This window comes from Bradyrhizobium sp. P5_C12 (assembly GCF_054049735.1).
The window spans coordinates 112981-170651 of record NZ_JBFULU010000008.1 but is presented as its reverse complement, the minus strand read 5'-3'; the positions used below and the strand labels follow the sequence as shown (position 1 = coordinate 170651).

General features: G+C 65.6%; 47 protein-coding genes and 1 pseudogene (2 of these 48 only partly in view). 31 read left to right on the top strand and 17 right to left on the bottom strand.

Annotated features, from left to right (window positions below):
* Both ACXJMY_RS10360 and ACXJMY_RS10355 read right to left on the bottom strand, forming a co-directional pair.
* Window positions 1–177: the beginning of a VOC family protein gene (locus tag ACXJMY_RS10360; RefSeq protein ID WP_456619222.1), read on the bottom strand. The gene continues 204 nt to the left of window position 1, outside the view; the window shows 177 of its 381 coding nt (coding positions 1–177); it begins with the start codon at window positions 175–177; the stop codon falls past the left edge of the window.
* Window positions 178–292: 115 nt separating this feature from the next.
* Window positions 293–1072 (bottom strand): SDR family NAD(P)-dependent oxidoreductase, encoded by a 780-nt coding sequence (locus tag ACXJMY_RS10355; RefSeq protein ID WP_456619221.1) that lies wholly within the window; start codon window positions 1070–1072, stop codon window positions 293–295.
* Window positions 1073–1240: 168 nt separating this feature from the next.
* Between ACXJMY_RS10355 and ACXJMY_RS10350 the strand changes: the two genes are divergently transcribed.
* Genes ACXJMY_RS10350 through ACXJMY_RS10340 form a run of 3 tightly spaced genes read left to right on the top strand, consistent with a single transcriptional unit; the run spans window position 1241 to window position 3393 of the window.
* The gene (locus ACXJMY_RS10350; RefSeq protein WP_456619220.1) at window positions 1241–2029 is read left to right on the top strand and encodes an enoyl-CoA hydratase/isomerase; all 789 of its coding nucleotides are present in this window, start codon (window positions 1241–1243) and stop codon (window positions 2027–2029) included.
* Window positions 2026–3012 carry a phosphotransferase family protein gene (locus tag ACXJMY_RS10345; RefSeq protein ID WP_456619219.1) on the top strand — a complete coding sequence of 329 codons (987 nt, stop codon included), beginning with the start codon at window positions 2026–2028 and terminating at the stop codon, window positions 3010–3012. Before ACXJMY_RS10350 ends, ACXJMY_RS10345 begins: the two co-directional genes overlap by 4 nt.
* Window positions 3013–3015: 3 nt before the next feature.
* Window positions 3016–3393: a DUF6285 domain-containing protein gene (locus ACXJMY_RS10340; protein ID WP_456619218.1), complete on the top strand. Its 378-nt coding sequence runs from the start codon at window positions 3016–3018 to the stop codon at window positions 3391–3393.
* 199 nt (window positions 3394–3592) lie between these two features.
* On the opposite strand, the gene ACXJMY_RS10335 is transcribed toward ACXJMY_RS10340, so the two are convergent.
* Window positions 3593–4372 (bottom strand): enoyl-CoA hydratase-related protein, encoded by a 780-nt coding sequence (locus ACXJMY_RS10335; RefSeq protein ID WP_456619217.1) that lies wholly within the window; start codon window positions 4370–4372, stop codon window positions 3593–3595.
* 212 nt (window positions 4373–4584) lie between these two features.
* On the opposite strand from ACXJMY_RS10335, the gene ACXJMY_RS10330 reads away from it, so the two are divergent.
* The gene (locus ACXJMY_RS10330; protein ID WP_456619216.1) at window positions 4585–5859 is read left to right on the top strand and encodes an acyl-CoA dehydrogenase family protein; all 1275 of its coding nucleotides are present in this window, start codon (window positions 4585–4587) and stop codon (window positions 5857–5859) included.
* A 162-nt stretch (window positions 5860–6021) separates the two neighbouring features.
* Here the strand turns inward: ACXJMY_RS10330 and ACXJMY_RS10325 are convergent, their stop codons facing one another.
* Together ACXJMY_RS10325 and ACXJMY_RS10320 are read right to left on the bottom strand one after the other, a co-directional pair.
* On the bottom strand, window positions 6022–7599 hold the full coding sequence (locus ACXJMY_RS10325) for a fatty acid--CoA ligase (RefSeq protein WP_456619215.1): 1578 nt from the start codon (window positions 7597–7599) through the stop codon (window positions 6022–6024).
* A 224-nt stretch (window positions 7600–7823) separates the two neighbouring features.
* The gene (locus ACXJMY_RS10320; RefSeq protein ID WP_456619214.1) at window positions 7824–8696 is read right to left on the bottom strand and encodes an SDR family oxidoreductase; all 873 of its coding nucleotides are present in this window, start codon (window positions 8694–8696) and stop codon (window positions 7824–7826) included.
* A 106-nt stretch (window positions 8697–8802) separates the two neighbouring features.
* On the opposite strand from ACXJMY_RS10320, the gene ACXJMY_RS10315 reads away from it, so the two are divergent.
* From ACXJMY_RS10315 to ppc, 4 genes are all read left to right on the top strand, one after another.
* On the top strand, window positions 8803–9612 hold the full coding sequence (locus tag ACXJMY_RS10315; protein WP_456619213.1) for a crotonase/enoyl-CoA hydratase family protein: 810 nt from the start codon (window positions 8803–8805) through the stop codon (window positions 9610–9612).
* Window positions 9613–9732: 120 nt separating this feature from the next.
* Window positions 9733–11277 (top strand): acyl-CoA synthetase, encoded by a 1545-nt coding sequence (locus ACXJMY_RS10310; protein ID WP_456619212.1) that lies wholly within the window; start codon window positions 9733–9735, stop codon window positions 11275–11277.
* Between the two features lie 156 nt (window positions 11278–11433).
* A complete protein-coding gene (locus tag ACXJMY_RS10305) occupies window positions 11434–11838 on the top strand; it encodes a YccF domain-containing protein (protein WP_456619211.1) in 405 nt (134 codons plus the stop codon).
* 167 nt (window positions 11839–12005) lie between these two features.
* Window positions 12006–14816, top strand: coding sequence for a phosphoenolpyruvate carboxylase (ppc, locus tag ACXJMY_RS10300; RefSeq protein WP_456619210.1), 2811 nt, complete (start codon window positions 12006–12008; stop codon window positions 14814–14816).
* Between the two features lie 118 nt (window positions 14817–14934).
* Here the strand turns inward: ppc and ACXJMY_RS10295 are convergent, their stop codons facing one another.
* The 4 genes from ACXJMY_RS10295 to ACXJMY_RS10280 all read right to left on the bottom strand — a co-directional run bounded on the left by ACXJMY_RS10295 (window position 14935) and on the right by ACXJMY_RS10280 (window position 18833).
* The gene (locus ACXJMY_RS10295; RefSeq protein WP_456619209.1) at window positions 14935–16053 is read right to left on the bottom strand and encodes an SMP-30/gluconolactonase/LRE family protein; all 1119 of its coding nucleotides are present in this window, start codon (window positions 16051–16053) and stop codon (window positions 14935–14937) included.
* A 129-nt stretch (window positions 16054–16182) separates the two neighbouring features.
* Entirely contained in the window at window positions 16183–17097 is a 915-nt protein-coding gene (locus ACXJMY_RS10290; protein WP_456619208.1) for an SDR family oxidoreductase, read from the bottom strand.
* A 179-nt stretch (window positions 17098–17276) separates the two neighbouring features.
* Entirely contained in the window at window positions 17277–18416 is a 1140-nt protein-coding gene (locus tag ACXJMY_RS10285) for a thiolase C-terminal domain-containing protein (protein WP_456619207.1), read from the bottom strand.
* 3 nt (window positions 18417–18419) lie between these two features.
* A complete protein-coding gene (locus tag ACXJMY_RS10280; RefSeq protein ID WP_027533987.1) occupies window positions 18420–18833 on the bottom strand; it encodes a Zn-ribbon domain-containing OB-fold protein in 414 nt (137 codons plus the stop codon).
* A 191-nt stretch (window positions 18834–19024) separates the two neighbouring features.
* Between ACXJMY_RS10280 and ACXJMY_RS10275 the strand changes: the two genes are divergently transcribed.
* Both ACXJMY_RS10275 and ACXJMY_RS10270 read left to right on the top strand, forming a co-directional pair.
* On the top strand, window positions 19025–20374 hold the full coding sequence (locus ACXJMY_RS10275; protein ID WP_456619206.1) for an amidase: 1350 nt from the start codon (window positions 19025–19027) through the stop codon (window positions 20372–20374).
* A complete protein-coding gene (locus ACXJMY_RS10270; RefSeq protein ID WP_456619205.1) occupies window positions 20367–21053 on the top strand; it encodes a DUF2848 domain-containing protein in 687 nt (228 codons plus the stop codon). The genes ACXJMY_RS10275 and ACXJMY_RS10270 overlap by 8 nt, the downstream gene beginning before the upstream one ends.
* A 9-nt stretch (window positions 21054–21062) precedes the next feature.
* Here the strand turns inward: ACXJMY_RS10270 and ACXJMY_RS10265 are convergent, their stop codons facing one another.
* Window positions 21063–21821, bottom strand: a complete 759-nt coding sequence (locus tag ACXJMY_RS10265) for a transglycosylase domain-containing protein (protein WP_456619204.1) — start codon at window positions 21819–21821, stop codon at window positions 21063–21065.
* 247 nt (window positions 21822–22068) lie between these two features.
* Between ACXJMY_RS10265 and ACXJMY_RS10260 the strand changes: the two genes are divergently transcribed.
* Together ACXJMY_RS10260 and alkB are read left to right on the top strand one after the other, a co-directional pair.
* On the top strand, window positions 22069–22815 hold the full coding sequence (locus ACXJMY_RS10260; RefSeq protein ID WP_456619203.1) for a 2OG-Fe(II) oxygenase: 747 nt from the start codon (window positions 22069–22071) through the stop codon (window positions 22813–22815).
* Between the two features lie 9 nt (window positions 22816–22824).
* Window positions 22825–23478, top strand: coding sequence for a DNA oxidative demethylase AlkB (gene alkB / locus ACXJMY_RS10255; protein WP_456619202.1), 654 nt, complete (start codon window positions 22825–22827; stop codon window positions 23476–23478).
* 122 nt (window positions 23479–23600) lie between these two features.
* On the opposite strand, the gene ACXJMY_RS10250 is transcribed toward alkB, so the two are convergent.
* The 6 genes from ACXJMY_RS10250 to hpaH form a co-directional block, all read right to left on the bottom strand.
* A complete protein-coding gene (locus ACXJMY_RS10250) occupies window positions 23601–25226 on the bottom strand; it encodes a thiamine pyrophosphate-dependent enzyme (RefSeq protein WP_456619201.1) in 1626 nt (541 codons plus the stop codon).
* 25 nt (window positions 25227–25251) lie between these two features.
* The gene (locus tag ACXJMY_RS10245; RefSeq protein ID WP_456619200.1) at window positions 25252–26121 is read right to left on the bottom strand and encodes a fumarylacetoacetate hydrolase family protein; all 870 of its coding nucleotides are present in this window, start codon (window positions 26119–26121) and stop codon (window positions 25252–25254) included.
* A gap of 166 nt (window positions 26122–26287) precedes the next feature.
* Window positions 26288–27271 (bottom strand): 3,4-dihydroxyphenylacetate 2,3-dioxygenase, encoded by a 984-nt coding sequence (gene hpaD / locus ACXJMY_RS10240; protein ID WP_456619199.1) that lies wholly within the window; start codon window positions 27269–27271, stop codon window positions 26288–26290.
* Between the two features lie 123 nt (window positions 27272–27394).
* Window positions 27395–28933 (bottom strand): 5-carboxymethyl-2-hydroxymuconate semialdehyde dehydrogenase, encoded by a 1539-nt coding sequence (hpaE, locus tag ACXJMY_RS10235; RefSeq protein ID WP_456619198.1) that lies wholly within the window; start codon window positions 28931–28933, stop codon window positions 27395–27397.
* Entirely contained in the window at window positions 28926–29324 is a 399-nt protein-coding gene (locus ACXJMY_RS10230; protein WP_456619197.1) for a 5-carboxymethyl-2-hydroxymuconate isomerase, read from the bottom strand. The genes hpaE and ACXJMY_RS10230 overlap by 8 nt, the downstream gene beginning before the upstream one ends.
* A gap of 32 nt (window positions 29325–29356) precedes the next feature.
* Entirely contained in the window at window positions 29357–30163 is an 807-nt protein-coding gene (hpaH, locus tag ACXJMY_RS10225) for a 2-oxo-hept-4-ene-1,7-dioate hydratase (RefSeq protein WP_456619196.1), read from the bottom strand.
* A gap of 112 nt (window positions 30164–30275) precedes the next feature.
* Between hpaH and hpaR the strand changes: the two genes are divergently transcribed.
* The 14 genes and pseudogenes from hpaR to ACXJMY_RS10155 all read left to right on the top strand — a co-directional run bounded on the left by hpaR (window position 30276) and on the right by ACXJMY_RS10155 (window position 48326).
* Window positions 30276–30794 carry a homoprotocatechuate degradation operon regulator HpaR gene (hpaR, locus tag ACXJMY_RS10220; protein WP_456619195.1) on the top strand — a complete coding sequence of 173 codons (519 nt, stop codon included), beginning with the start codon at window positions 30276–30278 and terminating at the stop codon, window positions 30792–30794.
* A gap of 69 nt (window positions 30795–30863) precedes the next feature.
* Window positions 30864–30980: pseudogene (locus ACXJMY_RS10215) on the top strand (malate dehydrogenase); the annotation flags it as partial.
* A 116-nt stretch (window positions 30981–31096) separates the two neighbouring features.
* Window positions 31097–31873 (top strand): HpcH/HpaI aldolase family protein, encoded by a 777-nt coding sequence (locus tag ACXJMY_RS10210; protein WP_456619194.1) that lies wholly within the window; start codon window positions 31097–31099, stop codon window positions 31871–31873.
* A 166-nt stretch (window positions 31874–32039) separates the two neighbouring features.
* Window positions 32040–33563, top strand: a complete 1524-nt coding sequence (locus ACXJMY_RS10205; protein ID WP_456619193.1) for a UxaA family hydrolase — start codon at window positions 32040–32042, stop codon at window positions 33561–33563.
* A 239-nt stretch (window positions 33564–33802) separates the two neighbouring features.
* Complete coding sequence (locus ACXJMY_RS10200; RefSeq protein ID WP_456619192.1) at window positions 33803–37072, top strand: transglutaminase family protein; 3270 nt, start codon at window positions 33803–33805, stop codon at window positions 37070–37072.
* A 27-nt stretch (window positions 37073–37099) separates the two neighbouring features.
* On the top strand, window positions 37100–39625 hold the full coding sequence (locus tag ACXJMY_RS10195; RefSeq protein ID WP_456619191.1) for a circularly permuted type 2 ATP-grasp protein: 2526 nt from the start codon (window positions 37100–37102) through the stop codon (window positions 39623–39625).
* Complete coding sequence (locus ACXJMY_RS10190) at window positions 39622–40500, top strand: transglutaminase family protein (protein WP_456619190.1); 879 nt, start codon at window positions 39622–39624, stop codon at window positions 40498–40500. Before ACXJMY_RS10195 ends, ACXJMY_RS10190 begins: the two co-directional genes overlap by 4 nt.
* A 216-nt stretch (window positions 40501–40716) precedes the next feature.
* Window positions 40717–41544, top strand: coding sequence for a metal-dependent phosphohydrolase (locus tag ACXJMY_RS10185; RefSeq protein WP_456619189.1), 828 nt, complete (start codon window positions 40717–40719; stop codon window positions 41542–41544).
* Between the two features lie 127 nt (window positions 41545–41671).
* The gene (locus ACXJMY_RS10180) at window positions 41672–42562 is read left to right on the top strand and encodes an alpha/beta fold hydrolase (protein ID WP_456619188.1); all 891 of its coding nucleotides are present in this window, start codon (window positions 41672–41674) and stop codon (window positions 42560–42562) included.
* Window positions 42563–42645: 83 nt separating this feature from the next.
* Complete coding sequence (locus tag ACXJMY_RS10175) at window positions 42646–44169, top strand: FAD-dependent oxidoreductase (RefSeq protein ID WP_456619187.1); 1524 nt, start codon at window positions 42646–42648, stop codon at window positions 44167–44169.
* Between the two features lie 129 nt (window positions 44170–44298).
* Complete coding sequence (locus tag ACXJMY_RS10170) at window positions 44299–44874, top strand: HdeD family acid-resistance protein (protein WP_456619186.1); 576 nt, start codon at window positions 44299–44301, stop codon at window positions 44872–44874.
* 111 nt (window positions 44875–44985) lie between these two features.
* Entirely contained in the window at window positions 44986–46197 is a 1212-nt protein-coding gene (locus ACXJMY_RS10165; RefSeq protein ID WP_456619185.1) for an ABC transporter substrate-binding protein, read from the top strand.
* Window positions 46198–46413: 216 nt separating this feature from the next.
* The gene (locus ACXJMY_RS10160; protein ID WP_456619184.1) at window positions 46414–47628 is read left to right on the top strand and encodes an acyl-CoA dehydrogenase family protein; all 1215 of its coding nucleotides are present in this window, start codon (window positions 46414–46416) and stop codon (window positions 47626–47628) included.
* A gap of 311 nt (window positions 47629–47939) precedes the next feature.
* Window positions 47940–48326 carry a VOC family protein gene (locus ACXJMY_RS10155; RefSeq protein WP_456619183.1) on the top strand — a complete coding sequence of 129 codons (387 nt, stop codon included), beginning with the start codon at window positions 47940–47942 and terminating at the stop codon, window positions 48324–48326.
* Between the two features lie 282 nt (window positions 48327–48608).
* Here ACXJMY_RS10155 and ACXJMY_RS10150 read toward each other — a convergent pair whose 3' ends face one another.
* On the bottom strand, window positions 48609–50339 hold the full coding sequence (locus ACXJMY_RS10150; protein WP_456619182.1) for a methyl-accepting chemotaxis protein: 1731 nt from the start codon (window positions 50337–50339) through the stop codon (window positions 48609–48611).
* A gap of 319 nt (window positions 50340–50658) precedes the next feature.
* On the opposite strand from ACXJMY_RS10150, the gene ACXJMY_RS10145 reads away from it, so the two are divergent.
* From ACXJMY_RS10145 to ACXJMY_RS10125, 5 genes are all read left to right on the top strand, one after another.
* A complete protein-coding gene (locus ACXJMY_RS10145; RefSeq protein WP_456619181.1) occupies window positions 50659–52041 on the top strand; it encodes an ethanolamine ammonia-lyase subunit EutB in 1383 nt (460 codons plus the stop codon).
* A gap of 180 nt (window positions 52042–52221) precedes the next feature.
* Window positions 52222–53808 (top strand): B12-binding domain-containing radical SAM protein, encoded by a 1587-nt coding sequence (locus ACXJMY_RS10140; protein ID WP_456619180.1) that lies wholly within the window; start codon window positions 52222–52224, stop codon window positions 53806–53808.
* Window positions 53805–54587 (top strand): ethanolamine ammonia-lyase subunit EutC, encoded by a 783-nt coding sequence (eutC, locus tag ACXJMY_RS10135; protein WP_456619179.1) that lies wholly within the window; start codon window positions 53805–53807, stop codon window positions 54585–54587. Before ACXJMY_RS10140 ends, eutC begins: the two co-directional genes overlap by 4 nt.
* A 207-nt stretch (window positions 54588–54794) precedes the next feature.
* Window positions 54795–57161 (top strand): efflux RND transporter permease subunit, encoded by a 2367-nt coding sequence (locus ACXJMY_RS10130; RefSeq protein WP_456619178.1) that lies wholly within the window; start codon window positions 54795–54797, stop codon window positions 57159–57161.
* 66 nt (window positions 57162–57227) lie between these two features.
* A protein-coding gene (locus ACXJMY_RS10125; RefSeq protein WP_456619177.1) for a class I SAM-dependent methyltransferase crosses the window boundary here: on the top strand, window positions 57228–57671 show its 5' portion. 354 nt of this gene lie beyond the right edge of the window; 444 of the gene's 798 nt are visible here — the first part of the coding sequence; the start codon lies at window positions 57228–57230; the stop codon falls past the right edge of the window.

The following is a 57671-nucleotide window of genomic DNA, read 5'->3' as shown; positions in this document are numbered from 1 at the left end:
TGTTGCCGGCTCGCCGTTGATCGGCTTCGTCACCGAGAACACGCCGGTCTTGGTGATGTAGAAGATGCGGTGGCCGTCGACCCTGGCCGGCCGCACCTCGAGCGTGCCGAGCAGCTGGTCGTAGAACGCCTTGGCCTTGTCGAGGTCGTTGGTGCCGATCATGATGTGTGAAAACATTTGCCCTTGCCCTCAGAGTTTGTAGCCCGGATGGAGCGTCGCGAAATCCGGGGTCTTTGCCTCAAGTTACGCCGGTCCCGGATTACGCTTCGCTCCATCCGGGCTACGTAAGAAATCAGAACGCGGTATAGCCGCCGTCGATCACGAACGTATCCGCCGTGTGATAGGACGACGCCTTGCTCATCAGGTACACCGCGATGCCGCCGAAATCACCGGCTTCGCCGAAACGCCGCATCGGTATCCGCGGCATCACATTGGCGACGAATTTGTCGTTGGCCATGAGGCCGGCGGTCATGTCGCTCTTGATCCAGCCGGGCAGGATGGCGTTGGCGGTGACGCCGTGGCGCGCCAGCTCGACGCCGAGCGCGCGCACCAGCGCGTTGATCGCGGCCTTGGTCGCGGCATAATGCTCGTTGCGCGCGGTGCCGAAGATCGAGGCGAGGCTCGAGGTCGCGACCAGCCGGCCGAAGGGATCGCCGGCATTGGCGCGGTCGGTCATGTGCCTGGCCGCGGCCTGGAACGCGTGAAACACGCCGTCGAGATTGGTCGCAAACATCAAACGCCATTCCTCTTCGGTGCGTTCGATGAATGAGCGCCGGCCGCCGCCGCCGATGCCGGCATTGGCAAAGCAGCCGTYGACGCGGCCGAACATGTCGAGCGTTGCCTTCATCGCGGCGTCGACCGAAGCCGGATCGGTGACGTCGCAGATTCGGGTATCGACCTTGCCGGAGAGGCCCGCCATGCTCGCGGCAGCAGCCTTGTTCTTGTCAGGATTGCGGCCCCAGATCGAGACGTTGCAGCCCTGGCCGGCGAGCGCCTGCGCGATGCCGAGCCCGATACCGCCATTGCCGCCGGTGATCACGGCGACGCGGCCCGAGAGGTCGAAGAGGTTCATGGCGCGTTTCCCGTTTATTGGCATGAGGCGCATCAGCCGCTGCGCGCAAGATTGCTTGCTATGCTGCGATCACCATGGACAAGACCGCGCCAAAAATCAAATATGCGCCCCGGCAAAAACCAATTCCGGTCTGCGAAACTGAGGCCGGCCGCAACCGACGAGGAAACCATGCAGTTCAAACACGTCACGCTCGATTTCGATGGTTCGGTCGCGATCCTCAAGCTCGACCATCAGGAGGTGATGAACGCGGTCTCCATGGACATGCTGGGCGGCCTGGCTGACGCGCTCGATGCGATCGAGGAGAAGAAGGACGAGGTGCGCTGCGTCGTGCTGACAGGCGCGGGCCGCGCGTTCTGCACCGGCGCGAATCTGCAGGGCCGCAACAATCAGTCGAAGAAGACCAAGGCCGGCCTGACGCTCGAGACCGGCTTTCATCCTTTCCTGCGCCGCATCCGCAATCTGCACTGCCCGATCGTCACCGCGGTCAACGGCCCCGCCGCGGGCGCGGGCATGAGCTTCGCGCTACTCGGCGACATGATTTTATGCGCGCGATCCTCTTACTTTCTCCAGGCCTTCCGCCGCATCGGCCTCGTGCCGGATTGCGGCTCGACCTGGCTCTTGCCGCGCCTCGTCGGCCGGGCACGCTCGCTCGAATTGTCGTTGATGGGCGAGCGCCTGCCGGCCGAGAAGGCCCTGGAATGGGGCCTCGTCAACCGCGTCTACGATGACGGCTTGCTGATGGAGGAGGCGATGAAGCTTGCGCGTGATCTCGCGAGCGGCCCGACGGTGGCGCTGTCGCTGATCCGCAAGCTCTACTGGGACAGTACCGAAAACTCGTTCGAGGACCAACTCAATCTCGAGTTCCAGAGCCAGCTCCGTGCCGGCGATACGCAGGATTTTCGCGAGGGGGTCGGTGCGTTCCTCGAGAAGCGGCCGGCGCAGTTCAAGGGCAAATGATCGAGGCGGAGCTTTCGCGCAGCGTCGTACGCTGGTGCCCGGGAGCGACCGGCGCGACCGGCGCCGCAAAGCTGTCGGGCGGCGCCAGTCAGGAAACCTGGCGATTCGACATCGTGCACCCCGACGGGCCGATCGGCGCGATCCTGCGCCGTTCGCCCAAGGGCTATGGCGCAGCGCCGACGCGCGCGGCGGGCCTCGACGCCGAAGCGCAATTGATGCAGCTTGCCTATGAGGCCGGCGTACCGTCGCCGCGCGTCATGCATGTGCTGACGGCTGACGAGGATCTTGGCACCGGCTTCATCATGCAGCGGGTGGAAGGCGAGACCATCGCCCGCAAGATTCTTCGCGATGACGCGTTCGCGGCGGCGCGGCCGCTTCTCGCGCGGCAGATCGGCGGCGTGCTGGCCGGCCTGCACAGGCTGCCGCTGGCGAAACTGCCCGAGCTTCGCCGCATGACCGCGACGAAGGAGATCGGCGAATTCGAGCGCGACTATCGCAGCCTGAACTGGCCCAAGCCGGTGTTCGAGCTGGCGCTGCGCTGGCTGCGCGACCATGATCCTGGCCCATCCGCCGAGGAAACGCTGGTGCATGGCGATTTCCGCAACGGCAATCTCATCATCGGTGCCGATGGCGTGCGCGCGGTGCTTGACTGGGAGCTCGCCCATCTCGGCGACCCCATGGAGGATCTCGGCTGGGTCTGCGTCAACTCCTGGCGGTTCGGCGAGATCGACAAGCCCGTCGGCGGTTTTGGCTCGCGCGAGGAGTTGTTCGCCGGTTACGAAGCGGCAGGCCGAAAAGTCGATCCCGCGCGCGTCAAATTCTGGGAAGTAATGGGCACGCTACGCTGGGGCATCATGTGCGGCGGCATGATGCAGCGCTTTCGCGAGGGCCCGGATCATTCCATGGAGCGCGCCATGATCGGCCGCCGCGCTTCCGAAACCGAGATCGATCTGCTGCGGCTGCTCGCGCCGCGGGGGAGGTGACACATGCAGGACGAACCGACACCAACCGAGCTGACCAAATCGGTCGCCGATTTCCTCCGCAATGACATCGCGCCGCTGATCTCTGGCCACCAGGCCTTCAAGCTCCGCGTCGCCATCAATATGCTCGACCTGGTGACGCGGCAGTTGACGCTGGAGGAGGGGAGCGATGCCAAGGAGGTCGAGAGGCTGCGCGCGCTGCTTGGGATCGACGGCTCGGTGACGGAGCTCAACGCAGCACTCGCCGACCGCATCGCCAAGGGCGAGGTCGATCTGACAACGCCGGGCTTGGCCGAGCATCTGTGGGCGACCACGATGGACAAGCTCGCGGTGGATCAGCCGAATTACGCGTCGTACAAGCGGGAGTTGGGGCGAGGCGGGTAGGCGATACCCCATCCCCATAGTCGTCCCGGCGAAGGCCGGGACCCATACCGCGTGATCTATCAATCGTGCGAAGTCGTCGTTCCGAACGACGAGTCTTCGCCAAACGTCTCCCTGTGGCTATGGGTCCCGGCCTTCGCCGGGACGACTCGAGGAAAGAGTCGTTGCGCACAACACGTCGCGGTGCGCTGCGGAGACAGCCCTACTTCCCCAGCCATTTCGGCGGCCGCTTCTCGGAAAACGCCTTCGGGCCCTCGACGTAGTCCTGCGAGGCCACCATCGCCTTCACCGCCGGATATTCCCGCTGCTCCTCGATCGCCTGCTCCAGCGAGACGGCAAGGCCCTTCTGGATGGTCTGCTTCGACGCCCGGATCGACATCGGCGAGTTCTTGGTGATCAGCTCCGCCCAGCGTAGCGCCGCCGTCAGCGCCTCGCCCTGCGGCACCACCTCGTTGACGAAGCCGAGCTCGAGCCCCTCCTTGGCGCTGACATGGCGCGCGGTGAGGATCATGCCCATGGCGCGCTTGAGCCCGATCTGCCGCGGCAGCCGGTGCAGGCCGCCGGCGAGCGCGGCGAGCCCGACGCGCGGCTCGGGCAGGGCGAAGGTGGCGTTTTCCGAGGCGATGATCAGGTCGCAGGCGAGCGCGATCTCGAAACCACCGCCCATCGCGACGCCGTTCACGGCGGCGATGATCGGCTTGTCGCAGTCGAATCGCGAGGTGAGGCCGGCAAAGCCGCCCTTGTCCCAGCCGCGCTTTCCCCCCGCCGCCTGCCACTTCAGATCGTTGCCGGCGCAGAACGCCTTGTCGCCGCTACCTGTGACGATCGCGATCCACTGCTCGGGGTCGGCGGAGAAATCGTCAAACACCTTGTTGAGCTCGAAATGCGCGTCGGTGTGCAGCGCGTTGTAGACCTCGGGCCGTGACAGCGTGACGATGGTGATCGGCCCCTTGCGTTCGACCTTTGAGAATTTCAGCTCCATTGCGCGCTCCCGCATTTTCTCGTGAAGGAATATTGCTGTCATACTAGCGCGCGCAAGCGCTGGAGCACCATCGAATTGCGCGGGCGCGCCTTGCGCAGCCGGCACGCCTCGGCTTGCTTGACTTGCGCGCGCTCTTCTCACCTTAATCGCGCGAAGCAAGAAGCGCGGTTAGCGCCTTAACGCAAAACGAAAAATCAGTCCGGGAGAGAGCCGTGGATTTCTCATTGCCTGCCGATCTCGTCGCCTATCTCGGAGAGCTCGACCGTTTCATCGAACGCGAGATCAAGCCGCTGGAGGCGGTCGACGACAACATCCGCTTCTTCGATCATCGCCGCGAATGGGCGCGCACCGATTTCGAGAACGGCGGCCTGCCGCGTCACGAGTGGGAGGGCCTGCTGCGCAAGGCCAAGGATCTCGCGGACGCCGCCGGTCACCTCCGCTTTCCGGTGCCGAAACAATATGGCGGCAAGGACGGCTCCAATCTCTGGATGGCGGTGATCCGTGAGCATTTTGCCGCCAAGGGCCTTGGCCTGCACAACGACCTCCAGAACGAGCATTCCATTGTCGGCAATTTCCCGGTCGTCACCATGCTCGACCGCTACGGCCGCGACGACCAGAAGGCGATGATCGACGGCTCGATCAAGGGCAAATACCGCATCACCTTTGGTTTGACCGAGCCGAACCACGGCTCGGACGCCACCCACATGGAGACGCGCGCGGTGCCGGCGACCCGCGACAACGTCAAGGGCTGGATCATCAACGGCGAGAAGATGTGGACGACGGGTATGCACGTCGCCACGCATTGCGCACTGTTCGCGCGCACCTCGGGCAACGACGGCGATGCGCGCGGCATCACCTGCTTCCTGGTGCYGGCCAAGAGCCACGGCGTCAAGGTCGAGGAGTACATGTGGACCTTCAACATGCCGACCGATCACCCGCGCGTCAGTTTCACCGACGTATTCGTGCCTGAGGATGCGCTGTTCGGCGAAGTCGGCCGCGGCCTGTCGCTGGCACAGTGTTTTGTCCACCAGAACCGCATCCGCCAGGCGGCGAGCTCGCTCGGTGCCGCCGTCTATTGCATCAACGAGAGCGTCAAATATGCGCGGGAGCGAAAGCCGTTCGGCAAGGCGCTTGCCGAGAACCAGGCGATCCAGTTCCCGCTGGTCGAGCTTGCGACCCAGGCCGAGATGCTGCGCCTGTTGATCCGCAAGACCGCCTGGGAGATGGACAAGCTCACCGAGGAGCAGATCGAGCGCACGCTCTCCGACCGCGTCTCGATGTGCAACTACTGGGCAAACCGCCTCTGCTGCGAATCCGCCGACCGCGCCATGCAGGTCCACGGCGGCATGGGCTACTCACGCCACAAGCCGTTCGAGCATATCTACCGGCATCATCGGAGGTATCGCATCACGGAGGGCAGTGAGGAGATCCAGATGCGGAAAGTGGCGGGGTTTTTGTTCGGGTATATGGGGCCGGGGAAGCATTAGCCGTTACGCGATATCTTTCCGCGAGTCGTCCCGGCGAAGGCCGGGACCCATAACCACGAAACGCAATTTGGCGAAGACAGGTCATTGCCAATCTTCGCCAAACCACGCTCGGTGGCTATGGGTCCCGGCCTTCGCCGGGACGACGATGTGGATAGAGCAGGCCTAATTCACCCTCCTATCCTTCCCCGCCCAATACGGCTCGCGTAATTGCCGCCGCAATATCTTGCCGCTCGGATTCCGCGGCAGCGCCGGCAGGAACTCCACGCTCTTCGGCGTCTTGAACCCTGCGATGCGTTCGCGGGTGAAGTTGATGATGTCGGTGGCGCTGGCCTGCTTGCCGGGTTTCATGACCACCACCGCCTTCACGGCCTCGCCCCACTTGTCGTCGGGCACGCCGATCACGGCGGCCTCCGCGACATCAGGGTGATCGCACAGCGCGCTCTCGACCTCGGCCGGGTAGATGTTCTCGCCGCCGGAGATGATCATGTCCTTGATGCGGTCGTGGATGTAGAGATAGCCGTCCTCGTCCATATAGCCGGCATCGCCCGTGCGCAGCCAGCCGTCGCCGCGTAGCGTCGCGGCGGTCGCCTCCGGCAAATTCCAGTAGCCCGCCATGTTGGAGCCTGAGCGCGTCGCGATCTCGCCGACCTGGCGCGGCGGCAGCGGCTTGCCGTCCGCATCCAGAATGGCGATCTCGACACCGGGCAACGCCTTGCCGGCCGAGCGCATCCGCTCCAGCCCTTCGATATGGTCCTCCGGCGGCAGCGCGACGATGGTGCCTGTCGTCTCGGTCATGCCGTACATCTGCACGAAGCCGCATTTGAAGACCTCGATGCACTCCTTCAGCAGCGCTGCCGGAATCGGCGAGGCGCCGTACAGCATGTATTTCAATCGTGAAAAGTCGACCGTCCTGGCGCGGGGCTGCCGCACCACGAACTGCATCGCCGCCGGCACCATGAACAGCTTTGTGATGCCGGACTGCTCGAAGAAATCCAGCACCTTGGTCGGATCGAACTCGCGCGCGATCACGCCGCGGGCGCCATGATAGAGCCCCATCACGCCCCAGCCGGAGCCGCCGATATGAAAGATCGGCATCGCGACCAGCGACACGTCATCGGTCGACCACCGGTTCCACTCCGGCTTGTCCGCGGCATTGCCRGTCTGCACCAGATTGAGGAAGTTCGCATGCGACAGCATCGCGCCCTTCGGCTTGCCGGTGGTGCCGGAGGTGTAGAGCTGGATCGCGATGTCATGGGTAGCGATCGGGACCCTGGGATCGTCGCCGCTTTGCGCGTCGCGCCAGGCCGCAAAATCCTGCCATTCCGGCGCGCCGCCTTCGCTGGTGATGACGGTGCGCACACGCGGCAGCTTGTCCTTGATCTGCGAGACCAGTGTGATGAACTCCGGGCCTGCGAACAGCACCGGCGCCCTGCAATCCGCGACGATGAAGGCGACCTCGGGCGCCGCAAGCCGCCAGTTCACCGGCGCCATCACCGCGCCGGCCTTCATCGCGCCCATCAGCAGCTCGAAATAGATGTCGCTGTTCTTGCCGAGATAGGCGATGCGCTCGCCCTTCGTCACGCCGATCGCGATCAGCGCATTCGCGACTTTGCTGGTCTTGACGTCGAATTCGGCAAAGCTGGTGGCGCGCCCTTCGAATTCATAGGCGATGGCACTGCCGCGACTCTTCGCGCGCTCGCGCACCATGTCGGCGAGGTTCGCCAATGGCTGTGTGGACATGTTTCTCCCGTGACGTCTTTGTTTTTATGCCGCGGAGTGTGGCGTCATCCGCGGGTGAAGACAAGATGGGAGGAGGGGAGCATCACTGCTTCAATATCGTCGTCCCGGCGCAGGCCGGGACCCATAACCACAAGACGCAATTTTGCGAAGATCGGTCATTGCTAGTCTTCGCCACATGACGTTCGGTGGCTATGGGTCCCGGCCTGCGCCGGGACGACAATAATCTACCCCCGCTTGGCCCGGTCCTTCTCGTTCTGGGCCATGATGCTCTCGCGCGCGGTTTTCCAGTCGTCGTCGCTCCAGTCGCGGAGCTGGTAGAAATTGCCGCCCATGGCGAGCGCCTGCGCGCCGTCCATGGCGATGGTCTCGCCGGAGATCCAGTCGCAGCCGCCGGAGATCAGGAACACGGCGACGTTCTGCAATTCCTCCATGGTGCCGACGCGGCCCATCGGGTTCATCGCCTTGGTGCGGGCGCCGGCCTCGTCGCCCGGCTTGATGCGCTTGCTCATGCCCTCGGTCGGGATCTCACCCGGCGCGATGGTGTTGAGGCGGATGCCGTAACGGCCCCATTCGGTCGCAAGCGACATCGTCATGGCGTGGATCGCCGATTTGCTCATCGCCGACGGCACGACATAGGGCGAGCCGTTGCGCACCCATGTGGTGGTGATCGACACGACATTGCCGGGCTGCTTCAAGGCGATCCAGCGCTTGCCGACCGCATGCGTCACATAGAACGTGCCGTGCATGACGATGTTGGCGACCGCGTCGAAGCCGCGCGGCGACAGCTCCTCGCTGCGCGAGATGAAATTGCCGGCGGCGTTGTTGATGAGATCGGTGAGGGGGCCGTCGCGAAAGATGGTCTCGATCATCTCCTCGACAGCGAGTGCGTTGCGGATGTCGACACCATGGCTGGTGACGCGGCCGCCATACTGATCCATCAATTCGGTCGCGGTCTCATCGCAGACGATCTTGCGCCGGCCGCAGATGTGCACCTCGGCGCCGAGCTGGAGGAAGCGCGCCGCCATCGCCTTGCCGAGCCCGGTGCCGCCGCCGGTCACGAGGATACGCCGGCCGGCCAGAAGATTTTCCTTGAACATGGCTGTTTCCCCTGTAGCGATTGTCAGTTAATTGGTCGATTGACTAAATCCGGCCGCCGTCTTCCTGTAAAGCGGCAACCGGTCAAGAATAGGGGAGAATTCATCCATGGAAGAGCGCGTCTCGATTTCGATCTCGGACGGCGTCGCGGATGTCCGCCTGGTGCGGGGGGACAAGATGAACGCGCTCGATCAGGCCATGTTCGACGCCCTTGTTGCCGCAACCGACCGGCTTTCGAAGGAGAAAGGCGTGCGCGTTGTGGTCCTGTCCGGCGAGGGCCGGGCCTTCTGCGCCGGTCTCGACATGGGCCGTTTTGCCGCGATGAAGGACAAGGGCGGCAACGGAATTCCGGGTGGCGAAAATCGCGACCTCACCGCGCGGACGCACGGTCAGGCGAATTTTCCGCAACAGGCGGTGTGGGGCTGGCGCCAGCTTCCGGTTCCGGTGATTGCGGCCGTGCACGGCGTCGCTTTCGGCGGCGGCTTCCAGCTCGCGCTTGGCGCCGACATGCGGTTTCTCGCACCCGATGCGCGGATGTCGGTGATGGAGATCAAATGGGGCCTCGTGCCCGATATGGCGGGTACGCCGATCCTGGCAAGCCTCGTGCGCGACGACATCCTGCGCGATCTCACCTACACCGGGCGCATCTTTTCCGCGCAGGAGGCGTTGAGCTATGGCCTCGCCACGCGCATCTGCGATGATCCGCGTGCCGCGGCGCTCGACGTCGCACGCGAGATCGCCGGCAAGAGCCCCGATGCGATCCGCGCTGCGAAGCGTCTGCTGAACAATCTCTCGGTCGATCCCGGTCCGGCGCTGCTCGCCGAATCCGTCGAGCAGCAGAAGCTGATCGGCAGTGCGAACCAGACCGAGGCCGTGCGTGCCAATCTGGAAAAGCGCGCGCCGAAGTTTGCGGATTGACTGCCAGTCGTTCCGGGATGGTCCGAAGGACCAGACCCGGAACCTAGAGATTCCGGGCTCGGCTCTTCGAGCCGCCCCGGAATGACGGCAACGAACACCACCACAAGAAGAAAAACAACAATGAGCGAAACGTCAGAATTCCTCGGCATCGTCTCCGGCGAGCGTCGCCGCGCCCATGGCGAGGTCGCCAACCGCGCCGACCGCATCGCAACCGGCCTCGCCAAAATCGGCGTCAGGCAGGGCGATTGCGTCTGCATGCTGATGCGCAACGACATCGCCTTTCTGGAGGCTGCCTACGCGGCGATGCGGCTCGGGGCCTATGGCGTGCCGGTCAACTGGCACTTCAAGCCGGAGGAGATCAACTACATCCTGAAGGACACCGGCACCTCCGTGCTGATCGGCCATGCCGACATGCTGCACGGCCTGCGCGATGCGATCCCCGAGGGCGTCACCGTGCTCAGCGTGCCGACGCCGCCGGAAATCCTGAAAAACTACAGGATCGATCCGGATCATTTGAAGACGCCGGACTTCGCGATCGATTTCGAGTCCTGGCTCGCGCCATTCCAGCCCTATGACGGCCCGGTGGTGCCTCAGCCCATGAACATGATCTACACCTCCGGCACGACCGGCCACCCCAAGGGCGTGCGCCGCAACGCACCGACGCCGGATCAGGCGGCGGCCGGCGAACGCATGCGCGCGATGATCTACGGGCTGAAGCCCGGCGCCCGCGCGATCCTGCCGGGCCCGCTTTATCACTCCGCGCCGAACTCGTTCGGCATCCGCGCCGGAAAGCTCGACGGCGCGCTGGTGCTGATGCCGCGCTTCGAGGCGGAAGAGTTTCTCGAGCTGATCGAGCGCTACAAGATCGACACCATCTTCATGGTGCCGACCATGTTCATCCGCCTGATGAAGCTGCCGGAGGCGGTGCGCAGAAAATAYGACGTCTCGTCGCTGCGCCACATCATCCACGCCGCGGCGCCGTGCCCGGCCGACGTCAAGCGCGCCATGATCGAGTGGTGGGGGCCGGTGATCTACGAATTCTACGGCTCGACCGAATCGAGTGCCGTCACCTTCGCGAACTCCGAGGATGCGCTGAGGAAGCCCGGCACGGTCGGCAGGATCTCGCCGGGCGCCGAACTGCGCTTCCTCAGTGAGGACGGCCGCGTGCTGCCGGCTGGCGAGATCGGCGAGATCTATTCCCGCATGCCCGGGATGGCCGACTTCACCTACCACAACAAGCCGGAGAAGCGCGCCGAGATCGACCGCGACGGGTTCATCACCTCGGGCGACGTCGGCTACATCGACGCAGACGGCTACGTCTTCATCTGCGACCGCAAGCGCGACATGGTGATCTCGGGCGGCGTCAACATCTATCCGGCCGAGATCGAGTCGGTGCTGCACGCCGTGCCCGGCGTGCATGATTGCGCGGTGTTCGGCATCCCCGATGCCGAGTTCGGCGAAGCGCTGATGGCGGTGGTCGAGCCGCAAGCGGGCGTCACGCTCGAGGCAGCCGGCATCCGCGCCCGGCTGAAAACCTCGCTCGCCGACTACAAGGTGCCAAAACACATCGAGATCCGCACCGGGCTGCCGCGCGAAGATTCCGGAAAAATCTTCAAGCGCCGTCTGCGCGATCCCTATTGGGAGCAGGCCGGGCGGAAGATCTGACACCGTGTAGCCCGGGTGAGCGAAGCGATACCCGGGACAACAAGCAGCAAGATCCCGGATGTCGCTTCGCTCATCCGGGCTACGCGTCTCGCATGAAGCTCCGCGACCTCGGCGGTCGTGCTATACAGACGGGGACATTAACTTCCGGATCATCCCATGGCTCCCGTTTCCATCCTGCTCAACCTGCTCTGGATTCTCATCGGCGGTGCCTGGATGGCGCTCGGGTGGCTGGTGGCCTCCGTCATCATGGCCATCACCATCATTGGCCTGCCCTGGGCGCGGGCGGCGTTCAACATCGCCGTCTACACGCTGCTGCCGTTCGGCTCGAAGGCGGTGCGGCGCGACGAGGTCACCGGCATGAGCGATATCGGCACCGGCCCGCTCGGCGTGCTCGGCAATATCGTCTGGTTCGTGCTCGCAGGGTGGTGGCTGGCGCTCGGCCACCTCGTGACCGCGCTGGTCCTCGCGATCACCATCATCGGCATCCCCTTCGCCTGGGCCCATCTGAAGCTCGCCGGCATCGCGCTCTGGCCGATCGGCAAGGTGATCGTGCCGGCCTAGCGCCGGAAAGAGGCGACAGGGCAGGCTTTTGCCGGGGCGACGGCGGAGAGATCGGCCGAGGCCACCGCAAGGGTGCGCCGCCCCCAACTTCATCTTGCGCTGCGGCAAAAAACTTGCACACTCGGCTGAGCCGGGCAGTCAAGCGAGCTCGACAAAGGGAGCGAGCCATGTCCCTCCAGACCGTACCATCCGACACCGCCGACCAGCGCTCCAACCGCCCCGAGGACGTCCAGGCGCTGGAGGCGGATGCGCGGCTGCGCGACGACATCCGCCTGCTCGGCCGCATCCTGGGCGACACGGTGCGCGACCAGGAGGGGGCGGACGTGTTCGACCTGGTCGAGCGCATCCGGCAGACCTCGATCCGGTTCCACCGCGACGAGGACCGGCTCGCCCGCCGCGAGCTCGAGCAGATCCTCGACAGCATGTCGACCTCCGAGACGGTGCGGATCGTCCGCGCCTTCAGCTATTTCTCCCACCTCGCCAACATCGCCGAGGACCAGAACAACATCCGCCAGATGCGCGCCCGCAGCGCCGCCAAAGAGACTGGATCGCGCGGCGGCTCCGGCGTGCTGGCGGAAACGCTGGGCCACGCCAAGGCCGCGGGCATCAGTGCCGACGAGCTGCGCCGCTTCTTCAAGGACGCCCTCGTCAGCCCGGTCCTGACCGCGCACCCGACCGAGGTCCGCCGCAAGAGCACCATGGACCGCGAGATGGAGGTTGCCGCACTGCTCGACCGCCGCGAGCGGGTCGCGCTGACTGCGGACGAGGCCGCCGCCAGCGACGAGCAGCTCCGCCGCGAGGTGCTGACGCTGTGGCAGACCAATCTCTTGCGCCGGACCAAGCTCACCGTGCTCGACGAGGTCGCCAACGGCCTGTCGTTCTACGACTACACCTTCCTCCGCGAGGTGCCGCGGCTGGTCAACGTGCTGGAAGACCGGCTGGAGGAGGGCGGCGAGCAGGCGGCCGGCGAGCTCGCCTCGTTCCTGCGCATGGGAAGCTGGATCGGTGGCGACCGCGATGGCAATCCCTTCGTCACCGCCGACGTCATGCGCGGCACGCTGCGGCTGCAGTCGAGCCGGGTGATGCAGTTCTATCTCAACGAGCTGCACGTGCTCGGCGCGGAATTGTCGATCGCGGCGCATCTCGCCGATGTCTCCGAGGAGCTACGCACGCTGGCGGAGCGCTCGCCGGATACCTCGCCGCACCGGAGCGGCGAACCCTATCGCCTGGCGGTGTCCGGCATCTATGCGCGCCTTGCGGCGACGGCCGAAAAGCTCCAGGTCGAGATCACCCGCCGGCCCGTCGGCAAGGGCGCGCCCTATGAGAGCGTCAAGGAGCTCCAGGCCGATCTCGACGTGCTGCACCGTTCGCTGATCTCGAACAACGCCCGCGTCATCGCCCGCGGCCGGCTGCGGCTGCTGCGGCGCGCGGTGGACTGCTTCGGCTTCCACCTGGCGCGGCTCGACATCCGCCAGAACTCCGCAGTGCACGAGCGCACCATTGCCGAGCTGATGGACGCCGCCAACCCCGGAACGTCCTATCTCGCGCTCGGCGAGGATGCGCGCATTTCGCTGCTGACCAACGAATTGCGCAGCACGCGCTCGCTGGTCTCGCCGTTCGTCAAATACAGCGACGAGACCATGGGCGAGCTCAACGTCTTCCATGCCGCCGCGGAGGCACATGCGAAGTTCGGCTCGGACGCCATCCACCAATGCATCATCTCGATGTGCAAGGGCATGTCCGACATGCTCGAGGTCGCGGTGCTCTTGAAGGAGGTCGGCCTGGTCCATCCCTCCGGCCGCAGCGCCATCAACATCGTGCCGCTGTTCGAGACCATCGAGGATCTGCAGGCGTCAAGCGGCATCATGGACCGCATGCTGTCGCTGCACGATTACCGCCGCCTCGTCGACAGCCGCGGCAGCGTGCAGGAGGTCATGCTCGGCTATTCCGACAGCAACAAGGATGGCGGCTTCGTCACCTCGGGCTGGGAGCTCTACAAGGCCGAGATCGGCCTTGTCGAAGTGTTCGAGCGCCATCACGTGCGCCTGCGGCTGTTCCACGGCCGCGGCGGCTCGGTCGGCCGTGGCGGCGGTCCGAGCTATGATGCCATCATCGCCCAGCCCGGCGGCGCGGTGAACGGCCAGATCCGCATCACCGAGCAGGGCGAGATCATCTCGTCGAAATATTCCAACGCCGAGGTCGGCCGCAACAATCTGGAGATTCTTGCGGCTGCGACGCTGGAGGCGAGCCTGCTGCACCCGCGTCAGAGCGCGCCGCGCCGCGAATATCTGACCGCGATGGACGAGCTTTCAAATCTCGCCTTCAAGGCCTATCGCGGCCTCGTCTACGAGACCGACGGCTTCGTCGATTATTTCTGGGAATCCACCGTCATCAACGAGATCGCGACGCTCAACATCGGCAGCCGCCCGGCCTCGCGCAAGAAGACCCGCGCGATCGAGGATTTGCGCGCGATCCCCTGGGTGTTCTCCTGGGCGCAGTGCCGCCTGATGCTGCCGGGCTGGTACGGCTTTGGCAGCGCGGTCGAGCAATGGATCGCGGAGCATCCCGACAAGGGCATGCCGTTCCTGAAAGAGCTCTACCAGGAATGGCCGTTCTTCCGCATGCTGTTGTCGAACATGGACATGGTGCTCGCCAAGAGCTCGATCGCGATCGCCTCGCGCTATGCCGAGCTGGTGCCCGATGAGGCGCTGCGCGAAAAAATCTTCGGCCGCATTCGCCGCGAATGGCATTCCTGCATCGAGACGCTGCTCGACATCATGGGCCAGGACCGGCTGCTGCAGGGCAACCCGCTGCTGGAGCGCTCGGTGCGCCACCGCTTCCCCTATCTCGATCCGCTCAACCACGTTCAGGTCGAGTTGCTCAAGGCGCACCGCGCACAGAACCCCGACGAGCAGGTGCTGCGCGGGATTCAGCTCACCATCAACGGCATCTCGGCGGGGTTGAGGAATACGGGGTGATCCTATTCCGTCGTTCCGGGGCGCCCGAAGGGCGAACCCGGAACCTCGAGATTCTCAGGTGCGCAATTGCGCACCTTAGTTCGGCTCTACGAGCCGCCCCGGAATGACGGTGCCCATTTCAACAGAAATGCGCCCCCTGCGTCTCCACATAGACCGCATACAGCGACTGGCTCGCGGTCATGAACAGGCGGTTGCGCTTCCTGCCGCCGAAGCAGACATTGGCGCAGGTTTCGGGCAGCAGGATTTGCCCGATGCGCGCGCCGTCGTTCGGTGCGAACACCTGGACGCCGTCATAGCCGGGTCCGACCCAGCCGGCGCCGACCCAGATATTGCCCTCGGTGTCGACGCGCAGGCCGTCGGGGAAGCCGGACTTGCCGTCGAGCTTCATGTCGATCAGCCGCTTCGGGTTCGACAGCTTCGCCCCGTCGATGTCGTAGGACCACACCACGTTCTCCGCTTGCGGATAATGCGTGATGCCGGTGTCGCAGACATAGAGCTTCTTGTAGTCGTGGCTGAAGGCGATGCCGTTCGGCTTGAACGGCTCATCCGCAACCTTCGCGACCTGCCCGGTCTGCGTATCCAGGCGATAGACGGCTTCCTTCTGGTGGGGCTGGAGCGAGCCAGTGTTGGCCAGCTTGCCCTCATAGATGCTGATCGCGCCATAGCCGGGATCGGTGAACCAGATCGCCTTGTCGTTGGGATGCACGACCATGTCGTTGGGGCCGTTGAGCGGCTTGCCGCCCGCCTGCTCCGCCAGCGTCGTGACCGAGCCGTCGTGCTCGTAGCGGACGAGGCGGGTGCGCTCGGCGCTGATCTGGCGTCCCTCGGTGTCGAACGAATTGCCGTTGGCCTCGTTCGACGGCTTGTGGAACTGCTCGGAGATGTGGCCGTCGTCGTCGAGGTAGCGCAGCTGCCGGTTGGCCGGGATGTCGCTCCAGACGAGATACTGCCCCTGCGCATTCCAGGCCGGTCCCTCCGCCCACAGGCAGCCGGTGTAGAGCCGCTTGATCGCGGTGTTGCCGACCTTGGCCTTGAAGCGCTTGGGGTCGATGGCGATGATGTCGGGGTCGGGATAGCGCTGCGGCTCGGCGCTGGCACCGAAGTCGCGGGCGTCGGCGGCCTGCGAGGCGAGGACGGTGGATGCGGCGACCGCCGCCGCGCCCTTGAGCAGATCGCGGCGGCCGAGGCCGCGTTCCGTTGCAGTCGTGTCGTTGGGGTTGGTCAGTATTCTTGTCATGGTTTCCTCCCAAAGTTTTGTTGGGAGGACACCATCCGCCTGCAATCGGGCGTAAAGCGGGGCGATCTCTGATCGAGACAACCAGAGATCGCAGGGCAGGGATGCCGGAAATGCGGCTAGACGGGATCGTTACACCGGATCCCAGGGGAAGATGTCGGCTGAGCGGTCGAGCTTGTAGAACGAGCCCTTCAGCGCCGGCATGCCGTGCTCGGCGATCGATTGCGGCGTCCAGCCTTCGCTTCGATGCACCGAGCGCAGCGGGCGGTTCTGGCTGAACAGGAACAGCTCGTTCATGCGCGCGCCGAAGATTTGCCCGCTGACGTCCTTGGCGGCATCGGAGAGCAGATAGGCGCAGACCGGCGCGATCTTCTCCGGCCCCATCTGCTTGATCTTCTCGACGCGCGCCTTCTCGGCCTCGGTCTCGGTCGGGATGGTGCCGATCATCCGGGTCCAGGCGAACGGCGAGACGCAATTGGAGCGGACGTTGAAGCGGCCCATGTCGAGCGCGATCGATTTCGACAGGCCGACGATGCCGAGCTTGGCGGCGGCGTAGTTGGCCTGGCCGAAGTTGCCGATCAGGCCCGAGGTCGAGGTGAAGTGCACGAAGGAGCCCGACTCCTGCTCGCGGAAAATCCGCGCGGCGGCGTGGCTGACGTAGAACGAGCCCATCAAATGCACCTTGATGACGGCCTCGAAGGCCTCCACGCTCATCTTGTGGAAGATCATGTCGCGCAAAATGCCGGCATTGTTGACGACGCCGTCGAGCCGGCCGAAATGATCGGTCGCGGTCTTGACGATCTTGCTGGCGGGGATCGCTTCCGCCACCGATTCGAAATTGGCGACCGCCGCGCCGCCGCGCTTCTTGATCTCCTCGACCACCTCCTCGGCGGGAGAAGCGCTCGACCCGGCACCGTCGGCGGCGACGCCGGGATCGTTGACGACGACCTTGGCGCCTTCCGCCGCGCACAGCAGCGCAATCTCCCGCCCGATGCCGCGGCCTGCGCCGGTGACGATAATGACCTTGTCTTGCAGTGATTTGCTCATGTGGGTTCTCCGCTATGCGTTCCGGCGTTTCTTACCTCGCCCCGCTTGCGGGGAGAGGTCGGATCGCATCGAAGATGCGATCCGGGTGAGGGGGACTCTCCGCGAGTCCAGTGCGTGGAGGCAGCCCCTCACCCCGACCCTCTCCCCGTAAGAACGGGGAGAGGGAGGGCGGGCGCTCGCTACCTCTCGTTCGTAAACACGATCGTGCCACTTGCCGCGAACATGCCGCCGACGCCGTGACACACTGAAATCTTCGCGTTGGCGACCTGCGCCGGCGCGATGCCGCGCATCTGCCGCACGCTTTCCTGCAGCGCGTACATGCCGTACATGCCCGAATGCATGTAGGACAGGCCGCCGCCATTGGTATTGAGCGGCAGCTTAGCCCCGGGCCGCGTGTTGCCGTCGGCGATGAACTTTCCGGTCTCCTCGTGCGGCATGAAGCCGAGATCGCCGAGGCCGAACAGCGGCAGATGCGCAAAGGCGTCGTAGATCATGAGATGGTCAACGTCCTTGTGCGCGATGCCGGCCTCCTTGAAGGCGAGGGGCCCGGCGGTCTTGAACGCGCGCGAGGAATTGAAGGTCTCCATCTGGCTGACCATCGGCGTTTCCACGCTCTCGCCGGTGCCCATGATGTAGACCGGCTTCCTCGGAAAATCCCTGGCGCGGTCGGCCGAGGTCAGGATCAGCGCGCCGCCGCCGTCGGTGACGAGGCAGCACTGCAGCAGCCGGAACGGATAGGCGATCATGCGCGAGTTGAGGACGTCCGCGACCGTGATCGGGTCCTTCATCATGGCGCGCGGATTCTTCGCCGCCCATTCCCGCTGCACCACCGCGACCGAGGCGAGCTGCTCGTGGGTGATGCCGTAGGTCTTCATGAAGCGCAGCACGGGGATCGGGAACATGCTCGGCGGGCCGTAGACGCCGTAGGGCGCCTCGAACTGGCCTTGCAGGCTGTCGGCCGGAATCGAGCGCGGCGCCTTGCCGATCATCGACTTGCCGCTCTCGGCATGGGTGATCAGCACGGTCTTGCACAGGCCGGCCTCGATCGCCGCGGCGGCATGGCGAACGTGCAGCATGAACGAGCAGCCGCCCACCGAGGTGCCGTCCACCCATGTCGGCTTGATGCCGAGATAATGGCAGACCTGCTGCGGCGTCTCCACCGCGGTGGCAAAGCCGTCGATGTCGGAGAGTTTCAGTCCGGCGTCGGCGATGGCATTGAGGGCCGCGTCCGCGTGAAGCTGGAGCTGCGACATGTTGGGGATGACGCCGAGCTCGGTGGTCTCGGCCGCGCCGACGACGGCAACCTGGTTGCTGCGCATGGCCTATCCCTTCGCCGGACGGAACACGGGGAGGGTGATCTTGTCGTCGAGTGCCTCGAAGGCGACTTCGAGCTTCATGTCGAGCTCGAGCGCCTCCGGGGTCTGCGGGCAGTCGATGATGTTGCTCATCATCCGCGGCCCCTCCGCAAGCTCGACCACCGCGATCGCATAAGGCGGCGTGAAGCCGGGGGCGGCGGGACGGTGATTGATCACGTAGCTGTAGAGGAAACCCTTGCCGCTTGCCTTGAAGACGGAGACCTTGCGCGAGGCGCAGGACGGGCAGAACGGGCGCGGCGGGAAGTAGACATGCGCGCAGGCGTCGCAGCGTTGCAGGCGCAGTTCGCCCGCCTTGGTGCCGTCCCAGAAATGCTGGGTCTCCGGCGTCGGTTTTGGTCGCGCGCGCTGCGGTTCGGCCATGCCGGCAAGTCCTCCCAAGGCAGTCTTCCGAAGGCTTGGCTTCGGGGCCCGCCTGTTGCGATCTTGATGCGACAATTGACCATGGCGCGTCAACGGTCCAGCAACGCGCATGCATGCCATCATGCGCACAATGCTTGTGTCGCGCTGAGGCGGCGCTATAGATTGCGCGCGCAATATTCCGTGAGACAGACATGCCCGATTTTCCGACACTGGCGAAGCTCGCCGACGACCTCGAAAGCGGCCGCACCACCTCCCGCAAGCTGGTCGAGGCCTGCATCGCCAGGATCGCTGATCCGGCCGGCGAGGGCCGGCGCGCTTTCATCCATGTCGACAAGGATGCGGCGCTCGCGACCGCGGACGCGATGGACGGCTTGCGCAAGGTCAAGGCCGCGCCGTCGCGCTATGCCGGTATCCCGATCTCGATCAAGGATCTCTTCGATATCAGGGGACAGACGACGCGCGCCGGCTCGCGTGCGCTCGACGATTCCGATCCGGCGGAGCACGACGCCGCGACGGTCGAGCGGCTGCGCAAGGCCGGCTTCGTCCTGATCGGGCGGACCAACATGACCGAGTTCGCCTATTCCGGCATCGGCATCAATCCGCATTACGGCACGCCGAAGGGCGCCTGGAACCGGGCCGAGGGGCACGTGCCCGGCGGCTCGTCCTCCGGCGCGGCGGTCTCCGTGCTCGACGGCATGGCGCACGGTGCGCTCGGCACCGACACCGGCGGCTCCTGCCGGATTCCCGCCGCCTTCAACGGCATCGTCGGCTACAAGCCGACGCAACGCCGTGTGCCGCTCGACGGCGCGGTGCCGCTGTCATTCTCGCTCGACAGCATCGGGCCGCTGGCGCGATCGGTCAGTTGCTGTGCCATACTCGACGCCGTGCTCGCGAACGAGCCGATCGTCGCGCTGAAGCCGCGGCCGATCCAGGGCATGCGGCTGGCGGTGCCTACCACCATCGCGCTCGACGATCTCGATGCGGCAGTGGCCGAGACCTTCGAGCGCGCGCTGAAGACACTTTCCGATCATGGCGCCAGTATCGAACGGATCGAGATGGCGGAATTCCACGACATCGGACCGATGAACGCCAAGGGCGGTTTTGCCGCGTCCGAGAGCTACGCCTGGCATCGCTATCTCATCACCGCCAAGGGTGACGTCTACGACCCCCGGGTCTTCGTGCGCATCATGCGCGGCGAGGCACAGAGCGCGGCCGACTACATCGACCTCCTCAACGAGCGCCGTTCGCTGATCGCCCGCGTCAACGCGCGGATCGCGCCCTATGACGCGCTGGTGCTGCCGACCACCGCCAACACCCCGCCGAAGATCGCCGATCTCGCCGACGACAAGGCATTCACCACCCAGAACCTGCGCGCCCTGCGCAACTGTACCCTGATCAACATGATCGACGGCTGCGCCATCTCGCTGCCCGCCCATCGCGAGGGCGACGTTCCCGTCGGCCTGATGCTGGCGGGTGCGGGCGGCTCCGACCATCGCATTTTCGAACTTGCTGCCGGCATGGAGGCCGTAATTCGTGTTTGACCTGACTTTCACCGTCGACGCCCAGGACACCACCACGCCGCTGACGCTGGCGATCGACCAGATGGTCATCGCCGGCTGGACCGGCCGCGATCCCGTCGCGCGCGACAAGCACATCGCCGAGCTGCAAGAGATGGGCATCGCCCCGCCGGCCTCGACCCCGATCTACTATCGCGCCTCGGCACGGCGGCTGACCCTGGAAGACCGCATCGAATGCTGCGGCGGCGATTCCAGCGGCGAGGTCGAGTTCGTGCTGATCGGCTGGCAGGGCCGCGTCTTCGTCGGCTGCGGCTCCGACCACACCGACCGCAAGGTCGAGGCCTACAACGTCACCGTCTCCAAGCAGATGTGCGACAAGCCGATTGCCTCGACGCTGTGGGAGCTCGAGGACGTCATCGGCCATTGGGACAGGATGGTCCTGCGCTCCTACGCCACGATCAAGGGCGAGCGGGTGCTCTACCAGGAGGGCACGCTCGACGCGATGCTCCCCGTCGCCGACCTGATCGCGCGCGGTTTCGACGGCAAGAAGTTCCCCGACGGCTGCGCCATGTTCGGCGGCACCTTCGCCGCCAAGGGCGGCATCCGCCCCGCCGACCGCTTCGAGTTCGAGCTGGAAGACCCCGTGCTGAAGCGCACGATCAGGCACGGATATGACGTGGTGACGCTGCCGGTGCTGGGCTGATCGGCGTCGTCATTGATTGACGGGCTGGGCTCGGGTGCCCGGCGCATCCTTGAGAAGCAGCGGCCGGCTCTTTGCCGCTGCCGCCTGCGTCTCGCTGATCAATCCGGCCGTCTGCATGCGATCGATGGCGAAATCTCGCGAGCGCGTGTCGAAAGATCGGCTTGGGTAAGGTTGTCGCGCGCGCGTCGTGATGAACGCGACCTCGTCGACATCAAGGTCCGGGAGCGCCTTTCCAAAGTAGGCCTCCGCCCCGGCCGCCATTCCAAATGCACTGCGCCCAAGATAGCTCTCATTGAGATAGATCTCGAGGATCCTGTCCCGAGACAGGCTGCGGGTTACGCGCTGCATGAAAAAGATCGAGGCGATAGGGTCGATCTGCCGGTCATTTCCCGGGGAGAGCGACAGCAGGCAGCGCGCGACAGATTGCGTCACGCCGGCCGGCCGGGGTCTGCGACCAGTGCCCATGGCGAATGCAATCTCGGCAATCGGATTTAACGTCCAGGCTTCGTAGAAGTCCGGTTGCTCATACGCGATCACGGCGTCCCGGAGCAGAGGCGGGATATCGGCGAGGGGAATGGTGGCGTGCTTGGGATCGGTCCTGCACGCCGGGCCTGTCGGCGAAACCGCCGCGAGCTGAGCTTCCGTCGGAAGTCCGATGCTGTAACCGTAGTGCCAGACCAGCCAACCGGACAAGGCGAGCAGGCCGGTGCTCCCGAGCAAAAGCACAGCCAGCACCGTCTTGGCAGCAATGAAGAGAAATTTGCGCATCAGGTGCAGGCTGAAGGAGCGGGACGGGCACAAATTCGCGTTGGAACCGGACGGAATTGGGGCGGCTGGGGCCTCACGGAAATCGGGTGGTTGTTGCAGCCGCTATCTGCGACACCCACTTCCGTCATTCCGGGGCGCGCCCACTTGGGCGCGAGCCCGGAATCCATACTCCCGATCGTGGTTATGGATTCCGGGCCCGCGCCAAGAGGCGCGTCCCGGAATGACGGACGTGGATAGGATGATCGCAATGGCTATCGCCAAACGTGTTGCCGCACCTGACTCTGGAATTGACCTCCCCTCCCACGTCGACGCCCTCGACTGGTCTCAAATCACCGCCGAGCTCGACACCCAGGGCTGCGCCGTTCTCAAAGGCCTGCTGACGCCGGACCAATGTCGCACCATCGCTGCGTTCTATCCGGACGACACGCACTTCCGCAGCCGCATCGTCATGGGCCGCCACGGTTTTGGCCGCGGCGAATACAAGTACTTGTCCTACCCGCTTCCCGATCTGATCGGCGAATTGCGCCCGGCGCTCTATGCGCATCTCCACGGCGTCGCCAACCGCTGGAACGAGGCGATGGGGATCGACATCCGTTACCCCGCGCAGCACGCAGCCTTCCTCAAGCGTTGCCACGACGCGGGGCAGGCGCGGCCGACGCCGCTGCTGCTGCAATACGAGGCCGGCGACTACAATTGCCTGCACCAGGACCTCTATGGCGAGCACGTGTTCCCGATCCAGGTCGCGATCCTCTTGTCCGAGCCCGGACGTGACTTCACCGGCGGCGAGTTCGTGCTGACCGAGCAGCGCCCGCGCATGCAGTCCCGCGCCGAGGTGGTGCCGCTGGCGCAGGGCGACGCCGTCGCCTTCGCTGTGCATCACCGCCCGGTGCAGGGGACGCGCGGCACTTATCGCGTTAACCTCCGTCATGGCGTCAGCCGAATCCGATCCGGCCAACGCCATACGCTGGGTGTGATCTTTCATGATGCCAAATGAGCACAGGAATTGACGGCGGATCTGTTTGATAGCGTCGCGGAGGCGCAGCCCTCGCGTGAGGAGATCGCCGATGGCGCCGTGCTGCTGCGCGCATTCGTCAGGCCGATCGAGAGCGAGCTGATTGCCGCGGTGCGTGCGATCGTTGCACAGTCGCCGTTCCGGCGGATGACCACGCCCGGCGGTCATCTGATGTCGGTGGCGATGACCAATTGCGGCGCGCGGGGCTGGATCACCGACCACACCGGCTATCGCTACGATCCGATCGATCCGCGAACCGGCGCGCCGTGGCCCGCGATGCCGCCGGTGTTTTGCGATCTGGCGCGCCGGGCTGCGGAGCAGGGCGGGTTCACGGGCTTTGCGCCCGATGCCTGCCTCGTCAATCGTTACACACCCGGCACGCGGCTGTCGCTGCATCAGGACAAGGACGAGCTGGACTATGCGGCGCCGATCATCTCGGTCTCGCTGGGGCTGCCCGCGACCTTCCTGTTCGGCGGCATGGCGCGCAGCGACAAGCCGCGTCGTTTCCGGCTCGTCCATGGTGACGTCGTGGTCTGGGGCGGCCCCAACCGGCTCGCCTATCACGGCGTGGCGCCGCTCGCCGACGGCGAACATCCGCTGCTCGGACGGCAGCGCATCAACCTGACGTTTCGCCGGACGCAGTGATCCATCCCCTCATCCTGAGGAGCGCGCCCTTGCGCGCGTCTCGAAGGATGAAGGCCGAGCTGCGAGATACGGGCCTTTCATGGTTCGAGACGGCGCTTCGCGCCTCCTCACCATGAGGCTCACTAAGGCTTCGGCGGGTGGATGAACGCCCACGGGCTGATTTCGGAGTCCCGCGTCACCTCGACCGAGATTAGATACGGCCCGCCATGGGCGAGCGCCTTCTCCATCGCCGCCTTGAACTGATCCGGCGCGGTGACGCGCGCGGCCGCGACGCCGAAGGACTCCGCGAGCTTGACGAAATCCGGGTTGACGAGGTCGGACGCCACCACGCGGCCGTCGAAGCGTTCGCGCTGGTCGCGGCGGACATTGCCATAGGCGTTGTTGTTGAACACCAGCGTCACCACGCCGATGTTGAACTGCACGGCGGTGGCAAGCTCCTGCACGCCGAACATGAAGCCGCCGTCGCCGGTGATCGCCACCACCGGCTTGTCGGGATTAGCGACCTTGGCGCCAAGCGCGGTCGGGAAGCCCGAGCCGAGCGTGCCCTGATAGCCCGACGTGATGAAGGTGCGCGGCTCGTAGATCGGAAAGCCGTACCAGGAGGCGAAGCCGACCTGCGACAATTCATCGGTTACGATCGCGTTCGCCGGCAGCACCTCGCGCAGGATGTTCAGATATGCCATCTGCGGCTGGATGCGCTGGATTTCGGCTTGCGCGGTCGCGGTGGCGTCGCGGATCGCGGCGCGGCGGCCGGCGGTCTTGCTGTAACCGGCCCTGCTGACGGCGGCGGCGAGATCGGCGGTCGCGGCCTTGGCATCGGCGACGATAGCGGTGTCCGAGATGAAGCGCCGCATCTCGACCGGATCGATGTCGATGCGGATGCTCTTCAACCCGTCGGGCCGGTAGGGCCAGCGCGACATGGTCGGCAGCTCCAGCCGCGAGCCGATGCCGATCATGAGGTCGGTGTTCGGCCACAGCTTGTAGGCGGCAGCCATGGTCAGGCCGAGCTCGTGCGCATTGGAGACGATGCCGCGCCCGCTGCGGAAGGCGACCACGGGCGCATCGATCATCTCGGCAAGCTCGAGGATCTCGGCGCCCGCCTCGATCGCGCCGCTGCCGACGAAGATCATCGGCGCCTTGCTGTTCTTGATCAGCGCGGCCGCCTGCTTGATCATATCAGGATCGGGCAGGGGCGCGGGCAGGGGCTCCAGCACCTGCGCCGCAGCGGTGTCCGCGCGCTGGGTGAAGATATCCCAGGGCATTTCAACCGAGGCGGGCCCGCGTCGCCCGGACGTCATCTCCTGGAACGCGCGCGCCACAGTGGTCGGCGCGTTGCCGGGCGCCTCAATGCGATCTGCCCATTTCACATAGGTGCGCAGGGTCGCGAGCTGGTCCGGCATTTCGTGCAGATGGCCGCGGCCTTTGCCCAGAAATTGCGTCGGCACCTGGCCGGTGACGCACAGCACCGGCTCGTTGCAGCCATAGGCGGTGAGCAGCGCCGCGCTGGCGTTGAGCACGCCCGGGCCGGGCACCACGCTGAACACGCCGGGCCTGCCGCTGGAGCGCGCATAGCCGAACGCCATGTAGCCGCAGGCCTGCTCGTGCCGCGCGCCGATCACCTTGAGCTGGGCCTGGTGGAAGGCGTCGAACAGGCCGTAGATTTGGGCGCCGGGCAGGCCGAACACGGTGTCGACGCCATGGGCGACAAGGCCGCTTACGATCGCTTCGCCGCCGGTGAGGGTGGTCATTGCATCATTCCATTCGTGCTGGTGGTCAGGCTTCGTCGATCACACCGTTGCGCAATTTGCCGATGCCCTCGGCTTCGACCTCGACGACATCGCCAGGCTTCAGATAGCGCGGCGGATCGAACCGCGCACCGGCGCCGGTCGGCGTGCCCGTCACGATGATGTCACCGGGAACGAGCGTTGCGAAGGTCGAGATATAGCTGATGAGATAGCGGAACGGAAACATCAGTCGGCTGGTGCGATCGTCCTGCCGCAGCTCGCCATTCACGTGCGTGGTGAGATGGATATCGGCGATCTGCGATTCCCGGGTGTAGGGCACCAGCCACGGGCCGAGGCTGCCGCTGGAATCAAAATTCTTGCCCTGCGTGACGTTGAACTTGGCGTGGCGCAGCCAGTCGCGCACCGAGCCTTCATTGCACAGCGTGAGCGCCGCGATGTGGTCGAGCGCCGTGCTTTCCGCAATGTGCCGGCCTTGCTTGCCGATCACCAGCACGATCTCGCCTTCATAGTCGAGCTGCGCGGACGCGCGCGGCCGCACCAGCGGCGTGTCGTGGCCGACGAAGGAGCGGGGCGAGCGCATGAACATGCTCGGATATTTTGGGGCGTCCTGGCCGTCCTTGTACTCGGCATTGCGGTCGGGGTAGTTGACGCCGATGCAGATGATCTTCTCCGGCGCCGGCACCGGCGGCAACCAGCTGATGTCGGTGAGCGCATGGTCAGGCGCGCGACCGGCGGCCTCCTCGGCAAGGCTCGTGAGCTTGCCAGCCGCGATCACTTCGCGCAGCGTCGGATAATCCTTGGCGTAGCGCGGAGAGAGATCGACGATGCCACCCTCCAGGACAGCGCCGTAGCGGATTTCACCTTTGACGGAGTAGGTAGCGAGGCGAGGGAGCTTCATTGGCAACTCTTCATTCCCTGTCGTCCCGGCGAAGGCCGGGACCCATACCGCGGAATCTGTCGATTGGATAAGGTAGGAGTACCGAACAACGTGTCTTCGCCAAACTCCTCCCTGTGGTTATGGGTCCCGGCCTTCGCCGGGACGACGGGGAGAGAGGTCGCCGGCATCAATCCGCCACCAGCACATCCGCCACGAATTTCGGCTCGCGCACGGCCTGTCCGCTGAACGGCGAGCCCTGCTCGAACCACGAGCGCGGGGCAGGGGCGCCCCACAGCGTCTGCCGGCGCGGATCGCGCAGCGACCAGCGCAATGGCTCGTGATCGTGGTCACCGGTGAAATAATCGCTGGTATAGAGCTCGAGCCGATGGCCGTCGGGATCGCGGACGTAGAGGAAGAACGCGTTCGAGATGCCGTGGCGCCCGGGGCCGCGCTCGATGTTCTTGACGAAGCCTTGTGAAGCCATGACGTCGCAGAGATGGATGATGTTCATCGCCGTCGGCGTCCAATAGGCGAAGTGGTGCAGCCGCGGGCCCTTGCCATTGGTGATGGCGAAGTCGTGGACATTGCCCTTGCGATGCATCCAGGCAGCCGCGATGCGCCCCTGCGGCCCGTCTTCCTCCGCGTATTCGGTGAGGCGGAAGCCGAGCCGGGCGTAGAAGTCCACCGTGTCCTGCACTTCGGCGGCGAAGACGTTGAAATGGTCCAGCCGCTGCGGATGGCAGCCCCTGTACAGATCGTAGCGGCGCAGGAGGTGCGGCCGCCGGTCCATCGTCGCGTAGAGCTCGATCTGGAAGCCGAAGGGATCGGTGAATTGCAGCGTGCGGCCCTGGAACGGCTGGTCGACGAAGGCGTAAGCGAGGCCGTTCTCGGACAGGAACGCGGCCGCCCTGTCGAGATCCCTGTCGTTGCCCACCTTGAAGCCGAGCCGGTTGCAGGCCGGCACCGCCGCCTTGCGCAGCACCAGCGAGTGATGCTGATGCTCTTCCGCACCGCGCAGGTACACGACATTGTCGTCGGCGTCCTCAACATGCAGGCCGACGGTGGTCTCGTAGAATTCGCGGCTGAGCTTCAGATCGGTCACGTCGAGCACGGCATGGCTCGAGCGGATGATGTTGAAGGGCGGCTCGAAGACATGTTGCGGTACGGGCATTGCGTTTCCCTCTTTAGCTCCCGTCATTCCGGGATGCGCCGCAAGGCGCAGACCCGGAATCTCGAGGTTCCGGGTTCTCCGGGCCGCGCTTGCGCGGTCCCGTCGCCCCGGAACGACGAAGCGTTAAATTCCCAGTCTCTGAATCTTGTGCGTGCCCCGCGCCAGCGAGACGTGCTTGGTTTCCATATAGAAGTCGAACGAATAGTCGCCGCCGTCGCGGCCGATGCCGGAGGCCTTCATGCCGCCGAACGGCGTCGGCAGATGGCGGACGTTTTCCGAGTTCAGCCAGATCATGCCGGCCTCCAGTGCATCCGCAACCCGCAGCGCGCGGCCGACATCGTTGGTCCAGACATAACCGGTCAGGCCATAGCGGATGTCGTTGGCGATCTCGATCGCATCGGCCTCGTCCCGGAAGGGCAGCACGGTGAGGAAGGGACCGAACACCTCTTCCTGCGCCACGCGCATCTTGCCATGTGCGCCGGTGACCAGCGTCGGCTCGACATAATGCCCGCCGCCGGGGCCGTCATAGGCCTTGCCGCCGACCGCGATCGTCGCGCCGTCCTTCCGCGCGACGTCGAAATAGGAGCAGACCTTGGCGAGATGCCGCTCGTGGATCAGCGGCCCGATTTCAGTCGAGGGATCGAGGGGATGACCGACTTTCAGCGCCTTGACGCGCGCGGTGAGCTTCTCGATGAATTTCTCCGCAATGCTCGCCTGGATCAGCAGGCGGCTTGACGACGTGCAGCGCTCGCCATTGAGCGAGTAGATCATGAACACGACCGCATCGAGCGCGCGGTCGAGATCGGCATCGTCGAACACGATCACCGGATTCTTGCCGCCGAGCTCGAAATGCACGCGCTTCAAGGTCGGCGCGCCCTGGATCATGATCGCCGATCCCGTCGCACTCTCGCCGACGAAGCCGATCGCCTTGATCGCGGGATGCTCGGTCAGCGCCTTGCCGGCCTCTTCACCGAAGCCGTGGACAGTATTGAGCACGCCGTCGGGAACGCCGGCTTCCTTGACGAGTTTTGCCAGAATGGCGGCCGTCACCGGCGACCATTCGGCCGGCTTGTGCACGACGGTGCACCCCGCAGCGAGCGCAGGGGCGATCTTCCAGGTCGAGAGCATGAACGGCGTGTTCCACGGYGTGATGACGCCGACGGGACCGATCGGCACGCGGGTCGAGACGTTCCAATGCTCATCGCTCGGCGTGTTCTGGCCGTCTCTAGCCTCGCCGCATTTGTCGGCGAAGAAGCGGAAGTTTTCGGCGGCGCGGATCGCGGCCTTCGCCATGAAGCGATAGGCCTGGCCGGTGTCGATGCATTCGAGCACGGCGATGTCGTCGGCATTGTCCTCGATCGCATCAGCCACGCGATGCAGCAGCTTCTTCCGCATCGCAGGCCCCATGTCGCGCCAGGACTTGAAGGCCAGCGCAGCCGCCGTCGCGGCGCGGTCGATGTCCTCGGCATTGCCGCGGGCGACGCTGGCGAGCGTCGCGCCGTCGACCGGGGACTTGGTCTCGAAGGTCTCGCCTGATATCGACGGAACGATCTTGCCGTCGATCATGTGGCCGATGCCATCGGCGCGCAGCTTCTTCAGCAGCGGCGCCGCGCGGTCGCGGTTGGCCTGGAACACATCGGCTTTCGGCGTGGGCTTATCCATGGGCGGCCTCCACTTTCAGGGCGTCGTGGATGTTATTGCGCTTCCAGCTGGTGTCCTTGTCGTTGATCTGCATGTCGAACGAGAGGGCGAACTTGCTGGCGGCGAAGACGGGATCGAGATGCCGGGAGAGGGCCTGGAAGACGTGCTCGCCGGCGTTCTGACGGGTCTTGAGGTCACGGCCCTCGCCGATGCGCAGCACCATGTCGAGAAAGCCGTAATCCTGCCTGTTGTCCGCAATCGCGTAATGCTCGCACCTGACAGCGCGGACGCGGATGCCGCCGAGCGGGAAGATGCCGGTCTCGACCGCCGCCTTGCGCACCACTTCGCACACCGCGGCGATGTCGAGGCGGCCCTCGAGATTGGCCGAATATTCGATCGTGAAATGCGGCATGGCGGTTTCACTCCCTGTCTTTTTTTGTTCGCCTAGGCGAAGTAGCAGCTCACCGAGCCGTAGGCGCCATAATCGGCCTGAATTGTGTCGCCCTTGCGGGTCTCGATCGGACGGATGAAGGAGCCGGCCAGCACGACCTGGCCAGGCTCCAGCGCAAGGCCGAGCGGCGCGATCTTGTTGGCAAGCCAGGCAACGGCGGTGGCGGGATGATTGAGCACGCCGGCCGCAAGGCCGGTCTCTTCCAGCTGGCCGTTCCTGAAACAGAGCGCGCCGATCCAGCGCAAATCTGCGTCCAACGGGCGGATTGGCCGGCCGCCGAGCACGATGCCGGCATTCGCCGCATTGTCGGCGATGGTGTCGAAGATTTTTCGCGTCGCCTTGGTCTTGGGATCGACGCGCTCGATCCGCGTATCCAGGATCTCCAGCGCCGGCACCACGAAGTCGGTGGCGTTGAGCACGTCGAACATCGTGCAGTCGGGCCCGGCGAGGCGCTTGCTCATGACGAAGGCGAGCTCGGCCTCGACGCGCGTGGCGATGAAGCGCTCGGTCGGAACCAGCCCGCCATCGGCAAAGAACATGTCGTCGAGCAGCACGCCGGAATCCGGCTCGTCGATGGCAAGCGCGCTCTGCATCGCCTTCGAGGTGAGGCCGATCTTGTGGCCCTTGACGATGCGCCCCTCGGCGATCTTGACGTCGACCCAGGCCTTTTGAATCGCGTAGGCATCCGCGATTGTAATGGCGGGGAAGTCCTGCGAGAGCTGCCGGATCTGCGTGCGGGTCTTCTCCGCCTGATGCAGACGGTTCGCGCAAGCTTGGATATCCTGTTTGGAAAGCGCCATGTGTGATCTTGCAAATCGTGGTGCCCGGAAAGTACTTAACATGTTAAGTGAATGCGTCAAATATAAATTTGGCTTGCTGCACCGCAAACATTTTGCGGTTTGAAAGGGCGTCATGGCGAAGAGACCGGTTGATCCAGCCAACGCAAGCGGGCCCGCCGCTCGCCAGGTGCCGATGCGCGACTTTTCGCGCTCGCTGCCGATGTCGCTGCTCAGGGCGCGGGAGGCGGTGATGCGGCAGTTCCGCCCGTCGCTGCGCGAGCACGGCTTGACCGAGCAGCAATGGCGCATCCTGCGCGCGCTTGCGGCCATCGAGGCCGCCGAGGTCACGGAACTCGCGCGCACGGCGTTCCTGCTCGGACCGAGCCTGTCGCGCATCCTGCGCGATCTCGAGGCGCGCAATCTGATCGAGCGCAAGACCGCGAAAGCCGACCAGCGCCGCAGCATGGTCTCGATCTCCGAGAAGGGCGTGAAGCTGATGGCCTCGGTCGCGCCGTCCTCGGAAGCGATCTATGCGGAGATCACGCGACGCTTTGGCGCACGCAAGCTCGTCGAGTTGCAGGAGATGCTCGGCGAGCTCGAACACAGTCTCGCAGGGCTCGGCGCCGGCGACGAGGCAAGTGCCGAGGAGTGAAAGCAGATATGCGCGGGCGCGCGGCGACAGCCATGGACATTGCCGCATTTTTTCGCTCAAAGTGTGGTCCAAGCTGAGCGCAGCAAAAGCGGCATCCCCTTGCCGGATGACACCTGGGCGGCGATAGTGAATACCGTCCGTGAGGTCGGCGTCAGCGAAGTCAGCACCCAGAGGGCGACGGCGTAGGTTCTTGCGTCATTGTGAGCGTAGCGCGGCGATCCAGTTGGCGGTAACAGCAGGGTTGCGCTGTCGCGGCGCTCGGCGTGGTGACCAAGGTCCCAACAACAAAGAAGGAAGGCAACGTGGCGAATAAAGTCAAAGAAATCTGGAAGTCGGGCAAGGCGGTCGTCAACGCATGGCTCGCGATTCCCTCCGGCTTCTCGGCTGAGATGATCGCGCAATGCGGCTTCGACAGCGTCACCGTCGACATGCAGCATGGCGTGCAGGACTATCTGTCGATGGTGCAGTGCTTCCAGGCGATGGACAAGCATCCGGTGACGCCGATGGTGCGCGTGCCCTGGAACGAGCCCGGCATCATCGGCAAGGTGCTCGACGGCGGCGCCTATGGCGTGATCTGCCCGATGGTCAACACGGCGCAGGAAGCCAGGAATCTCGTCTCTTATTCGAAATATCCGCCGCAGGGCGTGCGCTCCAACGGCCCGATCCGCGCCGGCATGTATGGCACCGCGGGCTCCTACCAGAAGACCGCGAATGCCGACACCATCCTGCTGCCGATGATGGAGACGAAGACCGCGGTCGAGAACATGGAAGCGATCCTCGACGTCGAGGGCATCGACGGCGTCTATATCGGCCCGTCCGATCTCGGCTTCTCCTATGGCCTCGAGCCCAAGCTCGACCGCACCGAGCCCGAGATCCTCGCGATCTACGACAAGATCATCAAGGAGTGCGGCAAGCGCGGCCTCAACCCGGGCATCCATTGCAGCGGCGCCGAGGGCGCCGCGCGCGCCATCAACATGGGCTTCAAGCTGGTCACGCTGTCGAACGAAGTCGGCCTGATGACGACCTACGCCAAGATGCAGGTCAACGCGACCCGCAAGGATTCGGCGGGTAAGGCTTGAGCTTCGGTGTCCCGGACGCGGCGCAGCACGAAGTGATGCGCCGCAGAGCCGGGACCCAGTCGCTGGCGAAGCACATGACGTGACAACTAGGCCCCGGCTCAGCAGCGCACCGTTTCACGCTGCGCTGCGTCCGGGGCACGACACTTGAAGACCAAGGAGACCTCTCATGACCATCAGCCCTGTCATCCGCCTGCATCCCGATGATGGCGTGCTGATCGCGCGCGCCAGCCTGCCGCCCGGAACAGTGGTGGCCGACGGCGTGACGACGGTCGAACGCATTCCCTCCGGCCACAAGGTCGCGATCAAGCCGATCGCCGTCGGCGAGCCGGTCAGGCGCTACGGCCAGATCATCGGCTTCGCCACGGTGCCGATCGCGCCGGGCCAGCACGTGCACACGCAGAATTGCGGCATGGGCGACTTCGCCAAGGACTATGCCTATTGCGCCGACGTCAAGCCGACGCCGAATTTCGACTTGCCGGCGACCTTCGAGGGCATCCGCCGTCCGGACGGCCGCGTCGCCACGCGCAACTATATCGGTATCCTCACCTCGGTGAATTGCAGCGCGCATGTCGCTGGCCTCGTCGCCGACGTCTTTAAGAAGAATCCGTTCACCGGCGACAATCCGCTCTCCGATTTCCCCAATGTCGACGGCGTGGTTGCGCTGACCCACAAGACCGGCTGCGGCATGACGCAGAACGAGCCGCTGGCGCTGCTCCGCCGCACCCTCGGCGGCTATGCGCGGCACGTCAATTTCTCCCACGTCATCGTGCTCGGCCTCGGCTGCGAGGTGAACCAGATCGGCGGGCTCATGGAAGAGCAGAAGCTCGCCGGCCGCCTGCGCGCGATGGACATCCAGGAGGTCGGCGGCACCCGCAAGACGGTTGAGGCCGGCATCGCGTTCGTGCGCGAGGCGTTGACTGATGCCAACAAGGTGAAGCGCGAATCCGTGCCCGCGAGCGAGCTCACGGTGGCGCTGCAATGCGGCGGCTCCGACGGCTATTCCGGCGTGTCGGCCAATCCGGCGCTTGGGGCTGCCAGCGATCTCATCGTGCGTCACGGCGGCACCGTGATCCTGTCGGAGACGCCGGAGACCTACGGCGCCGAGCATCTGCTCACCCGCCGCGCCGTCAGCCGCGAGGTCGGCGAGAAGCTCGTCGATCTGATGCGCTGGTGGGACGAATACACCGAGCGCGAAGGCGCCGAGATGAACGCCAACCCGAGCCCCGGCAACAAGGCCGGCGGCCTCACCACCATCCTGGAAAAGTCGCTCGGCGCCATGGCGAAGGCCGGCACCACCAATCTCGTCGACGTGCTGCGCTACGCCGAGCCGGTGACGAAGAAGGGTTTCGTGTTCATGGACACGCCCGGCTACGATCCCGTCGCGGCGACCGGGCAGGTCGCCGGCGGCGCCAACCTCGTCTGCTTCACCACCGGCCGCGGCAGCGTGTTCGGCTGCAAGCCCGCGCCCTCGATCAAGCTCGCGACCAACTCGCCCATGTACAAGCGCATGGAAGAGGACATGGACGTCAATTGCGGCACCATCCTCGAAGGCGAGGAGAGCGTCCAGGAATGCGGCCAGCGCATCTTCGAGCTGATCCTGAAGACCGCCTCGGGCCAGCCGACCAAGAGCGAGAGCTTTGATTTCGGCGGCGCCGAGTTTGCGCCCTGGGTGTTGGGCGCGACGATGTAGGGCGACTTCGTAGCCCGGATGGAGCCAACGGGTCGGCGCGAAGCGCCGCCCGATGACAGGCTCCGCGAAATCCGGGACAACTCGATCCGCGGGTGAAGAACCCCGGATTACGCTTCGCTCCATCCGGGCTACGGGAGGGCTACGGCGGATACTTCCTAGGCACTCTCTGCCCGTTGTTAATGCTTGATCGCGATGACGTCAGGTGTTCTGCTCAAAAAAGCTGCTGGAGCACCGCATCCGTGTCGATCTACGTCGCGTTACACCACGTCACGCACTACAAATACGACCGTCCGATCGATCTTGGCCCGCAGACGATCCGTCTGCGGCCGGCGCCGCATACGCGCACGCCGATCCTGAGCTATTCGCTCAAGGTCACCCCGTCCAATCACTTCGTGAACTGGCAGCAGGATCCGCAAGGCAACTGGCTGGCGCGCTACGTCTTTCCGGAGAAGACCACCGAGCTGAAGATCGAGGTCGACTTCACCGCGCAGATGACCGTGGTCAATCCGTTCGACTTCTTCGTCGAGCCCTATGCCGACAGCTTTCCATTCGAATACCCCAAGGACCTGAAGACGGAGCTCGCGCCTTATCTCGAGACCATCAAGCCCGATCGCCTGTTCGCGAAATATCTCGACACGATCCCGCACGAAGCCCCGAACACCGTCAACTTCCTGGTCGATCTCAACAGGGAGCTCCAGAAGCGGATCAGCTACGTCATCCGCATGGAGCCTGGCGTGCAGACGCCGGAGGAGACGCTCACCTCCGCCGCCGGCTCGTGCCGCGACTCCGCGTGGCTGCTGATCCAGACCTTCCGTCATCTTGGGTTGGCGGCCCGTTTCGTCTCAGGCTATCTGATCCAGGTCCGTCCCGACATCGATCCGATCGAGGGGCCGCCGGAGGTCGAGAACGACTTCACCGATCTGCACGCCTGGGCCGAGGTCTATCTGCCCGGCGCAGGCTGGATCGGCTTCGACGCGACCTCGGGCATGCTGGCAGGCGAGGGGCACATCCCGGTCGCCGCGACACCGCATTATCGTTCGGCAGCACCAATCTCCGGCGGCGCCGGTTTTGCCGAAGTCGAATTCGCTTTCGACATGAGCGTCCGGCGCATCCGTGAGGCGCCGCGCATCACAAAGCCGTTCTCCGATGAATCCTGGATACGGCTCAACGATCTCGGCGAGCAGGTCGACGGCGATCTCGCCGCGCAGGATGTCCGGCTCACCATGGGCGGCGAGCCGACCTTCGTCTCGGTCGATGATCTCGAAGCGGCGGAGTGGAACACCGAGGCCGTCGGTCCGACCAAGCGCGCGCTCGCGGACGATCTGATCCGCCGCCTGCGCACGCGCTTCGCGCCCGGCGGGTTGCTGCATTACGGCCAGGGCAAATGGTATCCCGGCGAGAGCCTGCCGCGCTGGGCCTTCGGCCTGTATTGGCGCAAGGACGGCGTGCCGATCTGGAAGAATGCCGATCTCATCGCCAGCATCGAAAATCCGCGGCCAGCGCAGACCCAGGACGCCAAGGCGTTCGTGGAAGGCGCGGCGTTGCGGCTCGGGCTCGATCCCGGCTACATCATGCCGGCCTATGAGGACACCGCGCTTTGGCTTCGGAAGGAAGCCGAGCTTCCCGTCAACGTCGATCCGTCCGACTCCAAATTGTCCGATCCTGAGGCCCGCGCGCGCATCGCGCGGGTGTTCGAGCAGGGCCTCAACAACCCGCGCGGCTTCGTGCTGCCGGTGCAGCGCTGGAACGCGCCGCCGCGCTGGCGCAGCGAGCGCTGGCAACTCCGTCGCAATCATCTGTTCCTGATGCCGGGCGATTCGCCGCTCGGCCTGCGCCTGCCGCTCGACTCGCTCGGCTACGTTCCACCGAACCAATATCCCTACATCGTCGAACGCGACCCGATGGAGGCGCGCGGCAAGCTGCCGGTGTTCAGCCTCCCGGCGCGTCCGGAAGCGCCGCCACGGGCCGCGCCCGAGCAACTCAACACGTCCGTCCCGGTCCGCACCGCAATGTCGGTCGAAGTCCGCGACGGCGTGCTCTGCGCCTTCATGCCGCCGGTCGAGAAGATCGAGGATTATCTCGAACTGGTCGCAACGCTCGAAGCCACCGCCGAGGAGATGCAGCTCCAGGTGCATATCGAAGGCTATCCGCCGCCGTTCGATCCGCGCGTGGAGGTCATCAAGGTGACGCCCGATCCCGGCGTGATCGAGGTCAACGTCCAGCCGGCCAAGAATTGGCGCGAGGCGGTCGACATCACGGTCGGGCTCTATGAGGACGCCGGCAAGACACGCCTCGGCGCCAACCGCTTCCTGGTCGACGGCCGCCACACCGGCACCGGCGGCGGCAATCACGTCGTGGTCGGCGGCTCAAGCCCACAGGATTCGCCGTTCCTGCGCCGCCCCGATCTGTTGAAGAGCCTGGTGCTGTACTGGCAGCGCCATCCGTCGCTGTCCTATTTCTTCTCCGGGCTCTTCATCGGCCCGACCAGCCAGGCGCCGCGGATCGACGAAGCGCGCCACGACAGCATCTACGAGCTCGAGATCGCGCTCTCGCACGTGCCGCCGCCGGGTTACCAGGCGCCGTTGTGGCTGGTCGACCGGCTGTTCCGGCATCTGCTCGTCGACATCACCGGCAACACCCACCGCGCCGAGATCTGCATCGACAAGCTCTATTCGCCGGACGGCACCACGGGCCGGCTCGGCCTCGTCGAATTCCGCGCGCTCGAAATGCCGCCCGATCCGCGCATGTCGCTGGCGCAGCAACTCCTGATCCGCGCGCTGATCGCAAAATTCTGGCGCGAGCCGCAACAAGGCAAGTTCGTGCGCTGGGGCACGGCGCTGCATGACCGCTACATGCTGCCGCATTTCATCTGGGAAGACTTTCTGGACGTGCTCTCCGAGCTGAAGCAGTCCGGCTATCCGTTCGAGCCGGAATGGTATCTGGCCCAGCTCGAATTCCGCTTCCCCGCCTTCGGCCGCGTCCATCATGGCGGCGTGACGCTGGAATTGCGTCAGGCGCTGGAGCCCTGGCACGTGCTCGGCGAGGAGGGCTCGGCCGGCGGCACGGTGCGCTATGTCGACAGCTCGGTCGAGCGGCTTCAGGTGAAGGCCGAGGGCTTCGTCGAGGGCCGCCACATCGTGACCTGCAACGGCCGCCGCCTGCCGATGACCTCGACCGGCCGCTCGGGGGAAGCCGTGGCCGGCGTCCGTTTCAAGGCCTGGCAGCCGGCCTCCGGCCTGCACCCGACCATTCCGGTCCATGCGCCTCTGACCTTCGACCTGATCGACACCTGGAACGGCCGCTCGCTCGGCGGCTGCGTCTATCACGTCGCCCATCCCGGCGGCCGCAGCTACGACACCAAGCCCGTCAACACCTACGAGGCCGAGGCGCGGCGGCTGGCGCGTTTCCAGGACCACGGCCACACGCCGGGTCCGATCCGGCCGCCGCCGGAGGAACGCACAAATGAGTTTCCGCTGACTCTCGACTTGCGAACCCCGCTCCTGCAATGAGTATGCGGGCGGGGCAAGGAGAGGCGCATGGGCGAGGGCGCAGCCGAAGAGGACGACAAGGCGGGCAAGGCGCAAAGCCAGCGCGAAGGCCAGCGTCGCATCGCGCAATGGGTCCGCGACTATAGCCGTCTGCCCGGCATTCCCGACGAGTTCCTCGGCCCCGACGGCGCCCCGCGCGCGGTCTGGAGCCGCTTCTTCGATGCCTTCGGGGCGCTCGCGCCCGACGAGATCGAGCGGCGCTTCGCCATGGCCGACCGCCATCTGCGCGAGGCCGGCGTCACCTACCGCGCGCCCGGCGACAGCGCCGACCGGATCTGGCCGCTCAGCCATCTGCCGCTGCTGATCGACGAGGCCGACTGGCAGCAGCTCACCGCCGGCATCAAGCAGCGCGCCGAGCTGCTCGAGATGGTGCTACGCGACATCTATGGCGAGGGACGGCTCGTCGCCGAAGGCGCGCTTCCGGCCGCCGCGATCGCCGGCAGTGCCGAATATCTCCGCCCCGTCTGCGGCGTTCCGCCGCCGGGCGGGCGCTACCTCTCGATCTACGCCGCCGATGTCGGCCGCGGGCCCGACGGCCGCTGGTGGGTGCTCGGCGACCGCACGCAGGCGCCGTCCGGCGCGGGCTATGCGCTGGAAAACCGCCTGGTGCTCTCGCGCGCCTTCTCCGATCTCTACAAGTCGATGAAGGTGCCGCGCGTCGCCCCGTTCTTCGAGGCGTTTCGGGATAGCCTTCGCGCCAGCGCCGATCGCGACGAGCCCCGTATCGGGGTGCTCACGCCCGGCAGCTTCAGCGAGACCTATTTCGAGCATGCAACGCTCGCGCGCTATCTCGGCTTCCTGCTGGTCGAGGGCGAGGATCTCGCCGTCAGCGACAACCGCGTCCACATCCGCACCGTCGCCGGCCTGAAGCGGCTCGACGTGCTGCTGCGCCGGGTCGATTCCAATTCGCTCGATCCGCTCGAGCTCGACGCCTCCTCGCGGCTGGGCGTGCCCGGCCTGATCGACGTGCTGCGCAAGGATGGCGTCGTCGTCGCCAACATGCCGGGCTCCGGCGTGCTGGAGGCCCGCGCGCTGCTCGGCTTCCTGCCGGCGCTGAGCCGCCGCCTGCTCGGCGAGGAGCTGAAGATGCCGCACATCGCGACCTGGTGGTGCGGCCAGCGCATCGCGCGCGACGAGGTGCTGTCGCGTCTCGACGAGGTCGCGATCGGCGGCGCCTATCGGCGCGGCGTTCCCGGCTTCGACAGCGACGGCCCGGTGCTTGCAAGCGAGCTCGATGCAAAGGAGCGCCAGCGCCTGATCGAATCCATCAATACGCGCGGCATGGACTATGTCGGCCAGGAGGTGGTGCGGCTCTCGACCATGCCGGTGTGGGAGCAGGGGCAGCTCACGCCGCGCCCCTTCGTGCTGCGCGTGTTCGCGGCCGCGACGGCCGACGGCTGGACCATCATGCCCGGCGGATTCTGCCGGATCGCCGAACAGGCGGATGCGCGCGCGGTGTCGATGGGCGACGGCGCGCGTGCCGCCGACGTCTGGGTGGTCTCCGAGAAGCAGGTCTCGACGGCGACGCTGCTGCCGGCGACCGACAAGGTGCGGATTCGCCGCATCGCGGGCGTGCTGCCGAGCCGGGCCGCCGACAATCTGTTCTGGCTCGGCCGCTATCTCGAACGCGCCGAGGCGACGCTGCGGCTGGTGCGTGCGTTGGGCTCGCCGAGCGGGCCCAACAAGGGCACCTCCGCCACGATGCAGTCGATCGAACGGATCCAGCGCCTGATGGTGGCCTGGGGCGCGATTTCGCAAGCCTCGCGCGCGGCACCCGGGCGCATCGCCGCCGAGGCATTGCAGAGCGCGGAGCGTTACGGCTCGGCCTTGTCGCTGGTGCGCGCGGCACAGCGCACCGCGACCTCGTTGCGCGAGCGGCTGTCGCCTGATGCCTGGCAAGTCATTACCGAGATGGCCGAGCGGCTGGCCTGGGAGGTCGAGGACGACGACAGCGTGCTGAGCGCCGCCGAGCTGACCTTGCAGGAGCTTGCGAGCTTTGCGGGCCTCGCGCAGGAGAACATGAACCGCGCCGCCGGCTGGCGCTTCCTCGATATCGGCCGCCGCGCCGAGCGCGCCATCAACACGGCGCGTTTTGCCCGACAGTTTGCCTATGACGAGGCCGGCGACGAGGATCTCGATATCCTGCTGACGCTGGTGGATTCCCAGATCACCTACCGCTCGCGCTATCTGCTGGCGCCGCTGCTCGCGCCGGTGCGCGACCTCGCCGTGCTCGACAGCTACAATCCGCGTTCGGTGGCCTTCCAGGTGGCGACGCTGAACGAGCACATCGCGGCGCTGCCGAGCCTGAAGGAACACGGCCTGATCGAGCGTCCGCAGCGGCTCGCGGTTGCGGTGCAGGCGATGCTGGCGACAGCGGAAGCCGAGAAGCTCGAGGTCAAGACCTTGTTCGCGCTGGAGCAGGATCTGCTCAGTCTCGCCGAGGCGATCGGGCTGCACTATTTCCCGCATGGTCCCAATGCCAGCCGCCCGGAAAAGCTGACGGGGCTGGCGTGATCTACGACATCCGCCACGTCACCACCTATGAGTACGAGAGCGCGGTCAGCTTCGCGCGCTGCACGTTGCGGCTGGAGCCGAAGAGCGGCGGCGGCCAGCAGCTGATCTCGCACAATGTCGAGATCCGGCCGCGCCCTGCCGAACGCAATGTCCGGCGCGATTTCTTCGGCACGCTGACCGAGAGCGTGGTGATCGAGGCTGCGCATCGAACCTTGCGGATCGACTCGCGCTCGCGCGTGTCGGTGTCGCGCCAGCCGCCCGCGCGCGAAGCTTCGAGCCCGGCCTGGGAAAGCATCCGCGACCTCGCTTTCGAGGCGACGAGTCTCGGGCCGTCCTCGCCGGTCGGCTATGTCTTTGCGAGCCCGCTGGTGCCGGTGCTGCGTCCCGTCAGCGCCTATGCGGCTTTGAGCTTTGCGCCCGGCGCGGGCATCCTCGCCGGCGCGGTCGACCTGATGCACCGGATCCGCACCGGGTTTCGCTACGATCCCAAGGCGACGGTGATCTCGACGCCGCTCGACGAAGTCTTCGACAAGCGCCACGGCGTCTGCCAGGATTTCGCCCATGTGATGATCGCAGGGCTTCGCGGGCTGGGTCTGCCCGCGGCCTATGTCAGCGGTTACCTGCGCACCGTCCCGCCGCCGGGCCAGGCGCGCCTGCAAGGCGCCGACGCCACCCACGCCTGGGTGTCGCTGTGGTGCGGAGCGGAGCTCGGCTGGGTCGATTTCGATCCGACCAACGATCTGCTGGTCGCCAACGACCACATCGTGCTCGCGGTCGGCCGCGATTTCTCCGACGTCTCGCCGGTCGACGGCATCATCGTCGGCTCACCGAAGCAGAAGCTTGGCGTCGCTGTGGACGTGCTGCTGGTGGAATAAAAGCAGTCTTGCCCGCCCGGCGCCCGCTGCCGCCAGGTGCGTCGCGCCCCGGCTGCAACGGTGATGTCGCAGAGCACAACAGCAACATATTTCCGTAAATTCGTCCCGGCGTTTGGTCACTTGGCCCAAGATGGGCTATGCTGGCCGTCGCGTCGAGGGCACGAATGAGACGTCGGGAGTTGGCGTGGGACACCACCGACGAGCGGGGCTGCATCCATGATGACGTTACCGAGACTGGCGGCTGAATCCCTGGAGAAAGTGCTGGGCTCGTTCATGCGTCGCAGGTACGGCGATTCTCCCGCGAACATCGTCGAGAGCGCGACGCGCACCGCGATGGAGTGCATTGGCAATAGTGATGCGCTCTACCACAATGTCGAGCACACGATGCTGGTGACGTTGGCCGGCCATTCCATCCTCAGTGGCCGATATCTCCATACCCACCTCGAGGCCGCGGATTACGTCCACATCCTGATCGCGTGCCTCGCCCACGACATCGGTTATGTCCGGGGCCTGTTCGAGGAGGATGACAATGACGGCTTCGTGATCGACGCGGCGGGCACCAAGGTTTCATTGCCCCGCGGCGCCTCGGATGCCAGCCTGATGATGTATCATGTCGACCGTTCGAAGCTCTATGTCATGCGGCGGTTGCAGCATATCCCGGGGCTGGACCCGGAACGCATCGCCCGCGCCATCGAGGGCACCCGGTTCCCGGCCCGCGAGGGGCAGGACTATGACGACGAGGCCTCGATCCTGCGCGCCGCCGACTTCATCGGGCAGCTCGGCGATCCCAATTATTTGCGCAAGGCCAACGCGCTCTATTACGAGTTCGAGGAGGTCGGCATGAACCGACAGCTCGGCTACGACTCGCCCGCCGACATCGTGAACCGCTATCCGCAATTCTATTGGAACAGCGTCGCACCGCACATCCAGACCGAGATCGGCTATCTCAACAAGACCGAGATCGGCCGGCAATGGATCGCCAACCTCTACAGCAACGTGTTCCGTGCCGAACGCGATATCTCGCTGTCCGGGCCGCAGAAATAGCCCTCCTGTAGCCCGGATGGAGCGAAGCGAAATCCGGGTTTCGCGGATGCAGGTGTCCCCGGATTGCGCTGCGCTCCATCCGGGCTACGAAGTCGCAACTACGACCTCGCAAATCGGTGAGCAAATCGTGCAACAAAAAATCATCACCACCGAAATCCTCGACATCGCCTATCTCGAATACGGCACGCCTGACGGCTGGCCCTGCATCATGGGCCACGGCTTCCCCTACGACGTGAACGCCTATGCCGAAGCCGCGCCGATCATCGCGCAAGCAGGCGCGCGGGTGCTGGTGCCGTGGCTGCGCGGCTACGGGCCGACGCGGTTTCGCTCCGCGCAGACGCTGCGGTCGGGCGAGCAGGCGGCGCTGGGGGCCGATCTGTTGGCCTTCATGGATGCGCTTCGTATCGAACGCGCGGTCGTCGGCGGTTACGACTGGGGCGGGCGCGCGGCCTGCGTGGTGTCGGCGCTGCATCCTGAGCGCGTGATCGGGCTCGTCTCCGGCAATTCCTACAATATCCAGAACATCGCCCGCGCCATGGAGCCGGCCTCGCCGCCGGAGGAGGCCGCGCTCTGGTATCAATATCTCTTCCACAACGAACGCGGCCGCCGCGCGCTGGAGCGCAACCGGCGTGGCTTTGCCCGCCAGCTCTGGGCGATGTGGTCGCCGAAATGGGCATTCGACGACGCGACGTTCGAGACAAGCGCGGCGTCGTTCGACAACCCCGATTTCGTCGATGTCGTGATCCATTCCTACCGTCACCGCTACGCGCTGGTCGCGGGCGATCCCGCCTATGCCGGGATCGAGGCCAAGCTTGCGGCGCAGCCGCCGATCCGCGTGCCGACGATCGCGATCGATGGCGACAGCGACGGCGTCAATCCCGGCACCGCGCATCATGCGCGCAAGTTCGAGGGCTTTTTCGAGCGGCGCGTGTTCGCAGGCGCCGGCCACAATCTGCCGCAGGAGCGGCCCTCCGAATGGGCGCAGGCCGTGCTCGAGGTCCGCAAGGCGGCCGGATGACCTGATTTTGGCGCAGCGAGGAACTTTTCGCCGACAACGCCGTCCGAATCCTGAGCTGAGCGAGAGCTGCGAAGGAGATGACCATGAGCGAGGACAGCAAGCCGAGCGGGCTCGACCTGACCAAAGGCGTGCCGCTGACCGAGTTCAAGGACGGCAAGCTGCTTGGCCATGTCGGCAAGGAGGATGTCCTGCTGGTGCAGGCCGGCAACGAGGTCTTTGCGATCGAGCCCACCTGCAGCCATTATCACGGCCCGCTCGCCGAAGGCCTGGTGGTCGACGACACCATCCGCTGCCCCTGGCATCATGCCTGCTTCTCCTTGCGCACCGGCGAGGCCACCCGTCCGCCGGCGCTGAACGCGCTGGCAGTCTGGGAGGTGACGCGGGATCGGGACAGGATTTGGGTTCAGCGCAAGCGTGAAGTGCCGAAACCTTCGGCGCCTCACCGCACCGCGCCGACACCGGAAAAATTCGTCATCGTCGGCGGCGGCGCAGCCGGATTCGCGGCCGCCGAGACGCTCCGGCGCGAGGGCTTTGCCGGCGCCATCACCATGCTCAGCAGTGACGGCGCGATGCCGGTCGACCGGCCGAACCTCTCCAAGGACTATCTCGCCGGCAACGCGCCGGAGGACTGGCTGCCGCTGCGGGGCGAGGATTATTATCAGGACGCCGGCATCGATCTCAGGCTGAACACGAATGTCTCCGCGATCGATGCGAAGACTCGCAGCGTCACGCTGGGCAATGGCGACAAACTGCCGTTCGACCGGCTGCTGCTCGCGACCGGCGCCGAGCCGGTCAAATTGCAGATTCCGGGCGCGGACCAGCCGCATGTCCACACCTTGCGGTCTGTCGCCGACAGCCGTGCCATCATCAAGGCCACAGGCAGCGCGAAGCGCGTGCTGGTGATCGGCGCCAGCTTCATCGGCCTCGAAGTCGCGGCCTCGTTGCGGGCACGCAAGCTGGAGGTCCATGTGGTCGCTCCGGAGGAGCGGCCGATGCAGCGCGTGCTCGGACCGGAGATGGGCGATTTCGTGCGCGCGCTCCATGAAGAGAATGGCGTCAACTTCCACCTCGGGGACACTGTGGAGAGGCTCGACGGTACGCGCGCGACGCTGAAGAGCGGCGGCGTCATCGATGCCGACCTCGTCGTGGTCGGCATCGGCGTCAAGCCGCGCCTTGCGCTGGCCGAGAAGGCGGGGCTTGCGGCGGATCGCGGTGTCAGCGTGAGCGAATATCTCGAAACCAGTATCGCCGGCATCTTTGCGGCCGGCGACATCGCGCGCTGGCCCGATCCGCATTCGCGGCACACCATCCGCGTCGAGCACTGGGTGGTGGCGGAGCGGCAAGGCCAGACCGCGGCGCGCAACATGCTTGGCAAGCGCGAGCGCTTCGACGCCGTGCCGTTCTTCTGGTCGCAGCATTACGACGTGCCGATCAACTATGTCGGCCATGCCGAGAGCTTTGACGACATCACGATCGACGGCAGCATTGCCGGCCGGGACTGCCTGCTGAAGTACCGCAAGGCCGGCCGCCTGCTGGCGGTCGCTTCAATTTACCGCGATCTGGACAGTCTCAGGGCCGAGCTCGAGATGGAGCGGTCCCGCGCCTGAAGCGCCGCATTCGATCTTGATTTGCGTCAATGTTGCTGCCGGTGAGGGCTGCTCTGCTGGCTGTTGTCCCGGCGCGGCGCGTGCTATTCTGGCGAGTGTCTCCGGGCTTCGCATGCAGGAGTAACCGTCATGACAACCGCTTCGGATACCTCGCACCAGTCCGGCCTCGGTTCGGGCATCGCCGCGCTGCATCCCAAATGGGGATGGATCGTCGCTCTCGGTGTCGTCTATCTCGTCGCCGGCTTCGTCGCGCTCGGCAGCATGGTGATGGCGACGGTGGCGAGCGTGATCGTGGTCGGCGCGATGATGATCGTGGCCGGGGTCACCGAAATCATCGGGGCGTTCCAGATGAAGAGCTGGGGCAAGTTCCTGATCTGGGCTCTGCTCGGCGTGCTCTACGTCGTCGCGGGCTTCCTGACCTTCGAGAATCCGCTGTTTGCTGCAGCTTTGCTGACCCTGTTCCTCGGCGCCTCGCTGCTCGCCTCCGGCGCGGTCCGGCTGTTCCTCGCCTTCAGCATGAAGCGCGAAAGCCCGTGGGTCTGGGTGGCGCTCTCGGCCGTGATCACGCTGCTGCTTGGGCTGCTGATCCTGGCGCGCTGGCCGGTCAACAGCGTCTACATCCTCGGCCTGTTCCTCGGCATCGACCTGATCATGGCGGGCGCGGGCTGGGTCAGCCTGGGCTTCAGCCTGCGGCGGCGCCAGTAACCAGCAACTCGACGCAAGACCGTGTTGCGGAACTCCGCTGATCTGGCGCGCTGACAAAAAGCAGCGCGCCGCGCTCGCCTCGCGCGGACGACAAATCACCGGGGAGAAACCATGAAAGCCGCTCTGGCCCTGGCTGCGGCGCTTGCCGCCGCCTGCCTGTCCACGCCTGTCCTTGCGCAAAAATCCTACGGTCCCGGCGTCAGCGACACCGAGATCAAGATCGGCAACACCATGCCCTATAGCGGGCCGGCTTCGCCGCTCAGCATCACCGGCAAGGTCATCGCGGCCTATTTCGACGAGGTCAACGACAAGGGCGGCGTCAACGGCCGCAAGCTCAATCTGATCTCGCTGGACGATGCGTTCTCGCCGCCCAAGACCATGGAGGCGGCGCGGCGGCTGGTCGAGAGCGACGGCGTCGCCTTCATCTTCGCGACCATGGGCACGGCGCCGAGCTCGGCGATCGCGAAATATCTCAACAGCAACAAGGTGCCGCAGCTCTTTCTGATCAGCTCAGCCTCGAAGTGGAACGATCCCGCCAACATGCCGTGGTCGATGGCGCTGCCCTGGGCGCCCAACTACACCAGCGAGGCCGCGATCGACGTCGCCTATGCCCGTGCCAAGAACCCCAATGCGCGCTTTGCGGTGCTCTATCAGAACGACGACGCCGGCAAGGAATATCTGCGCGGTGTGAGGGAGGCGCTCGGCGCCGACGCCGACAAGGCGATCGCGATGGCCTCGAGCTTCGAGGTTGCCGATCCGACCGTCGATTCCCAGGTGTTGACGCTCGCCAACACCAAGGCCGATGTCTTCCTGATCTATTCGGTGACGCCGCGCGCTTGCGCGCAGGCGGTCCGGAAGGCGCACGAGGTCGGCTGGCAGCCGCAGCGCTTCATCGCCAGCGGCTGCGCCAACAAGGCCACCGTGATGGTGCCGGCCGGCCTCGATGCCGGCAAGGGCGTGCTGTCGCTCGGCTCGCTCAAGCCGTTCGTCGAACAGCCGAAGGACGATCCGGCGATGACGGCCTATATCGACTTCATGAAGAAGCGCCTGCCCAATGCCGACATCAACAACGTCGCCGGCCTCTACGGCTACACCGTCGCCGAGGCGCTGGTGGTCGTGCTGAAGCAGTGCAAGGACAATCTGACGCGCGAGAACATCATGGCGCAGGCGGCCAACCTGAAGAACGTGCCGCTGTCGCTGCTGATGCCCGGCATCACGCTCAACACCACGCCGCAGGATTTCCGCCCCATCAAGGACGGCTATATGCTCCAGTTCGACGGCAACGACTGGATCGTAGCGAGCGAGCTGCTGCGCGGGACGTGAGGTGCGGCCGCAGAGACGGTGCACCCTCTCCCCTTGCGGGAGAGGGTGGATGCGCGAAGCGCAGCCGGGTGAGGGGTATCTCTCCGCGAGTTCGGAATCGTAGGGTGGGCAAAGGCGCACTTGCGCCGTGCCCACCACCGATCCAACATTGAAACAGAAGCGGTGGGCACGCTTCGCTTTGCCCACCCTACGATACTCAGCGAACAGGAGACCCCAATGGACTTTCAACACTCCGCACGTTCGCTGGAGCTCCAGGAGCGCGTCCGCCAGTTCATGCGGACGCATGTCGAGCCGGTCGAGGAGCTCTATTACGAGCAGGTCAAGCCGGAAGCCGCGCGCTACCGGACGCCGCAAGTGCTCCAGGACCTGAAGCGGCTGGCGCGCGAGCAGGGGCTCTGGAACCTGTTTCTCTCCGGCGAGCACGGACCCGGATTGACCAACCTCGAATACGCTCCGGTGAAGGAGATCATGGGCCGCATCCTCTGGGCGCCCGAAATCTTCAATTGCTCGGCCCCTGATGTCGGCAACATGGAGGTGCTGGTGAATTACGGCACGATGGCGCAGCAGGAGGGGTGGCTAAAGCCGCTCCTGGAGGGGCGCATCCGCTCCGGCTTCTCGATGACGGAGCCGCAGGTCGCCTCGAGCGATGCCACCAACATCCAGTGCGAGATCAAGCGCGACGGCGACAGCTACGTCATCAACGGCCGCAAATGGTTCACGTCAGGCGCGATGAACGAGGATTGTGAGATCCTGATCGTGATGGGCAAGACCGCGCCCGACCATCCCGACCGCCATCGCCAGCAATCCATGGTCCTGGTGCCGAAGAATACGCCCGGCGTGCGCATCGTGCGCGACATGCTCACCTACGGCTATGACGACGCGCCGGTCGGCCATCCCGAGATCGTCTATGACAATGTCCGCGTCCCGGCCGAGAACATCCTGCTCGGCGAGGGCCGCGGCTTCGAGATCGCGCAAGGGCGGCTCGGGCCCGGCCGCATCCACCATTGCATGCGGCTGATCGGCTGCGCCCAGCGCGCGCTCGAATTGATGTGCCAGCGGTCGGTCTCCCGCACAGCCTTCGGCAAGCCGCTGGCCGAGCAGGGCTCGGTGCGCGAGGACATCGCGCACTCCTTCTGCGAGATCGCGCAGGCGCGGCTCTTGACACTGCAAGCCGCCGACAGGATGGACCGCGAAGGCAACAAGGCCGCGCGCGACCTGATCGCGGCGGCCAAGATCGTGGTGCCCAGCATGGCCGCTCGCGTGATCGACCGCGCCATCCAGATCCACGGCGCCGCCGGCGTCTCGCAGGACACCTTCCTCGCCCGTGCCTATGTCTACGCCCGCTTCATCCGCATCGGCGATGGGCCTGATCAGGTGCATCTGGCCGCGGTCGGCAAGGAGCTGATCAAGCGGGGCGGGGTGATGGGGTAGCTGGTGTTGTAGTGCCCTGGGGCCGCACCCAAACATCTCTGGCGCGAGAGTGGGTCGGAAGCCTCGGCCCATTGGGCCTGCCCGGACCGCCCGCGGACGCCGTCGAGATGCTCCCCTCGTCGCGGTTCGATGGTCTATTGACGAGCGCCGATCGACTTAGGATACGTCAGGGCCGGGGCGCGGAGGCGGATGCCGCGAGCCGGGCGTGAGGGCACGTATCCTTCGGGATACGCCACCCGTCCTGGGCACGTCGGCGAAGGCGCGATCGGATCGGGCGATCGCTGGCGTGTGATCTGGAGGCAATCCTTCGAATGACAGCGATCGACAACGTTGAATGCATAACGCTCTTCGTGCCGGACCTGGCCGGCGCTAAAGCCTTCTACGAGGCTGTATTCAGCGGCAATTTCATCTACGAGGACGAGACCTCGGCGGTGCTGAAGCTGCGGAACCTGATGATCAATCTTCTCGACGAGCGCGCCGCACCGGAGCTCATCACGCCGCATCCGGTTGGGGCTCCGGGGGCGCCTCCGCGGCTCCTGTTGACCGTGTTGGTCGACGACGTCGATGCCTGTTGCGCGAAGCTTGCCGAGCGGCAAGTGCCGATCCTGAACGGACCGATCGACCGGCCATGGGGTCGTCGGACCGCGGCGTTCCTGGATCCCGCCGGCCACGCGTGGGAGCTGGCTCATCCGCTCTAGGCGGCAAGAGGTCGGGTATGGCGCGTGTCGTTGCCGGGCCGACGCGCTCCGTATCGAGGATGTGGATGTCACCGCCGGGAGCCCCCGGTGCGATCGGCTGGATGATGACATCATGCCGGTGTTTTGCCCGACGCGTCAAATTGATTTCGTAAAATCAGAAGAACTTCGCCGTCGGCGGCTAAGCCGTTGATATCGCTACCCCCGGCTACTGTGCATGGGGTTGTTTGCGCGTTTTTTTGTCGGAGCGGGTCCGCCGCCGGGCTCGCGGCGACAGGCGCGCCGTCATCCCGCCCTGGCGGTGCGGCTGTCCGACCGCAGGTTTTGGAAGAACTTCTCCACCTCGCGCGACAGCGTCTCCGCCGTTGCCGTCAGGCTGCTCGCCGCCGTCAGCACGGAGGCTGCCGCCGTGTCGGTCTCGCCGATGGCGTCGCGCAGCGAGGTGATGTTGGCGACCAGGGTCTCGTTGCCCTGGGCAGCCGATTGCGCGTTGGACGAGATCTCGCGGGTGGCGGCGTCCTGCTGGCCGATGGCGCCGGCGATCGCCGAGGTGACATCGTTGATCTCGCGCACCGCGCCGCCGATCTCGCGCACGGCGTCGACCGCGTTGCGGGTGGACGCCTGGATCAGGCCGACATTCTCGCCGATCTCGGCGGTCGCTTTCGCAGTCTGCCCCGCGAGCGCCTTCACTTCGTGTGCGACGACGGCGAAGCCGCGGCCGGCATCGCCGGCGCGCGCGGCTTCGATGGTGGCGTTGAGCGCGAGCAGATTGGTCTGCTCGGCGATGGCCTGGATCAGGTTGAGCACGCCGTCGATGCGTTGGGTGGCAGCCGCAAGGCTCTCGATCTCGGCGATCGATTTCTCGGTGCGGTGGCCGGTCTGCTCGACCGCGCTGGCGCTCTGCCGCACCTGCCGGCCGATCTCCACCACCGACGCCGACAGCTCCTCGGCCGCGCCCGCCACCGCCGTGACGTTGTGGGAGGCCTGCTCGGTGGCGTTTGCCGCCGTGCCGGCGCGGCTGTTCGCGTCCGCGGTGACGCGCGTGATGGTCTGCGCGGTCTCGCGCATGGTGGAGGCGTTGTCGGTGAGGCCGCGCATCACCGCGCCGATCGCCTCGCGAAACGCCTCGACGGATTGTTCGATGTGCCGGGCGCGCTGCTCGCGCGCGGCGGAGTCCTGCGAGACCTGCGAGGCGAGGTTGCGATTGCGCCCCATCGCGTCCTGGAAGATCTGGATCGCGCGGGCGAGCGCGCCGATCTCGTCGGCGCGGCGGCTGTGCGGCACCTCGACGTTCTCGGCGCCGTCGGCAACCTGCTTGATCGCCGCGGTGATGGCCGAGAGGGGACGGGCGATCGAGCGGGCGATGATGACGATGCCGATCACGACCAGCGCCAGCGCCAGGCCGCCGAGGCACGTCAGCACGAAGGACAGGGTGCGGTTGGTCTCGGTCTGCTGGGCGATCTGCCTGGCGCGCTCGGCATAGACCTTGGAGAGCGCCTCGAGATCCTTGTTCAGCGCCGAGCGCACGGCGCGGTTGGCGTCGTTGTCGCCCCATTCGCGGCCCGCGGCCGCATTGATCTCGACGCCGCGGCGCACCAGCTCCTTGCGAAACTCGACGAACTGCTCGATGCGCTTCTTGAAGGTGGCGAACTGCTCGGCATCGTCGTCCCTGACGATGGTCTCCCAACGCTTCACGACGTCGAGAATCTGCGCATTGAACTTGAGCAGGCCCTCGCCGTATTTCTTCACCACCGCGGGCTCGGTCGACATGTAGACGCCGCGCGATTCCATCACCACCGCGTAGACCAGCGAGTTGACGCGCTCGACGTTGAGCGCGGCCGCGTTCGCCGTCTCGATCGCGGCGGTCAGGTCGGCGCTGCGGCGGCTGTTGTAGTCGGACAGCATCGCGATCGCCGCCGTGAGAAGCGCGAACAGCGCGAAGATCGCGTAGAGCTTGGTCGCAAGCGTAAAGCGGCCGGCGAGGCCAGCGGCATTCCCAGATCGGTCAATTGTCATGATGTTCAGGGGCCCGGATGGCCTGGAGCGGCCGGTGAGCGCGGTCGTGTCAAAATCTATGCAAAATTATGCAGAACGAAGATGGATGCGGCGTTAACGCGGGAGCTCGGGCCGGATACTGTCGGCCGACGGAAATACGATGTATTTCAGTTGTTTGGTGCGATCCTATCGGTTTCCGGCAGATCAGCGCCGGGGATCGGGCGGAGTGCTGCAAACATCGGCGTGCACGGCGGCCGCCAAGCGCGTATTCCCTGAGGCCGGGACCGCCTTCAGGATCGATTTGGAGTCGGCCAATGGCCGACGAACCGAGGAGGGGGCTTTGGTCTACCGCCACAGCATCGACGCCACGACCTACACGTTCCCCGACCTGCGCGACCTCCTCGCCAAGGCGACGCCGCCGCGCTCCGGCGACCGGCTGGCCGGAATTGCTGCCGCCAGCGCCGAGCAGATGATCGCGGCGCGGATGGCGCTCGCCGACGTCCCGCTCGGGCAATTTTTGCAGGAAGCCGTCATCCCCTACGAGGCCGACGAGGTCACCCGTCTCGTCATCGACAGCCACGACGCCAGGGCCTTCGCGCCAGTGGCAACCCTCACCGTCGGCGGCTTCCGCGACTGGCTGCTGTCGGACGCCGCCACGCCCGAGGTCTTGCGACAATTGTCGCCCGGCATAACGCCGGAAATGGCGGCCGCGGTCTCGAAACTGATGCGCAACCAGGACCTGATCCTGGTGGCGCGGAAATGCCAGGTGACAACCGCCTTCCGCAACACCATCGGGCTGAAGGGGCGGATGAGCACGCGGCTCCAGCCGAACCATCCGTTCGATGACGCCAAGGGCATCACGGCCTCGATCCTCGACGGCCTCCTGCTCGGGGCCGGCGATGCCTGCATCGGCATCAATCCGGCGAGCGACGATCCGGCCGTGATCGCGCAATTGCTGCGGCTGCTCGACGAGATCATTGCGCGGCTGAAGATTCCGACCCAAGCTTGCGTGCTGACCCATGTCACGACGACGCTGGCGCTGATCGGGCAGGGCGTGCCGGTCGACCTCGTCTTCCAGTCGGTCGCAGGCACCGAGGCCGCCAACCGCAGTTTTGGCATCGACCTCGCCTTGCTCAAGGAGGGACAGGAGGCCGGATTGTCGCTCAGGCGCGGCACGGTCGGGCAGAACGTGATGTATTTCGAGACCGGCCAGGGCTCGGCGCTGTCGGCCAATGCCCACCACGGCGTCGACCAGCAGACCTGCGAGGCGCGCGCCTATGCGGTCGCCCGCGCCTATCAGCCGCTCTTGGTCAACAGCGTGGTCGGCTTCATCGGGCCGGAATATCTCTACGACGGCAAGGAGATCATCCGGGCCGGGCTCGAGGACCATTTTTGCGGCAAGCTGCTCGGTCTGCCGCTCGGGATCGACATCTGCTACACCAACCATGCCGAGGCGGACCAGGACGACATGGACAATCTGCTGACGCTGCTGGCTGCCGCCGGCGTCACCTTCATCATGGGGGTGCCGGGCGCCGACGACGTCATGCTGAACTACCAGTCGACCTCGTTTCACGACGCGCTCTATGCCCGAGACGTCTTCGGCCTGCGCCGCGCGCCGGAATTCGACGACTGGCTGGCGCAAACCGGACTTGCCGGCGCCGATTTCCGCCTTGCCGGCGATGCAGGCCTGCTGCCCGATTTTGCCTCGCGGCTGATCGCGTGAGGCGGGCGGCGGAAAAGCCCGCGAAAAACTTCCACCCGCCGGCATGAACCGGGGAAACCATTGGCGCGTCTTACGAATTAGTGCGGTGCCACAATATTGAGGAATTTCGGTCCCAGCGTTACGTTATGTATCTGGTGGCCTCGTTAATGCCGTTCATAGAACGTGGTTGGGGGAAGTTCGATGCGCGCTGAAAGCAACGGAACGATCCGGCATATTCTCTGCGTCTTCCCGCGCTACACCTCGTCCTTTGGCACATTCGAGCACTCCTATCCCCTGACCGACGGCGTCCGCGCCTTCATGCCGCCGCAGGGGCTTTTGCTGCTCGCGGCTTATCTGCCCAAGGAATGGCAGGTCAAGTTCGTCGACGAGAACCTCCGCCGCGCGACGGAGGAGGAGTTCGCGTGGGCGGAAGCGGTCTTCGTCAGCGGCATGCACATCCAGCGCCAGCAGATGAACGACATCTGCCGCCGCGCGCATGAATTCGATCTGCCGGTCGCGCTCGGCGGCCCCTCGGTCAGCGCCTGTCCGGACTATTATCCGTCCTTCGATTATCTCCATGTCGGCGAGCTCGGTGACGCCACCAACCAGCTGATCGAGATTTTGGCGCGCGACACCGCGCGTCCCGAACGGCAGGTGGTGCTGGCCACCAAGGATCGAATTCCGATGACGGAGTTTCCGATCCCGGCCTATGAGCTTGCCGACGTGAAAAAATACATGCTCGGCAGCATCCAGTATTCCAGCGGCTGCCCCTATCAGTGCGAGTTCTGCGACATCCCCGGCCTCTACGGCCGCAACCCGCGCCTCAAGTCGCCGGAGCAGATCATCGCCGAGCTCGACCGCCTGCGCGAATGCGGCATGACCGACACGGTCTATTTCGTCGACGACAATTTCATCGGCAACCGCAAGGCGGCGATGGACCTGTTGCCGCATCTGATCGAATGGCAGAAGCGGACCGGCTATGTGGTGCGGCTCGCCTGCGAAGCGACGCTCAACATCGCCAAGCGCCCCGAGATCCTGGAGAAGATGCGCGAGGCCTATTTCATCACCATCTTCTGCGGCATCGAGACGCCGGATCCCGACGCGTTGAAGGCGATGCACAAGGACCACAACATGATGGTCCCGATCCTGGAGGGCGTGCGCACCATCAATTCCTACGGCATGGAGGTGGTGTCCGGCATCATCATGGGGCTCGACACCGACAAGCCGAACACCTCCGAGGCGCTGCTCGCCTTCGTCGAGGAGTCGCGGATTCCGCTACTCACCATCAACCTGCTCCAGGCGCTGCCGAAAACGCCGCTGTGGGACCGTCTGGAGCGCGAGGGGCGCCTGATCGAAGACGACGGCCGCGATTCCAACGTCGACTTCCTGTTGCCCTATGACGAGGTCGTCGCATCCTGGAAGCACGCCATGGGCGTGGCTTACGAGCCCGAGAAGGTCTACGCGCGATTCCAGTATCAATGCGACGAGGTTTATGTGCACCGCCTCAAGATGCCGGTGCCGGATGAGATGAAGACCTGGCCCAACATCAGGCGCGGCCTGATCATGCTGAGAAACATCTTCTGGAAGGTCGGCGTGCTCGGCGACTACAGGCGCGTATTCTGGAAGTTCGCGCTGGGACGGATCCGGCGAGGCGACCTCGAAGGCCTGATCGGCTGCACCCTGATCGCGCATCATCTCATCACCTTTGCGCGCGCGGCCTCCAGCGGCAAGCAGAACGCGTCGAACTATTCGCTGCGGCTGCGCGAGGCCGCCGTTCCCGCCGAATGAGTGACAAGCCCGTTCCGGTTCGTCCGACCCTCGACCTGCGGTCGTTCACGCCCGCGCGCGTCGCGCTCGGGCGCAGCGGCGCGAGCCTGCCGACCAAACCGCTGCTCGATTTCACGCTGGACCACGCCCGCGCCCGTGATGCCGTGCATGCCGGCTTCGATGCACAGCTTCTGGTCGCCGGGCTCGGCGAGCTCGGCCTTGCGGTCAGCGAGGCAAGGAGCCGGGCGGCCGATCGCAGGGATTATCTGCGACGGCCGGATCTCGGGCGGCAGCTCGATGCCGGTTCGGCCGAAGCCCTGGCACGAGGTGCCAGCGAGCCGTGCCAGCTCGCGCTCGTGATCGGCGACGGCCTGTCGGCGGCCGCCGTGCATGCCCATGCAGCCCCGCTGCTGAAAAGCCTGCTGCCCCGGCTCGCGGCCGAGGAGGCTGTCGCGATCGGCCATGTGGTCGTCGCCTCAGGCGCGCGCGTCGCGCTCGGCGACGAGATCGGCGCCATTCTCGGTGCGCGCATGATCCTGATGCTGATCGGCGAGCGGCCGGGCCTGTCCGCGCCCGACAGTCTCGGGGCCTATCTGACCTTCGCGCCGAAGCCGGGCCGCACCGATGCCGAGCGCAACTGCGTGTCGAACATCCACCACGCCGGGTTGAGCTATGACGAGGCCGCCTTCAAGATCGCCTGGCTGGTCCGCGAGGGGCTGGCGCGGGAGGTCACCGGCGTGGCGCTCAAGGACGAGAGCGGCGATCCCCCGGCTCGAATCGGGACGATCCGGCCGGAATGACCGATATCAAGGGTCGAAATCGCCGCATGTTGATCCAATTTGTGCGCTTTCGCGCGCTTGCGAGAGGGCGTTTGGACCTGCTAAACCCGTCGCGGCGATTTCCCGCGCTTTTTCAAAGGGCAAGCCTCCCATTGGCATGGCGTTTTCAAGCCGTTCGCGGGGCGCAATAAGCTCACAGACCGAGCCGATTTAGGAACTGGACAAGGCATGCTCGAAAAGCACAGCGAGAGTGAGGTTCATGTCGACAAGGTCGAGCAGGGGCCTGCGTCCTCTATCGCCTTCGGGCTGGAGCGCATCGGGCTGATCGCCGTCCGGGCGCCGATCGTCTCCTGCGTCGTCCTGCTCGTGCTGATCGTCGGCGCCGTGTTCGGCATCTACCGGATCAAGATCGACGATTCGCTGTCGCAGCTGTTCCGCTCCAATTCCCGCGAATTCCACCAGTACGAAGAGGTGACGAAGAAGTTCCCGGCGGAGGAATTCGACGTCCTGGTCGTGGTCGAGGGCAAGAACCTCCTGGCGCGGAACAATCTCGAGAAGCTGCGCGACTTCGTCACCGACATGCAACTGGTCGAAGGCACCCGCGGACTGGTCTCGCTGTTCTCCGCGCGCCAGGCGCCGGCGCCRGGCAAGCTGCCGGCTGCGCTGTTCCCCTCCGAGCTGCCTGAGGGCGCGGCCTATGACAAGTTCATCGAAACCGTCAAAGCCAACGAGATCATCCGTGGCAAGCTGCTGTCGGAGGACGGCACGCTGGCGCTGATCGTGCTGTCGCTCGATCCGCAGGTGGTTGCCTCCAGCAAGCTCACCAAGACCGTCGGCGACATCCGCGCGCTGATGAAGGAGGATCTCGGCGATACCGGCCTCAACGTGCAGCTCTCCGGCGTGCCGGTGATGCAGCTCGAGATCCGCAACGCGGTCGAGCGCGACGGCCTCACCTACAACATCCTCGGCATTCTCGCCGGCTGCGTCATCGCCATCATCTTCTTCCGAAAGATTTCCTTCATGGTGGCGGCGGCGTTCCCGCCGATGATCGCGATCCTGCTGGCGCTCGGCGCGCTCGGCTGGGCCAATTTCAACCTCAACATGTTCCTGAACGTGATGACGCCGCTCATCATGGTCATCAGTTTCTCGGACTCGATGCAGCTCACCTTCGCTGCGCGTGACCGGCTGATCGCGGGCCAGGACAAGTTCACCGCGTTCAAGAACGCGGTGCTGGTGGTCGGACCCGCCTGCGTGCTGACGCACGGCACCGCCGGCATTTCCTTCATCGCGCTCCAGTTCTCCGACTCCGACCTGATCCGCAAGTTCGGCGAGGCGGGCCTTGCCGCGACCATCATCGCGCTGGTTGCGGTGCTGTCGCTGGTGCCGGTGTTCGGCGTGCTGCTGGTGCGCAACGAGAAAGTCTTTGCGACCAAGTTCCAGAGCGCGGATGCCGGTGTGCAGGCGCTGCGCAATTTCTGCTACTGGATCGCGGTGCGCATGGTGGGCCGGCCCGGCCTGTTCAGCCTGATCGCGCTGCTGTTCGTCGGCGGTCTCGGCGTGATCTACGCCAATCTGGAGCCGCGCTACCGGCTCGCCGATCAGGTGCCGGACAAGCGTCAGGCCGTCGCCGCCAGCAACCGGCTCGACGCCAAGCTGACCGGCGCCAACCCGGTCAACGTCCTGATCCAGTTCCCCAAGGGGGAAACGCTGTATTCGCCGGAGACGCTGCAAACCATCGCGGATGTCCACGCGACCGTGGAGAAGGCCGCCGGCGTCGGCAACGTCTGGTCGGTCGAAACGCTGCGGCGGTGGCTGGCGGAAAAGGCGGGCAGCAGCGACGTCGCCACGCTGAAGGAATATGTGAGCCTGATCCCCGAGCATCTGGTGCGGCGCTTCATCGACGCAGAGCAGGACGCCGTCGTGGTCGCAGGCCGCGTGCCCGACATCGATTCCAGCCAGCTCCTGCCGGTCGTGGACAAGCTCGATGCCGAGCTCGACGCCGTCCGCAAGAAGCATCCCGGCTACGAGGTGGCGGTCACCGGTCTCGCCGCCATCGCGGCGCGCAACTCGGCCGGCATGATCGAGAAGCTGAACCGCGGGCTCACCGTCGAGTTCGCGCTGGTCGCGATCTTCATCGGCCTCGCCTTCCGTTCCTGGGTGGTGATGTTCGCCTGCGTCCTGCCGGGCATCTTCCCGGTGGTGATGTCGGGAACGGTGCTGTGGGCGATGGGCGAGGGGCTGCAATTCGCCAGCGTCGTCGCGCTCACCGTCTCGTTCGGGCTCGGCCTCAGCGCAACCATCCACTTCCTCAACCGCCTGCGGCTGGAGAGCAGACCGGGTGTCGGTTCGGCGCTCGCAGTCGAGCGCGCAACGGTGCTGGTCGGCCCGGCGCTGATCCTGACCACGGTGGTGCTGGCCTGCGGCCTCGTCGTCACCGTGTTCTCCGACCTGCCGTCGCTGCGGCTGTTCGGCTGGCTCAGCGCCTTCTCGATGGTCATGGCGCTCGTCGCCGACCTCTTCATCCTGCGGCCGACCGCGATGTGGCTGATCAACCTGCACGCCAAGCTTCAGGGTCCCGACAAGCCGGCGATCTGATCGGGGTCATCCATCGGACATGGAATCGGCGCAGCCTTGACAGCTGCGCCGGAGTTCCGGCCGGGGATGGCCATGCAGACGACGCGGCACGACAGCTCCATCGTGGAGTTTCAGCAGAAGCGCGGCAGCGATTCCGCCGCCTTTTTCGCACCGTTCCTGACGCCGCACATGATCCTGCTCGATGCAGGCTGCGGACCCGGGACCATCACGGCCGCCCTTGCGGGGATCGTCGGCAAGGCCGTCGGCGTCGACATCGAGCCGAATGCGATCGCGGCTGCCAATCGGCTTGCGGCGCAATCGGGCCCGGCCAATCTGGCCTTTGTCGAAGCCGACATCAGCATGCTTCCGTTCGAGGACGAGGCATTCGACGCGGTGTTCTTTCACGCGGTGCTCTACCACCAGAGCCAAGCGGTGCTGACGAGAGCGCTGGCGGAAGCACGACGGGTGCTGAAGCCGGGTGGGGTGGTGGGCACGCGTGACGCCGATGTCGGCGGCAACGTTCTTTATCCC

Coding starts and splice junctions, on each gene's coding strand:
- ACXJMY_RS10260 (WP_456619203.1), top strand. CDS start 22,069: ATGGCTATCGCCAAACGTGTTGCCGCACCTGACTCTGGAATTGACCTC.
- ACXJMY_RS10335 (WP_456619217.1), bottom strand. CDS start 4,372: ATGGAGCTGAAATTCTCAAAGGTCGAACGCAAGGGGCCGATCACCATC.
- ACXJMY_RS10185 (WP_456619189.1), top strand. CDS start 40,717: ATGATGACGTTACCGAGACTGGCGGCTGAATCCCTGGAGAAAGTGCTG.
- ACXJMY_RS10205 (WP_456619193.1), top strand. CDS start 32,040: ATGACCATCAGCCCTGTCATCCGCCTGCATCCCGATGATGGCGTGCTG.
- ACXJMY_RS10155 (WP_456619183.1), top strand. CDS start 47,940: ATGACAGCGATCGACAACGTTGAATGCATAACGCTCTTCGTGCCGGAC.
- ACXJMY_RS10230 (WP_456619197.1), bottom strand. CDS start 29,324: ATGCCGCATTTCACGATCGAATATTCGGCCAATCTCGAGGGCCGCCTC.
- ACXJMY_RS10245 (WP_456619200.1), bottom strand. CDS start 26,121: ATGAAGCTCCCTCGCCTCGCTACCTACTCCGTCAAAGGTGAAATCCGC.
- hpaR (WP_456619195.1), top strand. CDS start 30,276: ATGGCGAAGAGACCGGTTGATCCAGCCAACGCAAGCGGGCCCGCCGCT.
- ACXJMY_RS10320 (WP_456619214.1), bottom strand. CDS start 8,696: ATGTTCAAGGAAAATCTTCTGGCCGGCCGGCGTATCCTCGTGACCGGC.
- ACXJMY_RS10165 (WP_456619185.1), top strand. CDS start 44,986: ATGAAAGCCGCTCTGGCCCTGGCTGCGGCGCTTGCCGCCGCCTGCCTG.
- ACXJMY_RS10195 (WP_456619191.1), top strand. CDS start 37,100: ATGGGCGAGGGCGCAGCCGAAGAGGACGACAAGGCGGGCAAGGCGCAA.
- ppc (WP_456619210.1), top strand. CDS start 12,006: ATGTCCCTCCAGACCGTACCATCCGACACCGCCGACCAGCGCTCCAAC.
- ACXJMY_RS10275 (WP_456619206.1), top strand. CDS start 19,025: ATGCCCGATTTTCCGACACTGGCGAAGCTCGCCGACGACCTCGAAAGC.
- ACXJMY_RS10315 (WP_456619213.1), top strand. CDS start 8,803: ATGGAAGAGCGCGTCTCGATTTCGATCTCGGACGGCGTCGCGGATGTC.
- ACXJMY_RS10345 (WP_456619219.1), top strand. CDS start 2,026: ATGATCGAGGCGGAGCTTTCGCGCAGCGTCGTACGCTGGTGCCCGGGA.
- ACXJMY_RS10140 (WP_456619180.1), top strand. CDS start 52,222: ATGCGCGCTGAAAGCAACGGAACGATCCGGCATATTCTCTGCGTCTTC.
- ACXJMY_RS10280 (WP_027533987.1), bottom strand. CDS start 18,833: ATGGCCGAACCGCAGCGCGCGCGACCAAAACCGACGCCGGAGACCCAG.
- ACXJMY_RS10265 (WP_456619204.1), bottom strand. CDS start 21,821: ATGCGCAAATTTCTCTTCATTGCTGCCAAGACGGTGCTGGCTGTGCTT.
- ACXJMY_RS10340 (WP_456619218.1), top strand. CDS start 3,016: ATGCAGGACGAACCGACACCAACCGAGCTGACCAAATCGGTCGCCGAT.
- ACXJMY_RS10290 (WP_456619208.1), bottom strand. CDS start 17,097: ATGAGCAAATCACTGCAAGACAAGGTCATTATCGTCACCGGCGCAGGC.
- hpaD (WP_456619199.1), bottom strand. CDS start 27,271: ATGCCCGTACCGCAACATGTCTTCGAGCCGCCCTTCAACATCATCCGC.
- eutC (WP_456619179.1), top strand. CDS start 53,805: ATGAGTGACAAGCCCGTTCCGGTTCGTCCGACCCTCGACCTGCGGTCG.
- ACXJMY_RS10160 (WP_456619184.1), top strand. CDS start 46,414: ATGGACTTTCAACACTCCGCACGTTCGCTGGAGCTCCAGGAGCGCGTC.
- ACXJMY_RS10150 (WP_456619182.1), bottom strand. CDS start 50,339: ATGACAATTGACCGATCTGGGAATGCCGCTGGCCTCGCCGGCCGCTTT.
- ACXJMY_RS10285 (WP_456619207.1), bottom strand. CDS start 18,416: ATGCGCAGCAACCAGGTTGCCGTCGTCGGCGCGGCCGAGACCACCGAG.
- ACXJMY_RS10350 (WP_456619220.1), top strand. CDS start 1,241: ATGCAGTTCAAACACGTCACGCTCGATTTCGATGGTTCGGTCGCGATC.
- ACXJMY_RS10295 (WP_456619209.1), bottom strand. CDS start 16,053: ATGACAAGAATACTGACCAACCCCAACGACACGACTGCAACGGAACGC.
- ACXJMY_RS10250 (WP_456619201.1), bottom strand. CDS start 25,226: ATGACCACCCTCACCGGCGGCGAAGCGATCGTAAGCGGCCTTGTCGCC.
- hpaH (WP_456619196.1), bottom strand. CDS start 30,163: ATGGCGCTTTCCAAACAGGATATCCAAGCTTGCGCGAACCGTCTGCAT.
- ACXJMY_RS10305 (WP_456619211.1), top strand. CDS start 11,434: ATGGCTCCCGTTTCCATCCTGCTCAACCTGCTCTGGATTCTCATCGGC.
- ACXJMY_RS10170 (WP_456619186.1), top strand. CDS start 44,299: ATGACAACCGCTTCGGATACCTCGCACCAGTCCGGCCTCGGTTCGGGC.
- ACXJMY_RS10175 (WP_456619187.1), top strand. CDS start 42,646: ATGAGCGAGGACAGCAAGCCGAGCGGGCTCGACCTGACCAAAGGCGTG.